Raw genomic sequence first — 57,671 nt, forward strand, 5'->3', positions numbered from 1 at the left:
CGTCCAACCACTCATCGCAGTTCGCCCCAGTCATGGATCCGACACTCAAAATCGCCACGAAGGCCCGGGTCCTCGCGGCATTGTCGCAATTGAGCAGCTGAGCCGCCGCTGATCCCGCGGCGATTCTTGCCTGGAAGCGGATCGGGCTCGACTCTTCAGACTCAGTCGGTGACCGACCGCCGCACACGTGCCGGCGACCCGACCACGACGGTTCCTGCACGCACGTCCTTGGTGACGACCGAGGCCGCTGCGACCACCGCATCATCACCGATGGTTACGCCGGGCAGGATGGTCACGTTCGAACCGATCCAGACGTTGCGTCCGATGATGATCGGCGCCGGGTGCATGTCGCCACGACGGTCCGGGGTGATGTCGTGGTTGAGAGTCGCCAGCACCGTATTGTGGCCGATGAGGCTGTCGTCTCCGATCCTGATCCCGCCTTGGTCCTGGAAGCTGCATCCGGAATTGATGAAGACCCGCTGACCCAGCGTCGTGTTCTTCCCGAAGTCGGTGTGGAACGGCGGGAACATCGTGACGGTCTTGTCCACTGGCTTGCCCGTCAGCGAGGCCAACAACTGCCTCACCGCGTCGGGGTCGTGATACGAACCGTTGAGCTCGGCAGTTATCCGCAGCGCCTCTTGGCTGCTGCGGTGCATGACCTCGTGCAGAGGCGAGCCGCTGACGATGGTTTCACCGTTGTTGAGTACTTTGACCAGATCCTTGAGTTCCATACTGGCCATCCTTTCGTGTGTCCTACTTTCGTGCATTCTCGGTCGAAAACACGTTCACGGTTTGAGCAGGACCTTGATTGCCTCACGCCTGTCCAAACTCGTCCTTCATCGTGGTCAGAGTCCTGTGGATGTTCAGCCGCTGGAAGTCGGCGAAGCTTTTGCCGCCGGTGAGCACTCGGTCAACGATTGCTGCTACCCAGTCGGGCCAGGTGGTGCGGTCATCGTTCCAGGTTTCGGTGACACGCGTGCGCCCATTGTTGATGTCTTCGAATTCGTAGACCCAGGTGGCGATGCCTCCGCTGATCTTCGGTGAGCTCGCACCGATCTTTCGAACCTGGAACGCGAATCGTTCACCCGGTTCAGATGCGGTGACGACACACTCGGTAACCCATTGTGCCCGGCTGCGATGATTGCTGCCCTCGAAGACTTCGCCCACCTGCAGAGGACGGGGCTCCGCAGGAGTGTGAGCGCCGATGTTCTCAGGACTCCACCGAGGCATCTGGGTCGGATCGGCCACCTGCTCCCACAGAGTGTCCGCATCGACATTGACGATCATGCTGTCGCTGACCTGCGCAGTGCGTTTCATCGAGTTCCCTTCGTCGGTTGAGTCCAGCCTAGTGGTGAAGTTGAAGCGTAGTCTGACTCCCATGCTTCCGAACGCGACGCCCCGCTTGATATTCCGTGAGATGTCACCGAATGATCTCGACGATTTGGCAAACCTCCTCGGCGATCCCCAGGTCATGGAGTACTACCCGCGTCCCAAGGACCGGCCTGAAGCCGCTGGTTGGATCAACTGGAATCTACGCAGCTACGCCGACCACGGCCAGGGCTCTGGGTCATCACGACTCATGATGGTGAATTCCTCGGCGACTGCGGCCTGACCTGGCAGACGGTCGATGACACGCCTGTCCTGGAGCTCGGATACCATGTGAAGACCTCAGCTCAGAAGCTCGGCTATGCTACCGAGGCGGCCGTTGCCTGCCGCGAATACGCCAGTTCGCATACACTGGCATCCCCTTTGGTCTCGATTATCCACAGGGACAATAGTGCTTCCCAGCGCGTGGCTGGGAAGGTCGGCATGAGACTCGATCAAACACTGCGCCACTCATCGCCGGTCCACGTCGTCTTTGCCATGGACCTGTGAAGGTTCGAGCTCGACAGCATCTGGGGTTGACCCGATTTCACGCTGATCGTACGTGCAGTCCGAGGTCAGATCGTCCCCCGGCAATGTCCGAATGGAGGAGGCGTTTCTCGTCATAATCTTCGAGCATCCGCCGGTAAGGGATCGCTGAGGCATCGTCGATTTCACTCAGGCGCTGCCTGACTTGGCTGCGGGCGTCGTCGATTGATTACCACGCTGTCCCAGGAGAGCCTTTTCATGAGCAACCGTCTGATCCTGCAGTGCTTGGACGACCGCGGCAACGGCCGGTCGGCGCATCGAATCGGGACGCAGCACCATCCAATAGGGCAGTCGTTCGGACAGAGTCTCGGGGAAGAGTCTGACCAGGTCATCATGCAGGTCAGCCATGAAGCAGGGCAGGAAGCCGATGCCCGCGCTGGCACGGGTGGCTTCGACATGGACGAACACATTGGTCGAAGACAGTCCGTCTTTCATCGTGGGGACCAGGCGACGTGGCGCGTCGAGATCATCGACCTGGAGCATGGAATCCACGAAGTACACGAGGCGATGTTCGGTCAGCTCATCCTCGGTGGCCGGAGTTCCATTCTCGATCAGATAGTCCCGTGAGGCATACATGCCCAGTTCATAGTCGCCGAGTTTGAATGCTTCAGCGCGGTGCACCTGGGGTTCGCCGACGACCACTTCGATGTCGAGGCCCGATCGCTGCTGCAGTGCCTGTCGCGTCACGGTCACGATCTCCACGCTGAGACCCGGATGCCGACGCCGGAGTTTCGCCACGGCCGGAGCCGCCACATAGGCACTGAACCCATCCGTAGCCGTCATTCGGACCACCCCGGTGATGGCGTCGGGACCGCGCCCTGAGCCGCCGAGGCTGCTCACCGCGTTCTCCACCTGCTCGGCCACCCGCACGGCCTCATGTCCGAGCTCGGTCAGTTCCCATCCACCGGAGGCACGTGAGAGCACGCGGCCGCCGAGGGATTTCTCGAGGGCGGCGATCCGGCGGGAAATGGTTGTGTGGTTGAGGCCCAAGGTCTGTGCCGCGGTCGTGAACTTCGCCGAGCGGGACACCGTGAGCAGCACCAGAAGATCATTCGGCTTCATGTCCATATCTGCAATATTAGGCAGAGGATGTGCTGAAGCGGATCTCAGAACCACAACTTCTGTGCACAAATGTGCATACCGACGTCAGTCATAATCGGTCGAATGGACCCGCGTACTGGAAGGCTCCACCCTGATGAGCGTAGTCCGAGAGCGTACGAATCTGGAAGTAGTCGCCCCAGGCCGGGTCAGGCGGAGTCACTGCGGTCGTCGAAGCCGGGACGAAACCGAAACGCGAGTAATAGGCAGGGTCGCCGAGCAGACCGACGACGGCCTCACCTCTGGCATCAGCAGCACCGAGCACCGCGTGCATCAGCGCCGAGCCGACGCCGTTTCCCTGCCGCCTTGGAAGGACGCTGACCGGCCCGATACCGAGAGCCGGAAACGAACCCACGTGCGCCCGTGTCGCCACGACATGCCCGATGATCTCATCGCCATCGAGGGCGACAAGAGAGAACTCGGGAATCCATGCAGGATCGTCCCGCAACCATGAGATCAGGGTCGCTTCTCCAGGGTCTTCGCTTGGCTCCACCGGTGGAGCGCTGTGGTCTGCACCGCGGAATGCGGCTGCTGTGATTGCGCGGATCTCTTCGGTGTCGCCTGAACGTTCTCGTCTGATCAGCATACGAGCTGAGCCTACCGTGCACCGATGGGGACGAGAATGCTCACCGTCTCGCTTCATATCGGGTCAGAAGAACACCGTTGGGAAATGACTGAGTGTCCAGCAGTTTCAGGTTCACCCAATTGTCCAAGGGCGTGAAGAAGGGCGTTCCCCCACCCACCAGGACCGGGTAGGTGAGCAGAATGTATTCGTCGAGCATTCCAGTCGACGGCACTGATCGTCGAGGAGAACACCACCTTCGGCATCTCCAGCCACCGGCGTGCATACTCACCCTCAGCTGGTGTGACCCCGGGCTGTTGCCCGGCTGTGGGCCAGTGAGAGCTCATCGCCTCCCATAGCCGCCGACCGTACAAAGCCAGCTCGGTGGACCCCACACGGTCAGACCACCATCGGAACACCTCGTCATTCGGCATGCTCCAGCCCAGATCGTCACCGGGCGCAGCTACGTAGCCATCCAGGCTCACGTTCATCGCAAAGCTCAATTTCCGCGTCACATCGGCCCCTCTCAAGTCGGCAGCCGCTGGTGCTGATGAGTCTACTGCGGCATGTTGACGAACCGGGACTTCGCGCCCTGGAAGGCCACGGAGATGTCAGCGGTCGGACCGGCACGGTGTTTGGCGACGATGATATCGGCCTCGCCGGCGCGTTCGTGCTCCTTGTCGTACATGTCGTCACGGTGGATGAGCAGCACCATGTCGGCGTCCTGCTCGATCGAACCGGACTCACGCAGATCCGAGATCATCGGCCGCTTGTCCGTTCTCTGCTCGCTGCCACGGTTGAGCTGCGAGAGTGCGATGACCGGGATCTCGAGTTCTTTGGCCAAGAGCTTGAGTGAACGGGAGAACTCGGAGACTTCCTGCTGACGTGATTCGACCTTTTTGCCGGAGCTCATCAGCTGCAGGTAGTCGACGCAGACCATCTTCAGGTCATGCTGCTGTTTCAGGCGACGGCACTTCGCTCGGATCTCCGTCAGTGCCATGTTCGGCGAATCGTCGACGAACAGTGGTGCATCGTTGATGCGCGATTCCGTTGCGGCCAGGGTGGTCCAGTCGTGGGGGCTCAGCTCACCGCGGCGAAGGTTCTGCAACGGAATCTCCGACTCGGCAGACAGAAGTCGCATGACGAGTTCGTTCTTGCCCATCTCCAAGGAGAAGAAGACAGCGGCCTGGCCGTGGTGGATCGCCGCCGAGCGCATGAAGTCCAACGCCAGTGTGGACTTGCCGACACCGGGACGAGCGGCGATGACGATCATCGTGCCCGGGTGGAAACCGTTGGTGAGCGCATCGAATTCGGTGAATCCGGTCGGCACGCCGGCGGTCTGGCCATCGGTGTCGCCATTGCGTTCGATCTCCTGAGCGACATCGCTGAGAATGTCGGAGAGGATCACGTAGTCCTCGGTGGTGTGACGCTCAGTGACTTGGTAGATCTCCGCCTGGGCCGAGTTCACGACCTCATCGGTATCGCCTTCCGCGTCATAGCCCATCTGCACGATGCGGGTTCCGGCTTCGACGAGTCGACGCAGGACAGCCTGCTCGCGCACGATCGCGGCATAGTAGCCGGCGTTCGCGGCAGTCGGAACGGAGGAGATGAGGGTGTGCAGGTACGCTGCGCCGCCGACACGGGACAGGTCGCCGGTCTTCGTGAGGTAGTTCGCCACCGTCACGGAGTCCGCGGGTTCACCACGCGAATAGAGGTCGAGGACGGCTTCGTAGATGGTCTCGTGAGCAGGCTTGTAGAAGTCATCCCCGGTCATGGATTCGACGCAGTCGGCGATCGCATCCTTGGACAGAAGCATCGCACCGAGGACGCTCTGCTCGGCCTCGACGTCCTGCGGCGGGGTCCTCATCCCGTCAAACCCCTGGTTGTTGCTCAATCGTCTTCCTCTTCCTCGAACCTCGTCGGCGGACACCCGCTTTCAACGCCCTCCAACTGTACCTGGATCGAGAAGCCACAGACCCACCTCGGCGGGGGTATCCGGGTGTGAGCACACGCTCACTCCGGCCGGCTCAGCAGGCCGACCTCAGTCCCGTGAACGGCCTGCCGTCGCCACGGTCACGAGGATCGGCTTCGCCAGCTGCAATCCCAATCTGATGATGAGAATACCGAGGACCACTGACGCGAGAATCGTGAGGAATGTGATCGGCTTGAGCACGAGCGCAGCACCGGCCAGAGGCAGAACGAGAACCAAACCGAGCCCCCCGGCCAACAGCGACACCCAGATCACCGGCCCCAGGACTGCTCTCACCATGGCTGTGTGCATCGTGTCGGGATCCATCCCGGCGGCATAGAGGTCCTGGAAGGTATCGGCTCGATCGTAGATGTCTGCAACCTGGTTGATCAGCGCGGATACGGCGATCAACAGGATCGAGATTCCCATCACCAGCATGACTCCGGTGAAGATGTCCTGCAGCAGGAACCGGTCGGCGTCGTGCATCCGGGCGCCCGGCTCGTCCCCCGCGTCGAGGCCGAGCTGCATGAGCGAGATGCCGGTTCCGCCCACGGCAGCGACGAACGCAGTCATGGCCAGCCCGGAGACTCTGCGCCAGAACCGTTTGGGTTCGTCGGAGACCAACCGCGCGGCGATGAGTCGTTCCGGAGTCTGCGCTCTATTCCCGCTCAGGTACGCAAACCACCTGATCAGAAGTCCGCCGAGGAGGTCGACGACGATCAGACCGAGGAAGAAGGTTGCGATGACCGCAGAGAGGACGATTCCGAGCCCGAGTTCTCCGCTCTTCGACAGCATCACGACAACCGGCAGGGTCAGGACCACGAGGGCCGCCAGAACCACCTGAACGACGGGGAACTTCCGCTCCAGGGCCTTGGTGCGCACACCCAGCGGTGAGATCGCGACCTTGCGCAGGCCCAGCAGCGCAGCCGCGATGCACACGAGGATGAGGAACACGACTACCGAGGCCACCAACCACGGGGGCATGAGCATGTTCTCGTACCCGATGGGATGTCCCATGAAGCGGATCAGGCTCACCGGCCAGGCCAGGCCCAGGTAGCCGAGGACGCCGAGGACGATTCCGCAGATCGCGGGCACCAGCGGTTCGGCCACCGCGAGAGTGACGATGGATGAGCGCCTGGCACCCAGCAGCGACATCGTGGACAGCCGCTCATCCTGTCGCCGGGCGGACAGAGTCGCCGAGGCGGAGGCCAGGGTGCTCGCGGGAATCACGAGGAGGATCGTCGCGAAGCTGGCCAGGAACTTGTACATGAAGTCCATGCCCGCCATGTCCGGGTCCGAGCTGGGTGGGGTCTGGAAGAACATCCAGGCTCCGGCGGCGACGGTGAGGAACAGGGAGGTACAGGCGAAGAACGCGCTCATCACCAACAGCGAACTCGACGAGGTCAGCGTCTTGCGCCCCAGGACGAGGGGTACGACGCGGGTTGATGTGGGCGGAACGGTGGGCATGTCGATCTCCTTCTCAGGCCGCAGCATTCACAGCGGTGACGGTGCGCACGAGCGGGCGGGTGAACTGCAGTCCCAGCCACACCATCGCCACGCCGCCGACGAGCACCGATGCGACAACCCCAATGGTCAGAGGATCGCCGAGGTCACTCGCCGAAGCCATGAGTCCTGCCAGGATTCCGCCCAGCGCCAGGGATACGAGGGTGACGAGGACGATGGGTGACATGACCGCGTTGACCGTGACCCGGTGCATCATCTTCTGTGTCATTCCCGCCGAATGCAGCTCCCGGTACGTCGATGCCCGGTCGAGGATGTCTGCTGCCTGGTTGATCGTCGCGGAGATGACGATGAAAACGAATGCGATGGCCAGGGTGAGGACGAGGCCGGTGAAGATGTCATCGGCCATGTACTGGTACGGGCCCATGATGGCCTTGTCCTCAGCGGTGAGATCTCCTTGATTCGCCCGCATCATCGCCGTGCCGGCACCACCGACGACCGCGATGAAGGTGATCATGGAGAGGCCGGCCACGCGCCGCCAGTACTGAGCGGGGGCATCGGCGATCATCGACGCTGCGATCATCGACGTGGGTGTGCGGGCGATCCGGTGGCTGAACCATCCGTGGATGCGCATGACGAGAACGCCGATGACATTGATGAGCAGAAGGGCGACGCCGATCGTGATGATGCTGGCAACAACGAAGACCATCGTCGGCTGGTTGCGGTCGAGGGAGAAGACGAGGGCTGCGATCATTCCGACCACGAGCACGATCACGGCTATGATGCGGGCCGCAGGGAACTTGCGAGCCAAGGACCTGGTGCGCACGCCCAGCGGTGAAACCGTGATCCTGCGCAAACCCAGCAGCGCGGAGAGCAGGCAGACCAAAAGCAGTCCGATGACAACTGCGGCGAGCAGCCACAGCGGCATCATCAGTGCGGAGTAGCCGAGGGCTTGGCCGTTGAAGACGAGGAGGCTGAGTGGGACTGCGAGCAGAAAGTAACCGGCGATTCCCGCAAAGATTCCTGCCGCGGCGGGAATGAAGGGTTCGGCGACGGCGAGGAGTCTGACCGTGCCAGGCTTCGCACCCAGCAAGGAGAGTGTGGACAGCCGTTCGTCCTGACGTCGGGCACTGAGCTTCGCCGAGGCGACCCCCAAGCTGATCGCGGGAACGATGAGGAAGACGGTGGCCAAGATCGCGAGCATGCGATACAGGTCGGCCACCTCGGCGTATCCGGAGACATCGGGACGGTCGTTGAATGCCCAGGCACCGCCGGCGACGGTGAGGAAAAGAGTCGAGCACGCGAAGAAGGCGAAGGCGACGAGCTTCGATGTTGTCGAGGTGAAGGATTTCTTGGTCAATACGACGGGAAGGATATTCATGGTTGGCATCACCAGTTGTTCTGGACGTACTGGGTGTTCTGTGCACGCTGGTCGTTCTGCGCGTACTCGTTCGCGGAGTCCGAGACGATGCGCCCGTCAGCGAGTCGGACGATGCGCGAGCACCGGGCAGCCACGGTCTCATCGTGAGTGACCACGACCAAGGTGGATCCTCGTCCGGTCGTGGAGGCGAGGAGTTCGGAGAGCACCTCGGTGGAGGTGGTGGAGTCGAGCGCGCCTGTGGGCTCATCGGCGAAGGTGACCACGGGCTGGGTGACCTGGGCGCGGGCGATGGCCACGCGCTGAGCCTGTCCGCCGGAGAGCTGCCCGATGCGCTTGTCCAGGTGCTCGGCCAGTCCCAGGCGCTGCAGCCACGCACGAGCGTGCTCGGTCGCATCGGGGCGCTTCAGACCTGAGAGCATTGCGGCGAGCGCGACATTGTCCAAGGCGGTGAGCTCGGGCAGGAGCAGACCCTGCTGGAACACGAACCCGAAGACCTCGCGACGCAGAGCGGTGCGACCCTTCTCCTTCAGCGACGTGATCTCCGCGGCGGCGCTGCGGTCGGTGGGCAGGAGACGGATATTCCCCTCGTCAGGTCGGATGATGCCAGCGAGGCAGTGCAGGAGGGTCGTCTTTCCGGAACCGGAGGGCCCCATGACGGCCACGGATTCGCCGAGGCCGATGGTGAGGTCGACTCCGGCGAGCGCATAGGTCTGGTTGTAGTGCTTGGTCACGTTCGACGATGTGATGATCGCGGGAAGCTGTGTGTTTGTCATGTCTCCATGTTTTCGCAATCGGACTTGCCCGACTATGAAGACCTCCCACCACTGGGGCGAGGAAAACCCGATAATCGGCACGGAGGTTGAGGAGCCCCGCATGCGACCCTGCAATGGACCAGCACGGCTCACGCCTCTATTGTGAATGCGTAGCGGATGCTTCGAAGGCTCCGCTGCCGAAGAACCACTCTGCGTGAACCACTCCGGGTGAACTCACGACGAGGACCAGTGAAGAGACGTCTACAACTGAGGAGTCATCATGAAAGCACAGTGGATCAGCATTCTCGTCGACGATCAGGCTCGCGCTCTGAAGTTCTACACGGATCGGCTCGGCTTCATTCCGAAGGTCGACGTGCCCGTCGGAGACGAGTTCCGCTGGCTCACAGTGGTCTCACCAGAGGATCCCGATGGCGTGGAAGTCGTCCTCGAACCCAAGGGACACCCCGCCGCGAACGACTTCACTTCCGCGCTGAAGGCAGACGGAATCCCCCTCAACCAGTTCGCCGTTGAGGATGTCCAGGCCGAATACGATCGCCTGAACAAACTCGGTGTGACTTTCGTTCAGGAACCGACGACGATGGGCCCGGTCACCACAGCAGTCCTCGACGACACCGTCGGCAACCTGATCCAGCTCATTCACCAGGAAGAGGCCGAGCCTGACCTGCCGTGAGCAGGCTGGCAGATGCCGTCGAGGACCAATCCGGTTCGCCGCTCGTAGGCCGCTCTGGAAGGGCGAACCCCGTACTTGAGTGCGAGTGAGTTGTCGACGGCCATCGCTTGAAAGTCATCCGACGTGACCCCTTCGGCCAGAGCGTTGGCCGCATGCCCATCCTGCACCAGCTCCTCGTGGAAGCTTCCCCCGAGGTGACAGAGTTCCATGAGTGGGCCCGAGGCAGGAAACGCCTGCAGGAGAACGTCGTTGACCGCCGGCAGTCGGTATTGAAGTTCGCGGATGGCACCGACGTAGAATCGAATCCGCTCACTGATACCGGCAACTGAGCGGGCGTCATCAATCACGGACTTCAGCTTAGTCGCGACGACCTCGTCGATGACGGAATCGATCAGTCCGATCCGCCCGCCAAACCTGTTGAAGATCGTCGCCTTGCTCACCTGGGCGGTACCGGCGACGTTCTCCAGCGGTGCCGAAAGTCCCTCGACGCGAAACACCTCGATTGCGGCAGCGCGGATCCGCGCGACATTCCGGCGGGCATCCGTACGCAACGTCGGCCCAGAGTTCCTATCAGCCACCCTCAGCTCTCCCCTGTTCTCTCCATAACTTGACTACATTGGTCACTTTACCGCAGGATGGATGTCGGCACTAAGTTGACCATATAAGTCAACTTGAAAGGGGTGCCTCCATCAGCACCGGTCTCGGACCGGCTTCAGCGAAAGGTCGCCATAATGATCATCGTGACCGGAGCAACGGGCGCTCTCAACGGATTCACTGTGGAGTATCTCCTCCAACGGATTGCGCCGAGCGACATCGGTGTCAGCGTCCGCAACCCCGACCGCGCACAGCACCTGGCAGACCAGGGCGTTCGCGTCAGACAAGGAAGTTACGACGATCCAGATGCGCTCCGTCACTCGTTCGCCGACGCGGAGCAGGTGCTTCTCGTCTCCTCGAGTGATGTCACCGCGGACGTCATCACACAACACAGAACAGCCATCGACGCGGCAGTCGAGGTTGGAGCCCAACGAATCCTGTACACGAGCGCTCTCGGGACCGGTTTCAACTCCCCCTACCCTCCGCTGTCAATTCACGCTGCCACCGAGCAGTACCTTGCCGAGTCGGGCGTCTCTTGGACGGCACTGCGCAATGGCTTCTACGGAGACCTAGGAGATCTGCTCGGACCATGGCAGGCAACGGGCACGATCGCCAAACCAGCCGACGGTCCCTTCTCGTGGATCGACCGACGCGATGCCGGCGAAGCGGCCGCGACAATATTGACCAGCGCATCGTCCTTCGACGGCCAAGTCAATCTCACGCTGCCCTCACCGGTGACTCTCGCTGACTTCGCCGCACGCGCCTCCGAACTATCGGGCCGCCCTGTCGAACGAATCGTTGTCAAGGACGAAGAATGGATTGCAGGTGAAGTGGCCAACGGGGTGCCCGAGGCTGCCGCACGATTCACTCTGACGATGTTCCAGGCAACGCGAAGCGGCCATTTCGCGCACCCCGATCCCACCCTGTCTCGTCTCCTCGGACGGGCGCCCCGTACCATCTCCGATCAACTCAAGGAACAGGTGGTGCGGACTGAGTGATTGTCCACGGACCGACGTCCAGCGATAAGGCACACGGCTTCACACCTAGTTCACGATTTCACATCGATGTCTCGTCCTTCAGCAACGCCTTGCGGATCTCGACCTTGAGGACCTTGCCTACCTTCGACCTGGGCAGATCGCTCCAGGCATCGATGCGCTTCGGGGTCTTGATGCTGCCGATCCGGGCTTTGACGTGCCCCCGCAGCTCCTCCGTCGTCACCGCACCACCTGGGCGAAGCTGAACCACGGCGGTGACCATCTCGCCCCAATGTTCATCGGGCAGACCGATGACAGCGCAGTCCTGGACCTCGGGGTGGGAGAGCAGGGCCTGCTCCACTTCGGTGGAGTAGACGTTGAACCCGCCGGTGATGATCATGTCCTTGGCACGATCGACGACGTAGAGGTAGTTCTCTTCATCGAGATAGCCGATGTCGCCGGTATGATGCCATCCGAATCGCGTCGCCTCCTCGGTCGCGTCGGGGTTCTTGTAGTAGCCCTCCATGACGAGGGATCCCCGAACGACGATCTCTCCGCGTTGCCCTCTGGGCAGGATCTCGCCGTCTGGAGACATCACTTCCACGGTGCACAGCGGGGAGGCTCGCCCGGCCGAACTCAACCGGTCCTTGGCCAGGGCCCCGTCGGGCAGGAAATGTTCTCGCGGTGACATCGTCGAAATCATCATGGGCGCTTCAGTCTGCCCGAACAGCTGAGCCATGACCGGACCGATCCTCGCAATCGCCTCTTCTAACCGCACCGGAGACATAGGGGCAGCCCCGTACCACAGGCATTCGAGGGAACTGAGATCTGTGGAATCCAGCCCCGCCTCGGCGAGGATCATGTAGACGATCGTCGGCGGCAGGAACGAATGCGTGACTCCATGCTCTTCGACATGGGCCAGGAACGCTCCAACGTCGGCACCGCGCATGATGACGATCTCCCCGCCAAGCGAGAGGATAGGAAAGCACAGAACTCCGGCCGCGTGTGTCAGCGGTGCCATCGCCAGGTACACGGGCTTCTTCGTGAATGGATAGGACATCAGGGTGAGCGCGGTCATCGTCTCAAGATTCTGATTCGACAACATCACTCCCTTGGGACGACCGGTAGTGCCCCCTGTGCCGACGACCATCGCCAGATCGCCCACGGGTGTGCCCGAAGTTTGCCGGTTGTCTCCAGCGGTGAGGAACTCTTCCCACCCGAGGGCTCCTTCGGGCTCGGCATCCAGGCACACCCAGGTATGGATCATCGGCAGATCCGCGCGGATGCTGTCGACCAATTGCGTGTAGGCGCTCGCGAAGATCACGACCGTGCAGTCCGAGAGCTCCAGTAGCTCACGATTCTCCTGGGCCTCGTTACGAGGATTGATCGGACACCACACGGCACCGATCCTAGAGATGCCGAAGACACAGGTGAAGGCCGTCGGATCATTACTCGAGATGATGGCGACCTTGTCTCCAGGTTTCACTCGCCTGGCAGCAAGCCCTGCCGCGATCTCTGCAGACAGCGACTGCACCTGTTCGTAGCTGCGCGACACTCCATCAGTGGTCAGGCACGGTGCCTGCGGGTCGATGGAGGCACCCTTGTCGAGGTAGTCGGAGAGTCTCATGATCTGCGTTCCTTCGCGTCGGTTTCAGTCTGTCAGCTCTGGACCGTGAGCACCGGTTCGGCGACCAGCCCGAACTCCCGCAGCACGCCGAGGAGTGCTTCGTGACCGAATGCCTGACATCCGGAAGCAAAGCCGACCCGCCGAGGTGCCTGCTGGGTCAGGTGGTAAGCGAAGTAGGCTTGGAGCAGACCGGTCTGCTGATAGTTGCTGTTGCCGTGGATGACACAGTGGGCACGCCCCAAAGGCCCACTGGCATGGACCGAGTCCAGTGACTTGTTCACCAGCGGGTTCTCTCTCGGTGGCATCTCACTCATCACCTGAGCCGCGGTCTCGGTGAGCACCTTGTCGCGTTCGGCATCGGACATGTCCTTGGTCTGTTCGAGCGCATTGGCCACGATGACCGGCACACCTCTCATCAGCGCCGTGTTGAACACGCCGCCCTGGGCCTTGACGTTGGCAACCCGCGGGTCGTTCTTGAACCAGACCGGGTGGCTCGTTCCGCCCCAGGGAAGGGACTGTGCGAGCTCATGCTGACCGGGAACGACGAGCGGAACCAGCCCCTCGTTGGGGTCGAACTCGCTGTAGGCATTGCGTTCGAGGTAGTACGCCTTGGAGGTCGCGGCATTGACGAGGATCGTCTGCGTCGAGGCGATCGTCGGGCTCCCGCCCCAGAATACGGCGATGTCCAGGGTGTCCAGACCGGGCTTCTCGAGACACAGGTTGGCCGCGATCTCTCCGATCGTGTACATCTGCGCCAGACCCGGTGAGAGCAGACGGTTCTTCTCTGCGAACTGCTGACCGAACTGCTCCTCGCAGGTGATCAGCCAGTCCTGCTCTCCCGAGGTGTCGGAGTAGTGGGCTCCCGCAGCCAAGGCGGCTTCGACGACCATGGGGCCGTACTTGCTGAACGGGCCGACAGTGTTGATGACAACCTCGGCGCCGGAGAACAATTCGGTGAGAGCTCCGACCTCGTTGTCGACGGCCTTGACCTCATAGTCAGCGGTCTCGATCCCGGGAACGTTGGTGTTCATCGATTCCTGCAGGCGTTTTTCGCTGCGTCCGGCGGCGATGAACGGCACACCGTATTGGCGCAGATACTCACAGACGATTCGTCCTGTGTAGCCGCTTGCCCCGTATACGACGACGGGCTTCTTCTGCTCGGACATCAGTGTCTCCTTCTCGCGGATAGTGTTCAGATGTGCGGATGATGGTCAGCGTGGTGCGGATTGTGGTCGGATGTGTCCCGGATGATCAGCTGCGTGCGGACATCACATGCCCATGCCGCCGTCGACCTGCAGGGCGGCTCCATTGACGAATCGTGACTCGTCGGAGGCCAGGAACATCAGCGCATCGGTGATGTCCTTCTCCTCTCCCAGACGACCGGACGGGGTCAACTCAACAACAGCGGCGACAGCGGCGTCTGGACTGTCGAAGAGCCCGAGTTCCGATACGTCATTGGCCAGTCCTGCACCCATCGCGTTGGGAACCAGGCCGGGGAAGATGCAGTTGACTCGGACTCCGTATCCCAGCTTTCCGCTCTCCATTGCCGCCACTCTGGTCAACCGGTCGATTGCCGACTTCGTCGCGGAATAGACAGAGATCCCGGGAAAGGCGATCGTGGCCGCCACGGAGGCGACGTTGATGATCGTTCCTCCGCCTTCCGCCGGCCCGCCTGGGCGCATCGCACGCAAACCGTGCTTGAGACCGAGAACCGTGCCGAGCACATTGACGTTGAGCATCTTCTTGGCGTCATCAGGGTTGATGTCCGTGATCAGGCTGGTGATCTCCAGTCCGGCATTGTTGACGACGATGTCCAACCCACCCAGTGCCGCGACCGTTGAGTCGATCGCCGCCTGCCATGAGGAATCGTCTGTCACATCGAGTCTGACGAAGTGATGGCCTTCGCCCAGTTCCGAGGCGACTTCGGCGCCTCGGTCCTGCAGATCGGCGATGGCGACTGTGGCTCCTGCCGCAGAGAGGGCGCGAGCGTATGACTCGCCGAGGCCCTGCGCTCCACCTGTGACCAAAGCTCTGCGCCCGGTGAGATCGTACGGTGACATTTTCGGCTCCTTTGCCTGCGATTTAAGCGACGAGACAAGCGTCACATTCAAGCTTGACAACTGTCAAGACCAACTGTCCAGACCATTGATCAAGAAATGGACTGCGGCTAGTATTGAGATGTGGCAAGCACCCAGACTCAGCAGAAGGCTGCCCGCAGCAGGAGGGGCACGGGCAGTTACGACGAGCGTCGAATAGCGCTCGCGGAATCCGCGTTGCGGACCCTCGGCGAGCTCGGCTATGCGCGGACGAGCTTGCGCGACATCGCAGCGAACTCCGAATTCAGCCACGGCGTAGTTCATTACTATTTCCGCGACAAGACCGAACTCATCGTCTTCTGCGTCAAGCATTACAAGACTCAGTGCATGCACCGCTACGACTCGGTAGTTCAGGAGTCCACCACGTCGGCGGGTTTGCTCACCGGATTCGCCGACAAGTTGGTGCAGACACTGACGGAAGAGCCGTCAATGCACCGTCTCTGGTACGACCTGCGCTCCCAGAGCATGTTCCAGGAGGTGCTTCGCGACGATGTGCATGACATCGATCGTGGTCTCGAGGACATGATCTGGCGTGTGGTCTCCCGCTATGCAGAGCTCAGTGACGGCCGCCCATTGGTCGAATCACGCGCTGCTTACTCGATGTTCGACGGCATCTTCGAGAGCACTCTGCGCGATTTCCTCGCCGATCGATCGGGTGCGGTCGACTGGATCAGAGCTCAGGTGACAAGCCTGCTTCCTGCACTGTGCGCACCCGTGGACTCAGCCTCGAACTGATCGACCAGCCCTCAAGCTGTCCATCCGGCGCTCAGATCGAACGTCCGGCTTTCAAGCCGGCAAAGGCCCTCACCCAGGCAGCAGCACAATGATCGTGTGGATGAGAAGTCCGACCAGGGCGCCGATCACGGTTCCGTTGATCCGGATGTACTGCAGGTCTTTGCCCACGTAGAGTTCGATCCTCTCGGCGGCTTCCTTCGCATCCCAGCGTTCGATGGTGTCTGAGATGACGCTGGCGATTTCGGGGCCGAAGCTCTCGGCCAGGTCTCCAGCTGTGGTGGCGATCCGGTCGTCGATCTTGGCGGCAAACTCCGAGTCAGCCTGCAACCGCTGGGCGAACTCTCCGATGAGTTCTGAGATCCGTCCCCGCACCTCACCGTTCGGATCGATGATGGCCTGACGCAGGAGCTGTTTGAGGCTGCTCCAGATCTCGAGCACCGAGTCGACGACCCCGGACTGGCTGAGCAGGTCGTTGATGATGACTTCGGCCTTCTCCGACAGCGGAGTATCCGAGTTCAGGTCGTCGGAGAGATCGACGAGCCAGGAATCGAGGGCCTGACGCGCCTTGTGGTATTCGTTGTCGCGGACGTCGGCGACCCAGCCGAGCACCTCGCGCTGGAGTCGGTTGGAGAGCTGCTCGTTGACGAATTCGGGGATCCAGGAAGGTGCCCGATTGTGAACGATCTCATCGATGACCTGCGGATTGTCACTCAACCAGGAGTACGCCTCGGCGACGATGAGGTCGACAAGTTTATGGTGCGCCCCGTCAAGGACGATCTGGCGCAGAAGCTGGGCCAACACCGGAGTCTTGCGGGTCGCGACCAGGCGCGGAATGATGACATTCCTGGTCAGGGTTACCACGGAATCGTCATCGATGCGGGCCAGCACATATTCGAGTCCACCGGCGGCACGATCGACGACGAGGTCACGGTTGGCGGACCTGCTCAGCCACTCACCGGCGCGGTGGGAGACTTGGGCGGATCGGATCTTCGTCGACACCGCCTCGGCGTGGAGGAAATTCGCGGCGACGAACGCGGACATGCTCGCGCCCAAGGTGTCCTTCTTGCGCGGAATGATCGCTGTGTGAGGAATGTGCAGACCCAGCGGGTGACGGAAGAGCGCGGTGACGGCGAACCAATCGGCGATCGCACCGATCATCGCGGCCTCAGAAGCGCGGGAGACGAATCCCCAGACTCCGGTGTTGTCGGTGAAGATGTGGGTGATAAGGAAGATGAGGGTGGCGAGGATGAGCAGTGACAGTGCCAGCGTCCGCATCTTGCGCAGACCCCGCGCCCGTTCCTGATCCTCCGGCGTCAGTTCGCTCGGACCGCCGAAGCGCGGCACAGATGGTGCTTTTTCGATCGACATCGTTTCCCCCTTGTCACCTGTCATCGACTTTAGCGAAGTCCCTGCCCAAGATGGTCATCGGCAGGCTGTGCTGAGCCTGAGAACCTGAGTCGCGGACTCCGCACCCTGACATCCTCGCCCCCCAACATGCTTGTATGGGGAGAAGAGCATTCGACGATTTTGGGGAGGATGACATGGCGGAGAACTTCTCTGTCGGCGATCACGTGGGTTGGAATTCGGAGGCCGGCGAGGTCTCGGGCACGATCACGAAGGTCCACACTTCTGATTTCGAGTACAAGGGCCACAACCGTCGGGCGTCGAAGGACGAGCCGCAGTACGAGATCAAGAGCGACAAGACCGATCACATCGCCGCTCACAAGGGCAGTTCGCTCCACCGGATCAGCAAGAAGTGACCGATTCGCAACCGGTTGATCCACGGTTCTTCACCATCGGGCATTCGACTCATTCCCTCGAGGAATTCATCGAACTCCTGACCGAGAATTCCGCCGAGGTGGTCGTCGACGTCCGCAAGCTGCCCGGATCGAACAAGTTTCCCCAGTTCAATGCGGATACCCTCGTCGATGACCTGGCCGAGGCGGGCATCAGACTCCGGCGCCTCGAGGGGCTGACAGGCAGACGCCCGGTGAATCATGACATCGACTTCGACGTCAACGGATGGTGGAAGAACCGCAGCTTCCACAACTATGCCGATCACACCCTGACCGAGGAGTTCCGTCACGACTTCGACCAGCTGCTCGGATGGGGCGCGAAGAGTCGTTGCGTCCTCATGTGCTCTGAGGCGGTGTGGTGGCGCTGTCATCGGCGCATCATCGCCGACAACCTACTCGCCCACGACTTCTCAGTCAGCCACATCATGGGCAAGAACCAGACGACTGCCGCTGAACTCAGCGCCGCAGCCGTTGTCGATAAGGACGAAAACGTCACGTACCCGGCAACCGACTCAGCCATCTCCACCAGTAAGCCCACGGATTCATAGCGATTCGTGGGGGCGCGCAGCAATTCTTGGGGGTACCAAGCGATTTGCAGGTAACAGAACCCCGATTTCGCACGCTCAGATCGAGGTTCTTCTCCCTCTGAATTGAGCTGCGCCCCGCTAGGCTCACTTCATGGCATATTACGAACAGCGCCAGCGGGCAGAGTCCTTCGGTCAGGTTGCTCAGAACTACGATGCCTTTCGCCCGCAATATCCTGAGGCCTTAGTGCGGGAGATCCTCGACTCATCGACTTCCAACGGGCCTCGCGTGCTCGATGTCGGCTCTGGCACCGGGATCTTGGCTGCTCAGCTGCGGGAAGCAGGCTGTGAGGTTCTCGCCGTTGAGCCCGACTCGGAGATGGCAGGTATCGCCAAGGGAAAGGGTCTCGTCGTCGAGAAATCGACGTTTGAGGATTGGGATCCCGCTGGACGCACTTTTGACATCATCGCCTTCGGACAATCGTTCCATTGGGTCGACCCGGCTATTGCCCTTCCCCAGATCGCACAGGCTCTCAATCCACGAGGGGCCCTAGCCCTGGCCTGGAATGATATCCAGGCAAGCGGAGAGACGGGTAGCGCCCTGGCTCTGATAATGAATAGATTCTCACCACCTCCCGCACCATCGTCTGAGCGGTCAAACGAGGAACATCCTGTGCTGAGTGAACTCAAGACCAATGGGTTCGATGCCGAGGAGCTGACATTCGAGGAATCATTGGCCTATTCCCGAGATTCGTGGCTGTCAATGGTCTTCACCCACTCAGCGCAGTTGACCATGGAGCCGGCAGAACGGGACCAGATGTTCGCCGAGATGGCTGCAGTCATCCCAGACAGCGGACTCAGCGCTCACAACGATGCGCAGCTCATTCTCGCCAGTCCTTCAAGCTGACGCCATCCCTCTCAACCCACGTCCTACATCGCTTGCACCCATAGACAGCAAGTCCCAGATGACGAGATATTTCTGTCTCATCGACATTTCGGACGTAGTCTGTTGGGGTCTGGTCACCGCTGTCCCGCACGGGAGGGATCCGACCAGGTTTCCGCTTCAGGCTGACCGGACGGTTCACCCCCGTACAGTCAGGAGCAGCCGTGCCAGCACAACCGGCCGAGGCCACCATTTCCGAGATCACCGATCTCATCACCTTCGACACCACGAGCCGGGACACGAATCTCCCCCTCATCGACCATGTCGTCGACCGCCTCAAGGCCGCAGGCATCGCATCTCAGCTTGTGCCCAATGCCGAAGGCACCAAGTCAAACCTGCTGGCCACACTGCCGGCCGCCGACGGATCGACCACAGGCGGTATCGTCCTGTCCGGGCACACCGATGTCGTGCCCGTCGACGGTCAGGACTGGTCGAGCGATCCTTTCACTCCGCAGGTCAGGGACGGCAAGCTCTACGCCCGTGGCAGCGCAGACATGAAGTCCTTCATCGGCGTCATCCTCGCCAAACTGCCTGAGCTGACGGCCGCAAAACTCAAGGAACCCATCCACCTCGCCCTCTCCTATGACGAAGAAATCGGCTGTGTGGGTGCGATCGACCTCGTGGACAAGATCACCGAGGCGGGCCTGGCCCCACGCGGCTGTGTCGTCGGTGAGCCCTCGAGCATGCGAGTGGTGCGCGGCCACAAGTCGATGAACGTCTTCCGTGTCGACTTTCATGGCGTCGCTGCACATTCTTCGCTGACTCCAGAAGGCGTGAACTCGATTGCCTACGCGGCCGAGTTCGTCAGTTTCGTCCATGCGGTCGCCGCCGAGTTCCGCACTGAGGGTCCATTCGATGAGAACTATGTCGTGCCCTTCACCACGGTCACGGTGAATACGATCAGCGGAGGTATCGCCGTCAATACGATCCCCGCCGAGGCGAGCGTGCAGTTCGAATTCCGGTCGCTGGGTTCCGTGGACCGCGAAGCCCTGGTCCAACGATTCCGCGACGAGGCGGCCCGCCTCGAACGCATGATGCGCGCAGATAACGAGAGCACCCGCGTCGACTTCACCGTTGAGGCTGCTGCTCCCGGCTGCGAGACTCCTGCTGACGCGGACATCGTTGCCCTGGCCGGTCAGTGGGGCGGAGTGGTCAGTGATGACAAGGTCACCTATGGCACCGAAGCGGGATTATTCTCCAACGCGGGCATTCCCACTGTTGTCTGCGGCCCTGGCGACATCGCTCAGGCCCACGCACCTGATGAGTTCATCGAGCTCGACCAGATCGTGGCCTGCGAATCGTTCATCGGCAACCTGATCACCGACCTCAGCACGAATTCCGACAGCGACGCCCACTGAGAGTAGGCGCCGTGCTCTCCCTCGGCACAATCGCACTGCTCGTCAGGTTGCGGAACAGTACATGGGTTGCATCGTTTGTACTGTTCCGCAGCCTGACTCTTGTTCGAGGCCTCATGCTGGGACAGCCTGCTTGGTAGCCTGGACTCATGCACCGCCCGTTGACGCCACGAGAGCATGAGACTGCCTTAGCAGTGATTCATCATGCAGTCACGAAACCCAGCGAAGACGACTACGCGGACTTCACGGACGTGCAGAAGCAGGGATGGGACCCACCCACTCCAATCACGCCTCAACAGCGCTCGGTGTGGGAATCGAACCTCGCCGAGGTTGTCGTGACTAATCCGTGCGACTGCGGGCACTGCCCGTCGATCGGCATGCGCCCAGTGCTCAGAGTCGACGATGAGAACAGAGATGACGCTGGCGGACTCGGCGACTACGTCGAACGGATCATCCTCGATGCCACCGTCGACGGTTACATGCTGCTGCTGTTCGTCGACGACGACAGCCCCAGCTATCTCGAACTGGCACCAGCCGATGACGAGATCTACACGGAGTTCCCGCCACCCGAAGCGATCAAGTATTGACTAGGGTCAACAGAATCCTCAGCGTCAATGGATTTCGATGGAGAAGAAGTTTGATCTGAGTCGCTCAGATCGAACTTCTTCTCCCTGCAAAATGGCCCCTAGAGGACGCACCACGCACCCCCAAACGTCGAGAGCATACAAAAACGTCGAGGGGACACTCTATAAAGTGTCCCCTCGACGTTAAGCTCTGCTTTCGACTACGAGCCGGGCTGACCGAGGGTCGGCCAGACTCGCTGCGGAAGCATCAGGCCTTGCCGACGACCTCGAACTTGGCGTTCGCGGTGATCTCGTCGTTGACGCGCACGGTAGCTGTGTAGCTGCCGGAGGTCTTGACGTGAGCAGGCAGTGCGACCTGACGGCGATCGAAATCGTGTCCGGTTGCGGTGTGCAGTGCTTCGGCCACGAGTGCCGGGGTCACGGCGCCGAAGAGGCGACCGTTCTTACCGGACTTGAGCTCGATGCGTGCACTGGAGGATTCCAGCTGTGCCTTGACCTTGACTGCATCATCGTGGTCGGCGATCTGCTTGGCCTGACGAGCCTTGCGGAGAGCAAGCACGTGCTTCTCCGCACCCGCGGTCCATGCAGATGCCCAGCCACGGGGCAGCAGCAGGTTACGTGCGTATCCGGCGCGAACCTCGACGATGTCGCCGGCGGCTCCCAGACCATCAACTTCCTGGTTCAGAATAACTTTGCGATTAGGCATGTTCTCTCCCTCCGATCAGCGAGCAGTGCTCGAGTAGGGCAGAAGAGCCATCTCGCGGGCGTTCTTAACGGCCTTTGCGATGATGCGCTGTTCCTGCACGGTCACGCCGGTGACGCGACGAGCACGGATCTTGCCGCGGTCGGAAATGAACTTACGGAGCGTAGCGGTGTCCTTGTAGTGGATCTTCGCCGCTTCGCCCTTTTTGAGCGGATTAGCCTTCTTCTTGATAGGCTTCCGGATCTCTGGCTTGGCCATGAGTATCTCCTGATTTACGAAATGTCTTGAACGTGTTTAGAACGGTGGCTCATCGGCGCCCGGGTTACCCCAGCCGCCGTTGCCGCCCTGTGGACTCGATGATGCCCACGGGTCGTTCGCCGGTGCGTTGTTCCCCTGGCCGTAACCACCCTGGCGCTGACCACCCTGCTGCGAGCCACCCTGTTGTGGGTTGCCCTGCTGCGGGTTGTTGCCCCAGCCCGAGGACTGCTGCTGAGAGAAGCCACCCTGCTGGGCGCCTCCGCCCTGCTGCTGTCCGCCGAAGTTACCGCCGCCGGAGAATCCGCCTCCGCTGCGTTCGTTCTTCGTCACCTGGGCGGTGGCGCGTCGCAGGCTGGGGCCGACTTCGTCGACATCCAGTTCCATGACGGTGCGCTTTTCGCCCTCTTTGGTTTCGAAGGACCGCGACTTGAGGCGGCCCTGAACGACGACCCGAGTACCACGTTGCAAGGATTCGGCTACGTTTTCGCCCATCTCACGCCACACCGAGCAGCGAAGGAACAGGGTTTCCCCGTCCTTGAACTCGTTGGACTGACGGTCGAACATACGCGGCGTCGAAGCCACGGTGAAGTTTGCGACCGCAGCACCGTTAGGTGTGAAGCGCAGTTCGGGATCACTTGTCAGGTTCCCGACGACCGTGATGACTGTTTCGCCTGCCATTGACTGCTCCTTGAAACGAGGTGCTTGACGCTATTACTTGGCGTCTGGGCGGAGGATCTTGGTGCGCAGGACGGACTCGTTGAGTCCGAGCTGGCGATCGAGTTCCTTGGTCGTTGTAGGCTCGGCGTGGAAATCAACCACGACGTAGTAGCCCTCGGACTTCTTCTGGATGTCGTAGGCGAAACGCCTGCGTCCCCAGATGTCCACGTTGTCGACGGTTCCGTTTTCAGCCGGGACAACCTTGATCAGTTTGTCCACGGTGTCAGCCAACGTCCGCTCTTCGAGCTCGTTGTCAAGAATGAGCATGAGTTCATAATGACGCATGTGCCACCCACCTCCTCTGGTCTTCACGGCCATGGTCGTTCCATGGCAGGAGGGTATATGCATATCCGTTCCAGCCCCCACGATGGTCGTGAAATGGGAACAGACCTACACAGTCTAGTGGACGCGCACCTGTGGTGTCATGTCGGATTCCCGTGCTCTTGCCCACTGACCGCAGCTTGGTCACCGTCAACGTCACCGATGGCTCGCCGAGGTGGCTCTATTCTGCGCAGTCGACCGCGGATCCGTCTACGGTACAGATTCTCACCAGCACAGATGACGACGGCGACGAGGGCCAGCAGCCGGAGAAGGGTCACCAGTGCGACGAAGGTAGGCTCGAGGCCCTTGCCCGATTCGTAAGCGTTGACATCGCCGAGGTGGATGGCAATGGCGAAGGCCGTTTCTGCCAGTGCCCAGATGATGAGCACCCACCAGCGACGGACTGTGAGCGCGAAGAACGGCAGGATCCAGAGGCTGTTCCAGGGCATCATCCCAGGGGCCAGCAGCAGGCAGCCGCCGATGAGGAGGCAGGCTGCGACGGCCGGGTCGAGTCCCGTTCTTCGCACCATGTACAGCGAGATGGCGATTGCGGCGATGACGCCCGCGCTGCCGATGATCCACACCGGTGCCCACACCTCGGCGGTTCCGAGACGTGCCATGACCAGGATCGAGGTGAATGATCCGCCGTCGACTGCGTCCCCCATCCAGTGGACGATCCGTTCGATGGCACTGCCATCGAGGACGAGGATGATCGCCGAGGTGATTGTGGCGGTGGCCAGCATCATCCGCGGGTCCTGTGGGCACAATCTTCCGGCCGGACGCGGGCCGGCCAGGCTGAGTGCGAGAAGAACCAGCAGGGCAAGCGGGTTGATGAATGCGGCCAGTCCGAGCAGAACCCCGGATAGCCACGGGCGAGAGGTCAACGGCGAGGAACCGACGAAGATGACCATTGCCCAGACGCTCAGTGCCAGCGCCACGGGATCCAAGGTCGACCCCAGGGTGAAGAGAATGACGGGTGAGGCGAAGGCGGCAACCAGCCAAGCCCGCTGTCGGGCCAGGACCAGAAGTGCAACGCCGAGGGCGGCGAAGGCGATGACGTTGATGAGGAGCACGATGGCCATGAACACGGTGACATCATCGGTCACAAGCTTCAGCAGCTGCACGAAGCGGGAATCGAGTGCCGCCAGTCCCGCCATCCCTCCGTGGGAGCGTCCCAGAGCTTCTTCAGGGTTGACCTGCCCGAGGAATGCTGCGGACAAGGGCCCGGCACACATCCTCGCCGAGGCGGACGGCTGTTCGTAGCCCGAGCTCATGCAGGGGCCCTGCAGGGCGAGCGCGAGGAAGGTCGTGAGACCGAGGATTCCGGCGAAAATGTACGCCTGACCGCGTCGGAACCGTGCGCCCGCTGACGCGAGATGAATGCCGACCGGACCGCCGAGCAGAGGCTCGGCGATCCGGGTACTGGACTGATTGGGCATGGCTAGAGGTTAGTCGTCTCCAGGCTCTGGCAGTTTGGTCGGCAAGCCGCCGGAGCCATCACCATTGGATGACCCGCCTTCCTCGCCACCGTCGTTCCCGCCACCGGTATCCGAACCGCTTCCTTTGTCGGACCCGTTTCCGTTCTTTGAACCACCGTTGCCGTCGTCCCCGTTCTTAGAGCCGCCGTCGCCGTCCTTCGAAGAACCGTTGTCCTCGCGGCCGTCATCGGACCCCTTGGAGTCCTTGCCGTCGTCCTTCGAATCCTTCGATCCGTCGGAGTCCTTATCCTTGTCCTTGTCCTTATCCTTGCCCTTGTCCTCGTCGTCCTTGGGCTTCTCGCTCGGCTTGTCGATCGGAGCCTTCTTATCGGATCCGTCTCCGCCATCGCTGCCGCTGGGTGACGTGGGCTTCGGCTTCGGAGCAGGGGCGACCGGCTCATTCGTGTTCTTGGGCTTCGGCTTGTCCGGCAGTTCTCCGCGCTCGGGGAACTGCTCGACCTTCTCGCCCTGGAGGGCTGCCTTCATGTACTCGGTCCATACCTGGATCGGGAAGGAGCCACCAGTGACCTGACCGCGTCCGCCGTAAGCACCGATGGACACCGACTTGCCATCGACCTCACGGTAGAGGACAACCGAGGTCGCCAGGTTCGGCGTGTAACCCGAGAACCATGCAGCCTGGTTATCACTGGTAGTACCGGTCTTACCGGCTGCAGGTCGACCGAGCTGCTGTGCATAACTGCCCGAGCCGCCGTTGATGACCTGGCTCAGTGCATAGGAGGTTTCCGCTGCGACCGCCTTATCGAAGACGCGCTTGCCCTTGGTCTCCGACTTGAAGACTTCCTCGTCGTCCTCGCCCTGAGTGACTTTCTTGATCGCGTGAGCGTCATGCTTGACCCCATTCGAGGCGAAAGTCGAATAGGCGTTGGCCATGTCGACGACCTTCACACTGGGTGTGCCCAGCACGTTCGACATGTTGGGTGTCAGACCGATAGTGCAGTTCCGGGTGTCGCCCGTCTTCATCTGCTTATCTGTGCAGTTTCCGCTCAGGCCTGCCCGCTGGGCAACATCGACCGTCTTATCGGGCCCCACCTGAATGTTGAGCGCTGCATAAGCCGTGTTGATCGACGACTGCGTCGCCTTGAGCAAGCTCACAGGGCCATAGCTGGAATTGCCGAAGTTGTGTGGCGTCCACGTGGTGCCATCGGCATTGAAGGTCGTCGGGCTGCCGGGATACATGTCGGTCAGCCGCACGCCGTTCTCCAATCCAGCCACAAGAGCAAAGGGCTTGAACGTCGAACCGGCCTGGGCGTGGCCCTGAGTCGAGACGTTGAACGCCTGATCCAAGTAGTTCTTACCGCCGTAGAATGCTTCGATTCCACCGCTGTCCGGGTTGATCGAGACCAAACCTGCCTGCAGGCCCTCGGGTTGATCGGGCGGCAGGTTCTTGATCGCCTTCTCGGCTTCCTTCATCCGGTCTTTGTCGAAGGTGGTGGTGATGTTGTATCCACCGCGGTCCAGCTGAGCCTCGTCGATGTCGAGCTTGCGCAGGGCCTCGCGACGCACGTATTCCCACATGTAGCCTTTCTGGCCCTTGAGGGATTCTTCCTTGCTTGCTTCCTTCACCTTGGGCATCTTGACCTTGGCGGCCTGTTCCTCGGTGATGAAGCCTTCGTCGGTCATCGACTTCACAACGTAGTCAAATCGGTCCTGGTAGGCCTCCGGATTGTCTGCAGGGTCAGCTGCCCCGGGGCGCTGAATCATCGCGGCCAGCAATGCTGATTCGCTGACATCGAGGTCCTTCGCCGACTTGTCGAAGTAGTTTTGGCTGGCGACCTCGATGCCGTAAGACCGGCGTCCCAGGTAGATCGTGTTCAGGTAATTGGCAAGGATGTCATCCTTGCTCTGCTGCTGGTCGATCTTGAGGGAGATGAACATCTCCTTGACCTTGCGGTCCAGAGAATGTTCATTGGTCAGGTAGAAGTTCTTCACGTATTGCTGTGTGATCGTCGAACCGCCGCCGGCGTATTTGTTCGTCGCGACACCGACAACGGCACGGGAGAGCCCCTTCATCGAGATTCCGCGGTTCTCATAGAACGACGTGTCTTCGGCAGCAATGGCAGCCTTGCGCATCGGCTCGGAGATCTCATCGCTCGACACCGACTTGCGATCCTGGACCTTGTACTGGCCGATGGGAGTCTTGCCATCGTTGTAGTAGATGGTCGAAGTCTGACCTGTGGCCTCGATGTTGGGCTCAGGGACGTCTGTGACGGCATAGCCGATGGAGAACAGCACGCACAAAGCGATGATGATGCTGAGCCCGCCCACGACGAGCAGCCGGATACTGGGCAGAAAACGCGTCCATCCGCTCACACCTGTGCGCGGATAGTTAAGAATATTCTTTGTTTTCTTGCCTCTGGTTTTGGCTTGTCTTTGTCCCTTAGCCACCCAAGGTCCTCCAGGTCAGTTTGCCTGCCGCATTGCGTGGCGACGAGGTTCGATAAGGTCACACGTGAAGTTCAGTGTGGCACGCATTCTTTGGAACAGAGTGAAAATACCCTGAATCCAGCGCCCACTCACCCCACTTGTTACCTACCAGCACATATAAGTAGCGTTGTATATCCGCTCTCACCAGGGATTTTACCGTTACACCGCGGCATCGACCACATCAAGTGGCGAATTGCTCACATTTAGCCACATTTTCAACTATCAGCGCCCCTGCCGGCCCCACCCTGAACACAGACCTGTGCATACACGAACACAGAACCGTGCACACTGGCCGGCAGGGAAACGGCCTCAGCTCTTGAGATCGAAGTCCGTATCTGCATACTCCTGGCCTTCGACGGCAGGTTCACCGCTGAATGGGTGGAGCTGGTCTTCGCGGGCGCGGAGTTCGACACGACGGATCTTGCCGGAGATGGTCTTCGGCAGTTCGGTGAACTCGAGTCGACGGATTCGCTTGTAGGGAGCGAGGTGTTCGCGGCAGTAGGCAAGGATCGACCGCGCTGTCTCAGCATCGGCTTCGAAACCGCCCGCCACGACGACGTAGGCCTTGGGCACCGCGAGACGAACAGGATCCGGCGAAGGGACCACAGCCGCCTCGGCGACGGCCTCGTGTTCGATGAGCACACTCTCGAGTTCGAACGGGGACAGGCGGTAGTCGCTGGCCTTGAATACGTCATCGGAACGCCCGACGTAGGTGATGTAGCCGTCTTCGTCGCGCTCGGCCACGTCACCGGTGTGATAGACACCGTCGGCGAAGGCCTCTGCGGTCTTCTCCTCATTGGACCAGTACCCGCTGGTCAGTCCGATCGGGCGAGGATCGAGGCGAAGGCAGATCTCACCCTCGTTGCCCTCTTCACCAGTCGCAGGATCGATGAGCACCACGTCATAGCCGGGCAGCACCTTGCCCATGGAACCGTATTTGAGCTCCTGATCGGGGGAATTGCCGACCAGCAGAGTCGTCTCCGTCTGACCGAATCCATCGCGGATGAGCACGCCCCACTCCTGCTTGACCCGGTCGATGACCTCCGGGTTGAGGGGTTCGCCTGCACCCAGGGCCTTGGTCGGCGGGGTTTTGAGATGGCTGAGGTCCGCCTGAATGAGCATGCGCCACACGGTGGGAGGAGCACAGAAGCTCGTGACACCCACCCGGTCCATGGTCTCCATCAGCGCATTCGCGTCGAAGCGTGTGTAGTTGTAGAGGAAGACGCAGGACTCGGCGATCCACGGGGTGAAGATGTTCGACCAGGCGTGCTTGGCCCAGCCGGGTGATGCCACATTGAGGTGGACGTCGCCGGGAGTCAGGCCCATCCAGTACATGGTCGACAGGTGGCCGACGGGGTAGGACACGTGGGAATGCGCGACCATCTTCGCCTTCGAGGTCGTGCCCGAGGTGAAGTAGAGGAGAAGCAGATCGTCGGCGCGGGAGGAGCCCTGCGGGTCGAAGCTGACTTCCTCGTCATCGGCATCGACGTAGCTGTAGTCCTGCTGACGTTTTGCCTCGCCACCGACGACGATGCGCACCACCTCGGCCTCTACATCGTCGAACTTCGCGGCATCCTCAGGTCCGGCGACGACGAACTCGGCCTTGCCGCGATCGACCCGATCATTGAGGTCGATGGGCCCCAGCTGAGTGGTCGCGGGCAGGAGGACCGCGCCCATCTTGATCCCGGCGAGCATGGTCTCCCACAGCTCGACCTGGTTGTTGAGCATGACCATGACGTGGTCGCCGCGTTTCACACCTGCCCGACGAAGGAAGTTCGCCACCTGATTCGAGCGACGAGAGAGCTCGGCGTAGCTCCATTTGCCCTCGGAACCATCCTGTTCGACGATCCACAGCGCGGGGCTGTCATTGCCCTCAGCGACCTTGTCGAACCAGTCGATGCCGAAGTTGAAGTGGTCGAAACGCGGCCATTCGAAGCCCTGACCAGCGGCTTCGTGGTCACTTCGCAGTTCGATCAGTTTGTCTCTGGCTGCCCGGAATTCGTCGGTCACGTTCATCATGGTCTCCTCACCTCGTAGCCCGCGCCACATCATGTGACGACGAGCACAAACATACGCGATTAACGAAGCTATCAGTAGAGGTGAGGAGCACAACAGGCGGGGTGGTGCCTAGGGCTGTTCGGCCGACCCGTAATCGGCCGACCCATTCTCAGCTGGCCCGTTCTCGGCCCACCACTGACGCAGAACCTCTTCGGCGCGCTCAGGACCCAGCGGACCGTGTTCCATCCGCTCCTCGAGCAGATGCTTGTAGGCCTTGCCCACCAGCGGTGAGGGCTTGATGTCGAGGATGGCCATGATCTGCCGACCGTCGAGGTCGGGACGAATCGCGGCGAGTTCTTCCTGTTCGCTCAGCTTCTCGATCCGATGTTCCAGATCGTCGTAGGCGAAAGAGAGTCGGTCGGCCTTCTTCTTGTTCCGGGTGGTCACATCTGCCCGGGTCAGGATATGCAGACGTGAGAGCAGTCGACCTGCGTCGGTGACATAGCGGCGCACCGCAGAATCGGTCCACCCGGCATCGCCGTAGCCGTAGAAACGCAGGTGCAGCTCCACCAGACGACCAACAGCCTTGGTCGTGTCCTTGTCGAAGCGCAGCGCCTTCATCCGCTTTGCAGTCAGCTTCGCACCGACAGCATCGTGGTGATAGAAGGTGACGGCCCCACCTGGCAGGAACCTGCGGGTCGCGGGTTTGCCGACATCATGCATCAGCGCCGCGAACCGGACGACGAAGTCCGGCACAACGAGGCGGTTGGGGTCATCGGGACTCATTCCAGCCTCGCGCTGCTTCGCCGCATACTGCTCTTCGAGCTCGACGGCCTGGCGCAGCACGGTCAGTGAGTGCTGGTAGACGTCCTTGTGGCGGTGATGTTCATCGGTCTCCAACCGCAGGCCCGCAACCTCGGGCAGAACATGATCGGCAACATCGGTGCGCACCAGCAGATCGATGCCCGCAGCCGGATCGATGCCCGTCATGAGCTTGAACAGCTCCACCTGGATGCGTTCGGCGGAGATGATCGCAATCCGATCGGCCATGTCACGCATCGCCGCTTCCACCTCGGCGACGGGATCAAGACCGAGCTGAGCGGTGAAACGCGCGGCGCGCATCATGCGCAGCGGATCATCGGAGAACGAATCAGCGGCCGTGCCCGGGGTCCGGATGACACCCTCGATCAGGTCGGTGAAACCCTGATGGGGGTCGACGAAGGTCTTCGCAGGCAGGCGAATCGCCATCGCGCCGATCGTGAAGTCACGACGGACGAGGTCGGCGTCGAGATCTGTGCCGAATTTCACAGTCGGCTTCCGTGAATCCGGGTCGTAGGCCTCGGCGCGGTAGGTGGTGATCTCGATCTGCACACCGGACTTGATGGCGCCGATGGTCCCGAATTCGCGGCCGATGTCCCAGTGTGTGTCCACCCAGTCGGAGATGAGGGCGAGGATGTCGTCGGGGTGCGCATCCGTGGTGAAGTCGAGGTCGGGCATCGGACGGCCCAACAGTGCGTCGCGGACGGATCCGCCGACGAGTGCGAGTTCGAATCCAGCCGCGGCGAAGCGTGTGCCCAGGGGCCCGAGAATGTGCTCGAGCTCATCGAGTTTGTCGTACAGACGGGCGTGCGCGGTCTTCGGGTCCACCGAGCTCCTTCGTGTTCTACCGTGCCGTTCCGATCGGAGACGACTCATCTACAGCCGAGTCCAGCCTACCGGGAGCGCGCCCGACGACACTTCCAAGAATCGCCTACTAAGGTAGGAGAATGACCACACCGATGCCCAAGCCGGGACCGAGAGCGTCCCGTCGCACCACGGTAGAGGAGATTTCCGCCGGGGGCATCGTCGTCGACTTCACACGCCCGGAACTGACCGTGGCCGTGATCGCCCGGATCAACCGGGCAGGACGAATCGAGTGGTGCCTTCCCAAGGGGCACCTCGAAGGAATCGAGACCCCCGCCGAGGCGGCTCGACGTGAGATCGAAGAGGAGACAGGCATCCTCGGACAGATCATCTGCCCCCTGGGCACCGTCGACTACTGGTTCACGGTGACCGGAATACGTGTCCATAAACTCGTCCACCACTTTCTGCTGCGTGCGCGTTCCGGGACGTTGACCGTGGATAATGATCCTGACCAGGAAGCGATCGACGCTGCGTGGATTCCCTTCAAAGATCTGCGCTCCCGGCTCTCATTCGCCAATGAGCGTCGCATCGTTGCCGCCGCCCGCCCGATGGTCGCCCGATTGGAGCAGTGAAACCCATCAGTCATATGCGTTTCCTCTTCGCCCTGCTGAGCACAGTCTTCCTGCTCGCAGGGTCAGTTTTCGCTGTCCCGCTGATGGGGGCTAGTCCCTCGGCCGCCGCCACGAGCTCCAAGGTCTCCATCACCCTCGACGAGGTCACGCCCTGGGTCGATGAGAAGGGCACGCTCAAGGTGCGCGGAACAATCACGAATCCCACAGATCATGCGATCTCCGACCCTGATCTGAATCTGGCGATGTCCACGCAGAAGCTCGATTCCGGACGCCAGATCGAGAACTGGAAGACTGACCAGTCCCAGAACCGCAGGATCGCCGGCCTCAAGGACAACGGTCCCGATGCCCGCAAGAAGGCTGAGAAAGCTGAGAAGGCGGCACAGGACTCAGCCAAGAAATCCGACCCGATGACTGCTGTGGACACCGCGTTCGACGATGAGATCGCGGCCGGGTCCTCCTCAGAGTTCACAGTCTCCGTGCCTGCGGAGCAACTCGGGCTGCAGAAGTCCTCTCCGGTCTCGGCTTGGGGCCCGCGCGGTCTGAGCGTGCAGCTCGATGATGCCACCGGGCGCGTGGCCTCCGAAGTCGGCTTCTCCACCTGGTACCCGAGTCCGAAGTTCGACAAGACCAAGGTCAGCATCCTTGCCCCGGTCACGCTTCCGGCTCACACCGCTGACGGCATCATCGACCCCAAGGACCTCGACAAGGCGATCGGCAAGGGCGGTTCCCTGACCGCGATCATGAATATCCTCGACACCCCCGGAGTGGGCATCGCACTCGACCCCCGGATCATCGCCTCCTTCGAATCGGCTGTAGCCGAACCACCGGCGGAAGATGACGGATCGGAACCCGAGGAGACCAAGACATCATCGCCAGAGAGCACTGAAACACCTGCCACAGGGCCCGATGCCCAAGATGCCGACCCCGATGCGAACTCCAATGACCAGGGTGGCCCCGATGGGCTCAGTGCCGACGAAGAAAAGGCGCAGGAAGAGCAGCGCAAACGCCTCGACACCTGGTACCGCGACTTCCTCGAAAAGGCGGAGAAACACACCGTCATCGCTTTGCCCTACGGCGACCCTGATCAGGCATCACTGCTGAACAGCGATCTGAAGAACCTGGGCACATTCGCGCAGAAACAGAGGAAGATCGTCAAAGATGTCCTGCCGAAGGCAAAGACCAACGTCGCGTGGCCCGTCGACGGCTCCGCGCAACGCGATCAGCTCGGTGATTTCGCCAAGGCGGGTGATGAGACCGTGATCCTCAGCAACAAACAGCAGCCGTCGCTGGCAGGCATTCACGACAACGCCCATTCCAAGACCCGCATCACCGCGGATGCGAAGTCATCGATCGACACCCTGATCACCGACTCGGCCTTGGAACACCAGAGCGCCCAGATCATCGGCTCTGAGCATCCGGCATCCGGCATCTCAGAACTGGTCGCGACGACTGCTGCGATCCAAGCAGAAGCCCCCTACCGGACACGGCACCTGTTGGTGCCTATGCCACGCACAGCAGCCTCGGCGAACTGGGAGAAGACGGTCGGGGCCCTCGCAGACGCACCGTGGGTCGATCCGACCGGTATCGATGATCTCCTCGACACCGACGTCGTGCCCCGCGGTCTGCTGCAGACGGGCACGAAGCCGAAGAGCATCGGAACCAAGGCCGTGCAGAGCCTCAGCCAAACCCGGGCGACGCAGAAGAAGTTCAACAGTGTGTTCTCTGACCCGCCGAGTGCGAATACACGGCTGGACCGTGAGCTGCTCAGCTGCACCTCGGTGGCGTGGACCCTGGAGGGCAGTGCAAAGAGCTGCGCCGACGATGCCCAGGCTTCGAGTGAGAAGGTGAGGAACAGCCTCTACCTCGAGAAGGGTTCCTCAGTGCTGTTGGTCACCGGCGAGAAGACGACCATCCCAGTCACGATCGTCAATGATTCCCCTGCCGAGGCGAAGATGCGCATCCGGATGAAACCGAAGACCCCCCAACTGCGAGCCGAACCGACCAAGACAGTCATCGTGCCCTCCCAGGAGACCATGCGCGTCGACGTTCCCGTCGAAGGCTTGGCCAACGCCGACGTACCGACGACGATCGAGATGGTCGCCACCGATGACGTCGCCCTGCCGAAGGACGAAACACTGCTCGTCAGGGTTCGGGCCGACTGGGAGAACATCGGCACGGCCGTCGTCGGATTGGCACTGGCCGCCGTATTCGTGATCGGCTTGATCAAGACGATCTCCCGTGGACGCAGGAAGCTCCCCGAACAGCAGCTGGCCGATGCGATGGCTCGTGCCAAGAGCGACGAACAGGAAAAGAGGTAGGGCTTGTCCAAGCTTTCATCATTGGCCAAATCCTCGGCCATCATGACCGCAGGCACCCTGACCTCGCGCATATTGGGCCTGGTCAAGGCCTTCCTGCTCGCGATGGCGATCGGTGTCACCGCAGTTCAGGCCGATGCCTTCGATGTCGCCAACAAGGTGCCCAACACCCTGTATATGCTGCTGGCCGGCGGTGTCGTCAATGCGGTCCTCGTCCCGCAGCTGGTGCGAGCCTCGAAGAGGAAAGATGGGGGCCAGGACTACACGAACCGACTTCTGACCCTGTCGTTCCTCATTCTGGCCGCGGTCGGTCTCATCGCAACCCTGGCCGCTCCGCTGCTCGTGTGGCTCTACTCTTCAGGGTGGGGTCCTGAACAGATGGCTTTGGCAACGGCCTTCGCCTTCTGGTGCCTGCCTCAGCTGTTCTTCTATGGCCTCTACACACTCCTGGGCCAGGTCCTCAACGCCAAATCATCTTTCGGTCCCTACATGTGGGCACCTGTGCTCAACAATGTCGTGGCCATTGCGGGTCTCCTCATCTTCATCCTGGTCTTCGGCACGGACAAGGCAACTCCGCACGGGTTGAGCACCTGGACTCCGGATATGATCGCGCTCCTGGCAGGTTCGGCCACAATGGGAGTCGTCGCTCAGGCGCTCATCCTGATCTGGCCATTGAAGCGCATCGGCTTCAAATACAGGCCGACCTTCGGCTTCCGCGGGGTCGGTCTGGCTACGGCTGGAAAAGTGGCATTCTGGACCTTCTCGGCCATGCTCATCGGGCAGATCGGCTTCCTCATCATCTCTCGTGTTGCCGCTGGAGCCTCCGTCCCGGGTGAGGGCAACGCCTCCAACGCCGCCTATTCCTACGGCTATCTCGTCTTCATGCTCCCGCACTCGCTCATCGCGGTATCGCTGGCCACAGCACTCTTTACCTCGTTGAGCAGGAACGCAGCCGAAAAGGACACCGAGGCAGTCGTCGGCGACTTCTCCATGGGTGTACGCATGGTCGGCTTCGTCAATGCCTTCGCGGTGGCTGCTCTCGTCGTCCTCGCCGCGCCCGTGGCGATGGTCATTTCAGGCGACAATCGTGAACAGGCCACTGCAGTGGGGCTCGTCATCACCACCATGGTGTTCGGTCTCATTCCCTTCAGCGCCAATTACCTGGCACAGAGGGTCTTCTACGCCTACGAAGACGCGAAGACACCGTTCCTCATCCAGCTTCCGCAGGTGATCTTCCAGTCTCTGGCGGTGCTCTCAGCCTCGATCTTCCCGAATTCAGTCACAGTGGCCATCATCGGTCTGGCGATGAGTTTGGGTTATCTATTCGCCATGATCCTGTCGTTCTCGCTCCTGAAGAAGCGACTCGGCGACATTGATCTCCGTGGGATACTGACCGCTCATATGAAGTTCTTGATAGCAGCCTTGATTGCCGGAATGGCTGGTTACGGGCTTCTCTTCTTCTTCCCTGACTTCGCCTTGTCGGGCCAGTGGCAGGCATTCGTCTCCACAGCCGCCGTCGGCACACTCATGCTCATTGTCTTCTTGGGAGCAAGTTATTTGCTGAGAGTCAGAGAGTTGCATTCGATTATTGGCGTCGTTGCTGGAAAACTAAGGAAATAGCCTGCGCATCGAAGCCCCTATGGAGGTGGTCACCCTGATCGATATCGAACCCGGCATGGTTGTTGCCGGTCGTTACGTCGTATCAACGGTCGACCGTCGGTGGCTCGAGGATAATCCGCAGGCGGGTGCCGTGTGCACTGCGCTCGATGCCATCCTCGATGAACCCGTCCTCATCCACGTCGCCGATGCCGATGGATCCACGGATGTGCTCGAGGCTGCGCGACGGGTCTCCATCCTCGGCGATCATCGCATCGCTCCCACCTTGGACGTCGGACATTCGAACGGTCTCGACTATGTCGTGTCCAAACGCATAGCAGTCACGTCACTGGGCGAAATCCTGCCCAAGTCGCCGCTTCCCATCGATGCCGCCCGTGCTCTCATCGGAGAGATCGGAACGGTCCTCGTCACCGCTGCCCGACGCGGCCTCTTCCACATGTTCCTGCGCCCGAACACGGTGGGGATCACGACCAAGGGCACTGTGCTGGTCTCCGGCATCGGAATCGACGCAGCTCTGGCGCTGGGCACAGGAGTGATCCAGCCTGCGGATTACACACCGACGAAGGCATCTCGTGAAGATGCGCTGAGTCTCATCCGGCTCTTCTATGCCGCCATCACCGGCTATTGGCCCTCCGAAGAACCGTTCAACGGGATACCTGCAGCGGGTCGTGAGAATTCCCGCATTGCCAGGGCCAAATCCCTCAATCCAGAGGTCTCCAACGAACTCGATGACTTCGTCAGCGGAATCCTCGCCGGTTCCGATCCGGGACCAGGTTCTGTGGCCGAGGTGCTGGGCTACCTGGATGAGTGGGATGCGGAGCTCCTGCGCTACGTCAACCGTGCTCCAGTGCTCGACAACGACAGTGTCTTCAACCAGTCGCCGCGCAGCTTCGACGAAGCAACGAGCTTGCCCACCCCACGCACAACGTCGATGGGGTCACCCACTGCAAACACCGCCAGCGACGACCAGGTCAAAGCGGCTCTGGTTCGCATCGGCATCACCCGCCCAGGAACTCGCGGATTAGCCGTCGGCGTCGTCGGCAAGACAACCGGACAATATGCGGACCGGATGCAGATGAGGGAGGCGTCGAGTTTCCCGATCGGCAAGGACCAACTCGACAACGCCGCCCATGATTGGGAGGAGTGGGAGCCGGAGCAGACCTACTCGGAGTATTCCGCGTATGCCGACCACGAGTATGACGAGAACCTGACAACTCCGATCATGAATCGTGACGCCCAGGACTCGGATCCGGACACCCAGGCCCTCGACATCGTCTCCGAAGACAGCGTTGAAGAGACCGAAGACGACAATGACACCCGCGTCATCATGGATGATGAGGATGACGGGTCGTGGTTCCTCGGCGGAATGTTCGAGACCAATGAGCAGCAGCGCGAGCATCAGCTGCGCGAATACGAACGCGAACGCCGCATTGCCAAGGCCAAGGAAGACGAAGCACGCCGACGTATCGCAGCGCTCGAAGCGGCCTCAACCTCCAGACGACAAGAGGCGAACGCCGCCACACCGCCCAAGCAGGTGCGCAGGCTTTCACCGGCCTCCGTCGATGACTCAGACACCGATTCGACTCGATCCACTGGACCCGTCCCTGCCGTCTCGCCCAAACAGAAGTCAGAGCACAGGGCTGGAGCTGCAGCGGGTGGTGCCGCTGTTGCGGGAGCGGTCGCAGCCGGTGCGGCTGGGGCTTCCAAATCTGCCGGATCTGCAGACAAGAACAAGACTTCTGGTAAGAAATCGTCTGCCGTTGCTGGAGCAACGGCCGGTAGTGCCGGTGGCGGAGGTGCAGCCACCGGCGGATCTGCGAACAATGGCAATGACGCCGATGACGATCCGGCGAATTCACGAAAGACCTTCGCCTGGCTGGTCCTTGCCCTGGTGGTCGTCGCCGCCATCGTGATCTCGATCGCGGTCTTCAACTTCACCTCGGGCGACGACGAGTCCTCAACGGTCGCCGAAACCTCGGCTCCTGCCAAGACCGGGGATGGCAAGGACAAGAAAACCAAGACGCCCAAGGCAGATCCGCCGAAGATCAAGACAGTCACGGCATTGGATCCCGAAGGCGACAATGAGGAGAACAACGACAAAGCCGAAGACGTCATCCCCAATACTGAGGGATCGTGGCGTACCGACCGCTACAATTCGGCATCGTTCGGCAACCTGAAATCCGGCGTTGGACTGCACTTCGAGCTCAAGAAGAAGACGACGGTGAAGAAGGTCAAGGTCAAGTCGTCGAACTCGGGCGGGTCCTTCGAAATTCTCGATGGTTCCGATCCCGAAGATGCCAAGAAGGTGGGCGAAGGTACATTCGACTCGAACGACGTCACGATCAAACTCGATGATGGTGTCAAGACGGACAACCTGATTCTCTGGGTGACTGAGCTTCCCCAAGACGACGGCGGATTCCGGGCGGTCATCAATACCGTCGACTTCAAGTGACCGACCACTCTATGCGGATGGTCCTCACTGATTCGACGCCGTCCTCAGTTTGACCGGCAGAGGCCGAACTGAGCCGCAGACATCGACTAGTCAGCTTGCCTGCAGGTCGGCGAGGTACGACGAACCTCGCTTGAACGCAGATGCGGAATAGTCGCAACCGCCGTACCGTTACACGTACGATAAGCATTCCGTGCCGCCATTGAGCGGGGCATTGAGAACACAGCGAGCAGAAGCAGGGAATTTTCACATGACTGATACACAATTGGTGATCATCGGGTCGGGTCCGGCCGGATACACCGCGGCCGTCTATGCGGCTCGTGCGAACCTTTCGCCCGTGGTCATTGCAGGTTCTGTGACAGCAGGTGGTGAACTCATGAACACCACCGACGTTGAGAATTACCCCGGGTTTCCCGCAGGCGTTCAGGGTCCAGAGCTCATGGAGAGCATGCGCGAGCAGGCCGAGAAATTCGGCGCCGAGGTGATCTACGACGATGTCGCGACCCTCAAACTGGAACCCGGTGCACATCAGATCGAAACTGCACTGGGAGCTAGGTACACGGCTCAGGCAGTCATCCTCGCCACCGGATCGGCATATCGCGAACTCAACCTTCCCAATGAGAAGAAGCTGTCTGGTCACGGTGTCAGCTGGTGCGCCACCTGCGACGGGTTCTTCTTCCGGGATCAGCACATTGCCGTTGTCGGTGGTGGCGACTCCGCCCTCGAAGAGGCTACGTTCCTCACTCGTTTCGCATCCAAGGTCACACTGATTCACCGCCGTCAGGACCTACGAGCTTCGCAGGCAATGCAGGACCGGGCAGCAGCCGATGAGAAGCTCGAATACCTCCTCGACAGCGAGGTCGCCGAGATCCATGGCGAAGATTCGCTGACCGGACTCACTGTACGCAACACCGTCACCGGCGAAACGTCCGAACTGCCGGTCACCGGCATGTTCGTAGCCATCGGCTCGGATCCCCGCACAAGTCTCTTCGGCGATCAGCTTTCGCTGCGCCCAGACGGATATCTCAACGTCGAAGGACGAACCTCGAAAACCGCGGTCGAGGGCGTCTTCGCTGCTGGCGATGTGATCGATTCCGTCTACCGACAGGCCATTACCGCTGCTGGATCCGGTTGCTCCGCCGCACTCGACGCTGAGCACTACCTTGCCGACCTAGAGACTCTGACAAAACAGGCCCAGGCCGTCGCAGCTGAGACACCACAGGTTACGGAGCCAGTCGCCTCCTGACACGAATCCTGTTGTAATACTCGGCAACTACCACTGCGCAGCCCAGTGCGATTGTTGTGACGCGAGCCGACGGGACCACTGTGGGAATGAAACCCCCGCAAAGGCTGTTTCCGATAGAGAACATCATTAACAGAAAGGTTGCTCATGTCGACAGAAGTCACTGATGCCACGTTCGAAGAGACCGTTTTGAAGTCAGACAAGCCAGTGCTCGTCGATTTCTGGGCTCCCTGGTGCGGCCCTTGCCGTATGGTCAGCCCGATCGTAGACCAGATCGCGGAAGAGAACTCCGAGAAGCTCAATGTGGTGAAGGTCAACACTGACGAAAACCTCGAAACTGCGAGCAAGTACGGAATCACCTCGATTCCTGCGCTCTATGTCTTCAAGGGTGGTGAGGTAGCGAAGACCATCATCGGTGCACGGCCGAAGCCGGCGCTTGAGGATGAGCTCTCCGACTTCATCTGATCATGTTCTAAGGCGCCTGTTGTACGATCAACAGGCGCCTTAGGTCTATCCAGATGGCTGACAGGAATACGTTCAGAACTTCGCACAGCAGATTGGCATGGCATTGACTCACAACCCACACCCGCAGTTTTCACGCGGGGACAGCTCTGAGGTGTTGCCCAACATCAAATCTCAGATGGCTCGCCTGGGACTCAATGTCGGTCAAGCAGAGTCCGTCGAGTTCGACCGCGCATTCGAACTCGGCGTGCGCCAGTTCCAACAGGTGCGTGGAATTCTCTGTGACGGCGTAATGGGCACGGAGACCTTTTCGGAGCTCGAACGGGCTCGATATCAACTAGGCGATCGAGTGCTCCGCTATGACCCCGTCAGAGTCCTTACAGGGGATGACGTACTCAAACTACAGAGAACCCTCGCGGGCCTCGGGTTCTACGCCGGTCGCATGGATGCAGAGTACTCTGCGGTAACGGATGCCGCCGTCAAGGAACTGCAGATGAGCCTCGGAACCAAAGTCGACGGCGTCGCCGGGCCACAGACGCTGCGAGGACTCGACGCCATCGATCGCAAACAGGACACCGGCAATCTCTTCGCGCTCGAGGAACGGGCGCGCGTCGCAGCATCCGGAACGTCACTGGCCGGTCGGACCTTCGTCATCGAAGCAGCCACTACAGTTGTAGATTTCGAGACTCTGCCCATGACGGCACTGCAAGCGGACACCGAGCGTCGCATCACTGCCGATATTGCAAGCCGCCTTGCCGGCCGGCTCGAGGCCGTCGGCGCTGGAGCAGTCGTTCTGCACGGAGATGCTGTCGAGGTCAACAAGGCCGATCAGCTCGGTGCTTCTGCCGTAATTACAGTCACTGCAGACATTAACAAGTCCAAGGACGCAAACGGAATTGCGACCTTCTACTTCGGACACGAAACACATTCCGATATCAATTCCCCTACCGGAGGACGTCTTGCAGAGCTCATCCAGAGCGAGCTCACTGCGCGAACGGGGATGAGGGACTGCAGGAGCCATGCACGCACCTGGTCATCCTTGAAGCGTCTCCGGACTCCGAAGGTTCACGTAGTCGCTGGCTATCTCACCAATAACGACGATCTCGACAATCTAGAAGACGCTAACGTTCGCGATGCAATTGCCGACGGAATCGCCGCAGGCTTGCAGAGGCTGTACGTTCGCGAGGACTCAGACCCAGAGACCGGGACTCTCAGCCTGGCGGAAATCAAAGCATACAGCTAAGAACACGCTCACAGCCGTTTCACGTGGAACGGAATCTTGAGGATCGTGTGCCACCAATCGGCAATGGTGCCTACACCGGATATGCCCGAAAGTAGTTGTGTCCACCGACCCTTCCAGCAAATCTGGCGGTAAGCTGCCGTGATTGCGACCCCACGGTCGGCGTCCAGCTCGAGTTTACACTCAGTGGAGATGTCGCGATGCTTGGCTGTTCCTTCTTGCAACTTCAAGCGAACGACTCGATACACAAATGGCCTACTCGGATCCGCCTGGAATTCCCGTCTGAAGAGAACTCGTCTGCAGACGACCGGACCGACTTGTTTCATCAGCCTCCGACTCACAGGACATCACACCCGAAATGAAACAGAGTCTCTGCGGCGCGTCCTCTAGGCCTGGTGCCCGACGTCGCGAATGCTTATCCTGATAGTCATCAAGGACAGCGTCGCTAAACTTAAAAGACACAGCGAATGATGAGATCTATCCACACAGACGGGCGATCATCAAAAATACTCAGTCTGAGGATTGCGTTCGTATCGCCCGATATCTAGGCAGCCCAACCGCGCTCCAACGCACATATCTTGCCGATATTCGTCGACATACAGCACATCGTTTCACCTGAAACACCAGAAGCCCAGATAACTGCCCAGCCCTCTGTGGGAACATGCATTGAGATGACCGCCTACAACGACGGCGTCAAACGAACCACCGTTAACCATGCCGGGACGGCTACCTCGATGGAACCTGTCATCAGAGCGACGTTGTACCTACCAACTTACATCTGGGTGAGTCCGACAAACTCGACATCCCTATTACAAACTCAATGTTTCACGTGGAACGAGAGTCCGTACGGGCGCTGGCCTGGCTGAAGTGGCGGGAGGGCGATTCACACTGCACATCGCTATCGAAAACAGAGGCGCCAAACAGACCGAACGATAGCCATTCGATTCGAAATATATGCCACGACTCATCAGTATAGATCCACCTTTCATCAGGAGGAGGAGTCGATCGTCTGGTCCGCGCCAGTCTGTTTCACGTGAAACTAATTCGCAATTGGCGACTTCGACACAACAGTATGCAGATGAGTAGAGGGAAAGATGCCGTATGTCATTAGATCGACATGCGGCATCCACGAATTTCGAATCGGACAATGAGTGGACAACGGACAACTGAGTTGTGTCGGGTGCTGAATTGCGATGTATCGCCAAATTGACACTAATCAGACCTGCCCGGTATGCATCAAATTGTCCAGAAGCACGAATAGCAACACCGCACACCCACTACGGAATGTCGCACTTTCCGACCGTTACGAATCGGTCAAAACCGGTATTCTGTGTATCTCCGCGCTCGCGCGCTTTAGAGCACCTGGCATAGGGTTGGGTTGCTCCTACCCCAAACGCTAGGAAGGACCGTTGAAGAATGACCGTTTCACGTGAAACAAGGGGATCCTCCCGAACTTGATCAAGATGGCTGAGATGATGTTTCACGTGAAACCGTGCCCCAAAGGGATCTCCTACCGTCGAACACGAAGCACAACAATCTGAACTCTCAACAGTCCATGACGGGGACGAAACGTCATTGTCCCTTCGTTTCACGTGAAACGCACCCCGGTGCGGACCTCGAGGACACCGCATCGCCAGAGAGTTGTAAGAAATGAAGCTAAACATATTGGACACTTAGACTCTAACCAAGGCGTCCTAAAGTACGCACTGTTCGCTGAAGCCCAACTGCATATTGATGCCACAGGGTCTCGTAGCTAGACCCATCAGGTTCAATTCCACCTTTCAAACCCGGCATATCAGCATTCACCGAAATGAGGCTTTCGCCAGTCAAGAAGACCTATAAACTGCTCGCTGAGCAACGCGGAGAAAGAAGACGTGTTGTTTCACGTGAAACGGAATAGGAATATCAACGCTCATCGGTCTCAAACCCTTGCCTCAGGAAGGTATTGACGCGCTTAATCACAGGCCAGGGAGACACATCTTCCTGCGGGGATTTTTCTGAACCGAAGTGCCCTTTCGGTGTCCTATCCACAACGGATACCGGCCGTACAGGTGGCTGCCGGTCGTTATCGGGCTGCCCATCTGGGACTCCAAAACACCGGGTCAAACATGTTTCACGTGAAACTATTCCCACCTTTAGGAGAGCCGGCCTCGAACAACTGCAGGAAGTCACTAACCTGAAGCGGAGGTGTCTTGAATGCTACCGGTCAAATGGTCGTCGACGAGGATGACCTCGCTCGACCGTCTACACAAGGTCGAGCGAGTTCTTCATCCGAGCCCACAAACATGACCGCCGTCGCCTCATAAGCAAGGCAATTCTAATCCCAAAATGCGCGGCCCTTCGCACAGCTGTTTCACGTGAAACGGCAGAACCTAAATGATCATCCGCCAAAAGTCGAGAGTGCCGAAGTCTGAAGAGTCAATTCCGCGTGTCCTTAGTCGAAATATCTGCTTAGTGAAACGACGGTACAACCATGAACCGAATAGAAGTCTATGGCTCATAGCCAACGGTCAAACATGATGGTTGCCCTATGGGAAGGAGAACTCTGCGAACAATTGACTAGAAGACGTACAAACGCCAAGCCGATTCGGATGAAACTGGGAACGTTTCACGTGAAACCTAACGTCGTCCGCCAAAAAAGACATATTTATAACCATCGATTGTAAATATGAACCACTTCTCAACACCGCGGTTCCAGCAGCCCACGGCTGCATTTTGGAGTGTCAGCTACCGTGAAGCACTATGGAAGATCAATGTTGAACCGTCGCAGATCGACGGGACCATCCGCCTACGAGTCCTCGCAAGACAGAAGTGGGGCGGGGAAGTGAACATTCGTCCACCTCACCCGCCCCAAGGAGAGCAGCAAAGAACCAGCTATTCAGCCGGTGATTCCACGCCCAGCAAAGTCAGGATGCGATCCAGATCGTCCTGGTTTGCGAACTCAACGCTGAGTTTGCCCTTCTTCTTTCCAACTGTGATGTTCACTTTGGTGTCCAGGCGGTCCCCAAGCCGCTCCGCGACCTCAATGAACTGAGGTGATACTTGTGTCGTTGCACGTGAAACATTCATGGAGTCGCCGCGGTTGAGAAGAACCACAGCCTCCTCGGACGCCCTTACAGACATTCCTTCGGCCACAATGCGTTGCGCCAGAACCTCCATGTGCTCCGGCTCCCGAAGACCCAGGATTGCGCGAGCATGCCCAGCCGAAATGACTCCGGCCGCCACGCGCCGCTGGACAAGAGGTGGCAGGCGAAGCAGACGAAGGGTGTTGGAGATCTGCGGGCGCGATCGCCCAATACGTTCAGACAGCTCCTCCTGCGTACATCCAAAGTCCTCGAGCAGCTGGCCGTAAGCTGCAGCCTCTTCAAGAGGATTCAGCTCTGCACGATGAAGGTTTTCGAGGAGAGCATCTCGCAACAGATCCGTGTCATCAACGTAGCGAATGATCGCCGGAATGGTCGAAAGACCCGCGTCCTTCGTCGCGCGCAGACGTCGTTCGCCCATAATGAGCTCGAAGCGCCCGGCGTCGCCGGGCTTCTGCCGAACAACCACCGGCTGCAGAACGCCGATCTCGCGAATGCTGTGGACAAGTTCACTGAGCTGATCTTCATCAAAGAAGGTACGCGGCTGACGCGGATTAGCATCAATGCGGTCCACTTCGATCTCGCCGAACTCTGTATCGGGGATCGAATCCACTCCGGCGATGCTACTGTCGTCGCCAGGCGCAGAATCTTCTGCGACTACATCAACATCCGGCTCTGAGGATGAGCTGACAGACTCAAACCCGGTCGACACTTCATCTGTAGTACCTAATGTTCCGGCCGTGGCGCTTTGTGCCTCGTCAAAGACTTCATGTCCCGACCTGTATACACCGGGATGCATCTCAGAGACATCGTCAGTCTGTACCGACTCAGCGTCTGGACCGCCCCCGACAATGTTCGTGTTAGCTTCCACGTCAGGCTCAGCGGTCTCGTTGACCGGCGCTGCGATGCTGTCGGTGGCGCTATTGTCGGAGACGGCTATGCTATCCCCGGCAGTGGCTGGCGATACGGAGCCAAAATCCGGAACCGTCTTACTTTTGGCTGGTTCCTTAGTCGGAGTCGTCTCTACCGGTGCGTCATTCGACGGTTCCGTCGCAGCTTTCTTCGCAGACGGCCTTTCAACCGCCGGTTTAGCGGCACTGGGTTCAACGGCCGTCGATTTTGTGTTCGAGGACTTCGCGGCACTGGCCTTCGCCGAATTCGATTTCGTCGTGCCGGCCGTGTTCGCGCCAGTGGTTTTGGCTCCCGCGGTCTTGGCACCCGTTGTCTTGGAGCTGGCCGACTTCGCACCTGTGGTTTTGGCACCGGTCGATTTGGCACCTGCAGCGGCCTTTTTCGCCGTGGATTCAGAACCACCTGAATTGACCGCTGCTGATCCCGTGGCCATCTTGGCCGAAGAGGCCTTAGCAGCCGGAGTTTCCTTCTTCGCGGGTTTATCCGTCGACGCGCCTGTGGAGGCCCCGGCCTTAGGCTTACGACGGCGAGAAGACTGCATAGAAGCGGCAGGATCCGTACGAGCAGCTCGAGGTGCCTTTGGCTCCTCTGCACTCTGCTTGGCCTCTTCAGGCTCGCCGCCGGAGAAGAACACGTCGAATGGACGGTCACTCGACGCCGCATCCGGAATCAAAGCGCCTAATCCACGGCCCAGTCCACGCTTCTTGCGTTCAGCCACGATCTACTCCTCGTTGTGCGATTTCTTCGGCGGCTTCCTGATAGGACAAAGCGCCACTGGAATGGGGGTCGTACGAAATCACCGTCTGGCCGTAACTCGGCGCCTCTGAAATGCGCACGGAGCGTGGGATCGAGGATGACAGAACCTGCTCAGGGAAATGAGTGCGAACATCGTCCGCCACCTGTTTGCTGAGGTTGGTTCTCCCGTCATACATCGTCAGAATAATGGTGGAGATCGCCAGCTTCGGATTGAGATGCTTTTGGATGAGCTGAATGTTCTTCAGCAACTGGCTCAATCCCTCAAGTGCGTAGTATTCACACTGAATCGGGATGAGAACCTCTCGGGCAGCAACGAATGCGTTGACTGTCAACAGACCCAGACTCGGTGGACAGTCCACAATTACGTAGTCAACCCGATTGCCCGCTGCAGCCTCTTCTTCGAGATAGAGGCCCAACGACCTCTGCAGACGCTGCTCACGAGCGACAAGGGACACCAGCTCGATCTCGGCCCCGGCCAAGTCGATCGTTGCCGGCACGCATTTGAGGCTCTCGAAGTCCGGGCACTGAGCAACAGCATCCCGCATCGGCACGTCATCGATGATCACATCGTAGATGCTGGTGACTTCGGAATAATGGTCAATACCCAGAGCGGTACTTGCATTGCCCTGTGGATCGATATCGATGAGCAGGACGTTGAGGTCTTGATTCGCCAAGGCAGCGGCGATATTCACAGCAGTGGTGGTCTTCCCGACGCCACCCTTCTGGTTGGCGATTGTGAAAATCCGGGTAGAGTCCGGTTGTGGAAAACTCGCCTGGGACAGTCGATCGGCGCGACGGTTATCGCGCGCGATTGCAGCACCTATGGGAGACGACTCGTCCATGATCGGCATTCGGCGCACTCCATCATCCATTGGTTTCACAAAGCTATACTCAGCCTAGACCAAATCTACTTCGTACTATTTCTTGACTATCTCGACGACACGGCTCGGGACTTCAAGGATTCCACCGTCAACGATGTGAATCTGCGGCTGAGACAGTCGGTACCGCTTCAGCAGTTTCTTCGTCTTCGCCAGCTCGGCTTCGACCGAAGCACCTTTGAGCGCGAGGATCCGTCCGTCGGGACCCATCACTTCATGAGTCCATTCGATGAGAGTCGTCATCGCTTTGACCGCCCGAGACGTCACAACGGTGAACATCTCTTCATCAACGAGTTCTTCGACGCGAGCTCGGACGATACGAACGTTGTCTAATCCCAGATCGTCGACGACCATCTTCAGCCATTCGACTCGGCGTTCCATTGGTTCGATGAGAACGACCTGTGCTTCGGGGCGCAGCAATGCGATGGGGATACCCGGCAGACCGGCGCCGCTGCCAACGTCGCCGACGACATCACTGTCACTGATGAACTCGGCGACCACTGCACAGTTGAGGATGTGTCTGGTCCACAGTCTGTCGATCTCACGCGGACCGATCAGACCCCATTCGATGCCGGTGGTCGCCAAGTGCTGGGCGTACCGCACTGCCGTTGGGTAGGAGGTACCAAAGAACTCTTCGGTGCCTGCCGGGGGAATTTCGAGAGCGGAAATGTCAGTCATGGGCAGGACGAACCAACACGTGCCGGCCGTCACCCTCACCTTCGGACTCCGAAACCAAACCGGCCTGAGCAACCTGATCGTGGATGATCTTGCGTTCAAAGCTATTCATCGGTTTGAACGCGTATTCGTTGCCCGATTCCTTGACGTCCTCGATAGCCTGCTTCGCCTTCTTGATCAGCTCGTCACGACGGCTATTTCGGAATCCGTCGATGTCGAGCATCAGCCAGGAGCGCTGACCTGTGCTCGTCTGGACTGCCAGACGACTGAGCTCCTGCAGAGCACCGAGCGTCTTACCCTCGCGGCCGACGAGCGTGCGCAGGTTAGATTCTTCGTCTTCCTCGCAGACAATCGACAGCTGTGCGCGTCCATCCCCGACATCGATATCGATGTCGCCATCGATATCAGCGAGGTCCATCAGTTCTTCGAGGTAATCAGCCGCGATCTCGCCCTCTTCTTCGAGGAGCTCGGCTCTTGTCGGCTTCGCAGCTTTTTCGACACCATTGTCGGTGGTGCCAGCGTCGACAGTCTCGTCGACGTTCTCATCAACAGTCGTGTCGACATTCTCTTCAGTCATTTTCTTCCTCAGCGCTTCTTGTTCTTCTTGCGGTTCTTGCTCACTGGTTGCTGCCGCTGACGGCTCTGATTCGTGGCCGGCTCAACTGCGGTCGCGGTTCCACCCTTGATCTCAGGCTGCGCAACGGGTTTGCCCTTGCGTGCTTTACGCTCCAGCATCTCCTTCTCCGCCTTCGAACCGGGAGCTGGCATATTACGGATGACCACGTGCTGCTGGCACATCGTCCAGGTGTTCGAAACGAGCCAGTAGAAGAGAACGCCGAGTGGGAAATAAAGACCACCGAAACCGAACACAACGGGCATCACATAGAGCAACATCTTCTGTGACTGCATCATCGGATTCGCCATAGCGGTCTCCGACATGTTCTTCGCCATCATCTGCTTCTGCGTGATGAACATCGTCGAGGCCATGATCACAATGAGCACGCCGGTAAGGAGTTTGACTCCGATGCCCGGAGTCTCCAAGAAGGTCGCAGACAGAGAGATTCCGAAGACAGAGGACGCCTCGGCCTGTTGGGCCAGGTTCTGGGTGAAGCCGCCGATGGCCCCGATGGATCCATCGGCCACATTCGGCATGTTGTGAATGACTCGGAAGAGTGAGAAGAAGATCGGCATCTGCACAAGAAGCGGCAGACACGAGGCCCAAGGGCTCGTCTTGTTGTCGCGGAACAGGTTCATCTGCTCTTCGGCCATGGCCTGACGCGAGTACTGGTCTTTCTTGCCCTTGTATTTGGCCTGCAGGCGCTGAATCTGAGGCTGCAGCAGCTGCATCTTCCGCTGCGACTTGATCTGATAGACGAACAGCGGGATCAGGATTGCGCGCATCACAAGAGTGAGCCCCGCAATCGACAGCACCCATGTCCAACCATTGGCGGCGGGAAGACCGATCGCAGTGAAGACCTCGTGGAAAATCGCGAGGACCCAAGCAACTACCCACTGCAACGGGTAGAGCAGCTTGTCCATCCAGTCCATTCAGTACTCCTCGTTACAACGATTCTTCACGATCGTTCATTTTGCCATTGTTAACAGGTCTGCGCGACACGGAACCTTTGGTCCTGCTCTCGCGTGCCGGAGGAATCAGCCTCCGAGCTGCTCGTGATGCACAGATGCACTGGTCATCTGCGGCACACGCAAAGTGTGTTCAGGTGCTCTCATCGTCATTCATCGAATTTGAGCGGGACTGGCGCGCTGAACCGGGAACATGGTCCACCCCACCATGGGAAAAGGGATTGCATCGTAGTATTCGCCACCCAGTTAACACCATTCCCTTGAGAACTCCGTGTATCTCGAAGGCCTCCAGGCCGTACATCGAGCAACTGGGATAGTACCGGCAGACCTGTCCATACAGTGGAGACACGACGACTCGATAGGCTCTGATGAACCATACGAACGGCATGCGCGGTCCGGTTCGGATCACCCACCAGACTGTGGGCCAGAAACCAGCCGGTCTGTGGGGCACCTCCGAGGGGCGCTTCAGATCACGTTCGGCGTCCACGGCTCTCTAGCTTCTTCTGCGCTTTGTCGATCAGCATCGTGACCTCGGACTCCAGCACAGCGAATTCAGCTTCTGCCGCGTGGGGCAATGCTCTGACCACGAACAATGCACTGGAGTCCAGGCTGTCGAGTCGAACCCGCACGATCTCTCGCAGACGACGTTTCACGCGGTTCCGGCTGACGGCGTTTCCGACGGCCTTGGATACGATGAAACCCACGCGCGCAGCGTGGGAATCATCATTATCTATCAGGCTGTGTGCCATCAAATGGTCCGAGCGCACGCGGACGCCAGCTTTGAAGACCCTTCTGAAGTCGTCTCCGCTGCGGATCCGGTGAGCCGCGGTGATCACACTTATGCCGAAACTTCGGCACGTCCCTTGCGACGACGTGCAGCCAGGATTGAACGGCCGGCACGGGTGCGCATGCGCAGTCGGAAGCCGTGCTTCTTGGCGCGCTTGCGGTTATTGGGCTGGAAAGTACGCTTACTCACTTCAAGTCTCCGATTTCTAGGTTGCGGTCGAACGACGTTGCGTTCTCACAAAAAACGGCGGTGCGAGTCTCGACCGCCGAGCACTCCTGTGCATAAGAGCCAAAAGATATTCAAGATAATCGGATGAAGCCCGGTACACAGGACACTCCATCTTAGCCAAGGTCAAAGTTGCTGGTCAAACTCGATAGCAATGTTTCACGTCACTGTTGTGCACTGTTCGCCGCAATTCATCCTCTTCTCATCTGCCGCTGTCCACAAGTAACAGGCGTGTAGTTTTCCACATGGTTATCCACCAATGTGGAGGATTACTGGGATGACTCGTCAGTTCTCCACAAACTGTGGAAAACTATGTGGAAGTCATACACAGGTGTGGACCACGCCCAGAAGAAACTACGAAAACGGAGGAAGATTGACGGTGTCGAATTCCAAAAATGAGCTCATCAGCCAATGGCGGACGGTGGTCTCGACCCTGGATCAGGACCCCAGTCTGACTGCCCATCAGAAGGGCTTCCTCTCACTAGCACTGCCCAAAGCTCTCGTCGACAACGCACTGGTCCTTCTCGCTGTCCGCGATGAGCACACGCGCAGAACCATTGAAACCCGGCTTCTCGGTCCTCTGACCAGGGAGTTCTCCCATGTTCTCGGTTTCGAGGTGACTTTCGGGTTCGTTGTCGATCCGGAACTCGACGTTCCGATCCGGTTCGAAGATCTCATCGGGGAGCCCACCCCGGGCTCACCCATCGAGATCGATCCGGAGACATCCACCTCGGCGATGGGGTCTGCCGGTTCTCCCACTTTTGCACCGGCCGAGGCCCCAGATCCCGAGCCTCAGATCCCTACTCCCCATTACCGCGCACCGCATCCGCAGCCGCAGTCACCCAGGTACGAGGACTCGGGTCCTGCACCAAGCAATGGGGCACCTGTGGAAAGAACGACGCGAGAGATGAAGATCGCCGAGGCGACCGCCGCCCAGTCCACTCCACCGGTAGAGGTCCCCGGGGTCGCCCAGCTCAACCCCAAGTACACCTTCGATACCTTCGTCATCGGCGCCTCCAACCGCTTCGCCCATGCTGCGGCCTTCGCAGTGGCCGAGGCACCGGCCAAGGCATACAACCCACTGTTCATCTACGGCGACTCGGGACTGGGTAAGACCCACCTCCTGCATGCGATCGGCTACTACGCGACACAGCTGTTCCCCGAGATCCGAGTGAAATACGTCTCCAGCGAGGAGTTCGTCAACGACTTCATCAATACGATCGGTTCTTCGAAGACGTCGAACTCTCTGCGTCCTGCGTTCCAGCGTCGTTACCGTGAGGTCGACATCCTGATGATCGATGACATCCAGTTCCTGCAGGGCAAGGATGCGACGGTCGAAGAGTTCTTCCACACATTCAATGCTCTGCACAATGAGGTCAAACAGGTCGTGATCACCTCTGACCAGCCGCCGAAGATGCTCAAGGGCTTCGAAGAGCGGCTGCGCTCACGCTTCGAATGGGGTCTCCTGACGGATGTGCAGCCCCCAGATATGGAGACGCGCTTCGCCATTCTGCGCCGGAAGGCCGCCGGCGAGCATCTTGATGTCCCCAACGACGTGCTCGAATACATCGCATCGCGGATCTCCTCGAATATCCGCGAACTCGAGGGAGCACTCATTCGGGTGACTGCCTTCGCCAACCTCAATGACCAGCAGGTCGACGTCAGTCTGGCTGCGACCGTGCTCAAGGATTTCATCACTCAGGACGACACCCCGGCCATCACCGCTGCCGACATCATGGGTCAGACCGCTGCCTATTTCAGCCTCACTCTCGATGATCTGTGCGGCACCTCCCGATCACGGACTCTGACGACGGCTCGTCAGATCGCCATGTATCTGTGTCGTGAACTCACGGAGCTGTCCCTGCCGAAGATCGGTCAGGCTTTCGGCGGCCGAGATCACACCACGGTGATGCACGCGAACAAGAAGATTCGAACTCAGATGGCCGAACGACGGGCTGTCTACACTCAGGTCACCGAGTTAACAAACCGCATTAAACAGCAACACCGCCTATAGAACGCGGTATACACATCTGTGGATAACCATGGGGACAAACCACGTAACCTGGGGATAGAATGGTGGATAACTCCACGAGGTGAGTGGACGACTGTGAACTACACGGATGTGCTTACCCAAGCGCCCACCGAAGCACGTGTGAGCGTACACAGGGGATCCACACCCTCGGAGGTCGCTCGGGCCTTGATTACTAGGGCGTAACCGTTGGTTATCCACACACTCCACAGGTGCTAATACTTCTACTCATTGAATTGAAGTTGTAAGAGGGTGACCGCCACCGACTGCATCGGCTAGGTTGGCAGGCTCTTGGGGGAGAGTTCGACACAGACTCTGAGCACTGTGAATTATTCGAACATACGGTTACAGTCGATTCTCGAATGCGAGATCCAGCTGGTTCTGCTTCGAGTACGGCCCGACCACGATCATGATGTTGGCCGTCCAATGCCGGGAAGCTGAGATTTCCGATAGGCTGTGTAAAGTTTTCCGAGCAACGTCAAGCCAGTGTCTTGAGTACGTCGGGTGGCCACCCCGAAGGAGTAAAGTGAACGCCGAAACATCTCCCCTAAAGTTCAAAGTCAACCGCGATGTCCTTGCCGATGCGGTGACTTGGGCTACCAAGACCCTCCCCAGTCGTCCGTCGGCACCTGTCCTCACCGGCATTCTGATCACCGCCGAGGCGGGTGGGACGGTTCGTCTTTCAGTCTTCGACTACGAAGTCTCATCCCGAGTCGAGATCGCAGCTGACGTGGTCACAGCCGGCACCGTTCTCGTCTCCGGTCGACTCCTGGCAGATATATCCAAAGCACTTCCCAACCAGGAAGTCACACTCGAGCAGATCGATTCGAAGGTCGACGTCACCTGCAGCTCCTCGCGGTTCTCACTGATGACGATGCCCGTCGGCGAATACCCGTCGTTGCCTCAGATACCCGATGCTTCGGGAACCGTCTCTGCCGGTGAATTCCAGAACGCGGTCTCACAGGTCACGATCGCGACGTCGAAGGATGACACGCTGCCGATCCTGACCAGCGTTCGTGTTGAGATCGAAGGCGAAAAGGTCACACTCCTGGCCACCGACCGCTATCGGCTCGCTGTTCGTGAGTTCACCTGGAACCCCGGTCGTCCAGACGTCTCGGCTGTTGCACTTCTGCGCGGACGTACACTCTCCGATGTCTCGAAATCCCTCGGCGGCGATGTCACCATCGGTCTGAGCAACGATGCGGGCAAGGATCTCATCTCCTTCACCTCGGCGGGCAGAGTCACAACTTCGCTCCTGGTCGAAGGCGAATACCCCAAAGTCCGTTCGCTGTTCCCCGATTCGGTGCCGATCCACGCGATCGTCGAAACGGGTGTTCTGCGGGAGGCCGTCCGTCGTGTGTCTCTCGTCGCCGAGCGAAACACTCCGCTGCGCTTCGAAGTCAGCGACGGAATGCTCACGCTCCATGCCGGGACCGGCGACGATGCTCAAGCTTCGGAAGCCGTCGAAGCCGTGCTGCAGGGCGATCCGATCACCGTCGGCTTCAACCCGCACTACATCGCCGAGGGTCTAGCCGCCATCGAAAGCCCGTACGTGAACTTCTCGTTCACGCAGCCGATGAAGCCCGTCATCATCTCGGGACAGAGGGAACTGGAAGCTCCGGCCGACGAGTCGTATCGATACTTGCTCATGCCAACGCGTATCTGAATGTGGATATCCCGACTTTCGCTGCGTAACTACCGGTCCTACCCCGAGCTCGATCTCGAATTCGAGCCCGGGGTCACCACATTTGTGGCCGACAATGGAACCGGCAAGACCAATATCGTCGAAGCCATCGGGTATTTGGCCCATCTGCGCTCTCATCGGGTCGCCTTCGATGCGCCGCTGGTCAACGAGTCCGCGCACACGGCAACCGTGTCAGCGCTCGTCAACCGCGATCAGCGGCATGCCACGGTTGAAGTCTCGATCCAGTCCAAGGGTGCCAACCGGGCACGGGTCAACCGTTCTCCGGTGAAGATGAAGGAGATACTCGGTCTCGTCTCCTGCGTTGTCTTCGCACCAGAAGACCTCAGCCTTGTCCGAGGTGAACCAGCGGAACGACGCTCGTGGATCGACACGCTGGTCGTGTCCCGTAATCCTCGCTACTCCTCGGTGATCACGGACTTCGAACGGGCGCTCAAGCAACGCAACGCACTGCTCAAACGTCTGCGCGAAGAGCGCGACCCTGGCCTTGAGGCCACATTGGATATCTGGAATATGGCCTATGCAGACTCCGCCGCGGAGCTGGTCTACGGCAGGCGGCGTATTCTCGCCGACATCGTCGAGCCGCTGCAGGAGAACTTCGCCTATATCGCCGCCGATGCTCGTCTGGAGCGTCAGGGCATCAAGGCTCGCTACGAATCACGCATCGACTATTCGCAGGCAGAATCTGCGGCCGAGTGTCGGGAACTGCTGCTGGCCGCCCTCGAACGCCGGCGTACCACTGAGATCGAACGGGGTGTGACCCTGCACGGTCCGGGTCGTGATGATCTGGCGCTGACGATCGGTGATCATCCGGCGAAGGGCTATGCCTCCCACGGCGAGACCTGGTCATTGGCGCTGGCAATGCAGCTAGCCGGATGGGATCTGCTGAGCTCGGACGCTGGGTCGAGTGCCGAACAACCCGTTCTCGTCCTCGACGATGTCTTCGCCGAACTCGACACCGGACGTCGGAACCGACTGGCCTCACGGATCACCGCGGCTGAACAGGTATTCATCACCGCAGCCGTCGATGGAGATCTGCCCGCAGACCTAGAAGGCCGAAGGATCAGCCAGGAACGGCTGCTCCCATGAGCGGGATCCAGAAGGACACCTCAACTCCGGTCGCGGCACTCGAAGCTCTCGACCGGGTGCGTCGGATGGAAGCGACCGAGGCCAAGTTCGTTCGCAGTCGACGCCGGTCACGACTGCGAGGAGAGGCCATCTACTCTTCGGCAGGCAAAGACAAACGTGACCCGGCAGCCATCTCATCGGCCCTCGGAAAGCTGATCTCCGCCCGAGGTTGGTCCTCTTCGATCGACATCGGCAAGGTCCTGGGCCGGTGGCCGGATCTGGTGGGTGAACAGGTGGCGATGCACTGCAAGCCGGTCGACTTCTCTCCTCCGCTGCTGATCATTGCAGCGGACTCGACGACCTGGGCGACCCAGCTGCGAGTCCTCAAACCGACGATCCTCCGAGCATTGGAGGCAGGCCTCGGATCCCAGACGATCACGGAGATCGAGATCCGCGGGCCACGCGGCCGCAGTTTCAAAAAGGGGCGGCGCAGTGTGTCCGGGCGGGGACCACGCGACACCTTCGGCTGAGGTTCAGCAGAGCCGGAACCGCGACGAGTGCGCAAAACGATAGAGGGCCTTAAACGGCGATAGCCGGTCCCGTTCGTGTCCGGGGGTACATCCGAGGCATGCGAAATCCGGAAATGCACCTTAATGGGCCGCTTACGGGCATTTCTGGTCGCGGCGCGGTAGAATAGGTAGCTGTTAGCGCCCACCCTTACAAGGAGTCATATGACGACCGAGGATCTATCCCATTACGATGCCGGGGATATTACGGTACTCGAGGGTCTCGAAGCAGTTCGCAAACGACCTGGCATGTATATCGGTTCGACCTCGGAACGCGGTCTTCACCACCTCGTTCAGGAAATCGTCGACAACTCCGTCGATGAGGCGATGGCCGGATACTGCTCTCATATCGAGGTCACGATCCTCGCCAACGGTGGCGTGCGCGTCGTCGATGACGGTCGCGGAATGCCGGTGGCTATGCACCCCACGGAGGGCAAGCCCACCGTCGAGGTGATCCTGACTATCCTGCACGCCGGCGGTAAGTTCGGCGGAGGCGGCTATGCCGTAGCCGGCGGTCTGCACGGTGTGGGCTCAACAGTGGTCAATGCGCTGTCCGAGCGTCTCGAGGTCGAGGTCCGACGCGATGGCTACGTCTGGAACATGAGCTTCGAGAAGGGTGTGCCCACGGGCGAACTCACTCGTGGCGAAGAGACTTCCGAGACTGGCACGATGGTGACCTTCTGGCCGGATTCGTCGATCTTCGAGACCACCGACTTCTCGTATGAGTACCTGCGTGCGCGCTTCCAGCAGATGGCGTTCCTCAACAAGGGCATGAAGATCAGCCTGACTGACGAACGGCATGCCCAGGTCGATGACGACAACGTCCAGATTGATGAAGACGAAGAGGCAGAGGCCAAACCACGTGAGGCCACCTACCACTATGAACACGGGCTGCTCGACTATGTGCAGTATCTGAATTCGACGAAGAAGGCTGATCTCATCCATCCGGATGTCATCGTCTTCGAGTCCGAAGAAGCCGAGGAGACGCTCTCCCTCGAGATCGCCATGCAGTGGACGAGCTCCTACAGCGAGTCGGTCCACACCTACGCCAATGTGATCAACACCCATGAGGGTGGCACCCACGAGGAAGGCTTCCGCACGGCACTGACCTCGCTGATCAACAACTATGCTCGCGAACAGAAACTCCTGCGGGAGAAGGATGCGAACCTTACTGGTGATGACATCCGTGAGGGATTGACCGCAGTCATCTCGGTCAAGCTCGGCGATCCGCAGTTCGAGGGCCAGACGAAGACGAAACTGGGCAACTCAGAAGTCAAGGGCTTCGTTCAGCGCGTTGTCCGCGATGAACTCGGGCACTGGATGGAATCCAACCCGGCTCAGGCCAAGGATGTTGTTCGCAAGGGACTTCAGGCCTCTCAGGCGAGGCTGGCTGCACGCAAGGCGCGCGAAGCCACTCGGCGCAAGGGACTGCTCGAATCATCGGGGATGCCCGGCAAGCTCAAGGACTGCCAGTCCAAGGATCCGACGATCTCCGAAGTGTTCATCGTCGAGGGTGACTCTGCAGGCGGTTCTGCAACACAGGGTCGCAATCCCAATACTCAGGCGATTCTTCCCCTGCGCGGCAAGATCCTCAACGTGGAGAAAGCTCGACTCGATCGGGCTCTGGGCAACAATGAGGTCCAGGCCATGATCACTGCTTTCGGCACCGGAATCGGCGAAGAGTTCGATCTTGACAAGCTGCGTTACCACAAGATTGTGCTCATGGCCGATGCTGACGTCGATGGTCAGCACATCACGACGCTGCTGTTGACCCTGATCTTCCGCTATATGAAGCCGCTCATCGAGCACGGCTACGTCTACCTTGCGACTCCTCCGCTGTACCGGCTCAAGTGGTCGAATGCCGCTCACCAGTTCGCCTACACCGACAAGGAACGCGATGGGCTGCTCGAAAACGGTCGAGCAGCAGGCAAACGCCTGCCCAAGGACATGGCGATTCAGCGCTACAAGGGTCTGGGTGAGATGAACTATTCGGAGCTGTGGGAGACCACGATGGATCCTGATCACCGGCTGCTCAAGCAGGTGTCGCTCGACGATGCGATCGTTGCCGACGAGATCTTCACGGTGCTCATGGGCGATGACGTGGATTCGCGCCGACGCTTCATCCAAGAGAATGCGAAAGACGTTCGCTTCCTCGATATCTGATCCGCGCCGTCGGCTCCCGTCAGTGGACGAGAGCCGTCGGCGACACAGACTTTCACGTACTCAATCACCGGCCTGCTGAGCGGGTTAAGACACAAGGGAAGAGCCCACATTGGCTGACGAAAACGATATCGGAACCGAAATCAACCGTGTCGAACAGGTTGATCTCAATCTCGAGATGCAGAGGTCGTACCTCGATTATGCGATGAGTGTGATCGTCGGACGTGCTCTGCCCGACGTCCGTGACGGTCTCAAGCCCGTTCACCGGCGTGTGCTGTATGCGATGTTCGACGGCGGTTACCGTCCGGATCGCAACTTCTCGAAGTGCTCACGCGTCGTCGGTGATGTCATGGGCCAGTACCACCCCCACGGCGATACGGCGATCTACGACGCCATGGTTCGCCTGGTGCAGCCATGGACGATGCGCTACCCGCTCGTCGCTGGTCAGGGCAACTTCGGTTCGCCCGGTGACGATGGCGCGGCTGCGCCCCGTTATACCGAGTGCAAGATGGCTCCCTTGGCCCTGGAGATGGTCCGGGACATCGAAGAGGGCACCGTCGACTTCCAAGACAACTACGACGGTCGCAACCAGGAACCGACGGTCCTGCCCTCGCGGTTCCCGAACCTGCTGGTCAACGGCTCCTCCGGCATTGCTGTGGGCATGGCGACCAACATTCCTCCGCACAACCTCC

At 59.8% G+C, this 57,671-nt stretch carries 53 protein-coding genes and 1 pseudogene (2 of these 54 cut by a window edge); 23 read left to right on the forward strand and 31 right to left on the reverse strand.

Annotated features, from left to right (window positions below):
* The 3 genes from BSP239C_RS21110 to BSP239C_RS09545 all read right to left on the reverse strand — a co-directional run.
* A protein-coding gene (locus BSP239C_RS21110) for a hypothetical protein (RefSeq protein WP_257930152.1) crosses the window boundary here: on the reverse strand, positions 1-58 show its beginning. The gene continues 74 nt to the left of window position 1, outside the view; 58 of the gene's 132 nt are visible here — the first part of the coding sequence; its start codon is at positions 56-58; the stop codon falls past the left edge of the window.
* A 103-nt stretch (positions 59-161) separates the two neighbouring features.
* Positions 162-731 carry a DapH/DapD/GlmU-related protein gene (locus tag BSP239C_RS09540; RefSeq protein ID WP_101572233.1) on the reverse strand — a complete coding sequence of 190 codons (570 nt, stop codon included), beginning with the start codon at positions 729-731 and terminating at the stop codon, positions 162-164.
* Between the two features lie 82 nt (positions 732-813).
* Positions 814-1,317, reverse strand: a complete 504-nt coding sequence (locus BSP239C_RS09545; RefSeq protein WP_101572235.1) for an SRPBCC family protein — start codon at positions 1,315-1,317, stop codon at positions 814-816.
* Between the two features lie 100 nt (positions 1,318-1,417).
* On the opposite strand from BSP239C_RS09545, the gene BSP239C_RS21115 reads away from it, so the two are divergent.
* Positions 1,418-1,612, forward strand: a complete 195-nt coding sequence (locus BSP239C_RS21115) for a GNAT family N-acetyltransferase (RefSeq protein ID WP_257930153.1) — start codon at positions 1,418-1,420, stop codon at positions 1,610-1,612.
* Entirely contained in the window at positions 1,570-1,875 is a 306-nt protein-coding gene (locus BSP239C_RS09550) for a GNAT family N-acetyltransferase (RefSeq protein WP_257930159.1), read from the forward strand. Before BSP239C_RS21115 ends, BSP239C_RS09550 begins: the two co-directional genes overlap by 43 nt.
* Positions 1,876-2,040: 165 nt before the next feature.
* On the opposite strand, the gene BSP239C_RS09555 is transcribed toward BSP239C_RS09550, so the two are convergent.
* From BSP239C_RS09555 to BSP239C_RS09585, 7 genes and pseudogenes are all read right to left on the reverse strand, one after another.
* On the reverse strand, positions 2,041-2,979 hold the full coding sequence (locus tag BSP239C_RS09555) for a LysR family transcriptional regulator (protein WP_101572237.1): 939 nt from the start codon (positions 2,977-2,979) through the stop codon (positions 2,041-2,043).
* Positions 2,980-3,061: 82 nt separating this feature from the next.
* Positions 3,062-3,595: a GNAT family N-acetyltransferase gene (locus tag BSP239C_RS09560; RefSeq protein ID WP_101572239.1), complete on the reverse strand. Its 534-nt coding sequence runs from the start codon at positions 3,593-3,595 to the stop codon at positions 3,062-3,064.
* Between the two features lie 40 nt (positions 3,596-3,635).
* A pseudogene (locus tag BSP239C_RS09565) lies at positions 3,636-4,062 on the reverse strand (dihydrofolate reductase family protein).
* Between the two features lie 65 nt (positions 4,063-4,127).
* Positions 4,128-5,438, reverse strand: a complete 1,311-nt coding sequence (gene dnaB / locus BSP239C_RS09570) for a replicative DNA helicase (RefSeq protein ID WP_050773361.1) — start codon at positions 5,436-5,438, stop codon at positions 4,128-4,130.
* A 174-nt stretch (positions 5,439-5,612) separates the two neighbouring features.
* On the reverse strand, positions 5,613-7,007 hold the full coding sequence (locus BSP239C_RS09575; protein ID WP_101572241.1) for an FtsX-like permease family protein: 1,395 nt from the start codon (positions 7,005-7,007) through the stop codon (positions 5,613-5,615).
* Positions 7,008-7,020: 13 nt separating this feature from the next.
* Positions 7,021-8,391 carry an FtsX-like permease family protein gene (locus BSP239C_RS09580; protein ID WP_101572243.1) on the reverse strand — a complete coding sequence of 457 codons (1,371 nt, stop codon included), beginning with the start codon at positions 8,389-8,391 and terminating at the stop codon, positions 7,021-7,023.
* Positions 8,391-9,155, reverse strand: a complete 765-nt coding sequence (locus BSP239C_RS09585) for an ABC transporter ATP-binding protein (protein WP_101572245.1) — start codon at positions 9,153-9,155, stop codon at positions 8,391-8,393. The genes BSP239C_RS09580 and BSP239C_RS09585 overlap by 1 nt, the downstream gene beginning before the upstream one ends.
* A gap of 259 nt (positions 9,156-9,414) precedes the next feature.
* Between BSP239C_RS09585 and BSP239C_RS09590 the strand changes: the two genes are divergently transcribed.
* Entirely contained in the window at positions 9,415-9,825 is a 411-nt protein-coding gene (locus tag BSP239C_RS09590; protein ID WP_101572247.1) for a VOC family protein, read from the forward strand.
* Here BSP239C_RS09590 and BSP239C_RS09595 read toward each other — a convergent pair.
* Complete coding sequence (locus BSP239C_RS09595) at positions 9,792-10,403, reverse strand: TetR/AcrR family transcriptional regulator (RefSeq protein ID WP_101572249.1); 612 nt, start codon at positions 10,401-10,403, stop codon at positions 9,792-9,794. The two genes, BSP239C_RS09590 and BSP239C_RS09595, sit on opposite strands and share 34 nt — an antisense overlap.
* A 153-nt stretch (positions 10,404-10,556) precedes the next feature.
* Here BSP239C_RS09595 and BSP239C_RS09600 point away from each other — a divergent pair, with 153 nt between their 5' ends.
* Positions 10,557-11,417, forward strand: coding sequence for an SDR family oxidoreductase (locus BSP239C_RS09600; RefSeq protein WP_101572251.1), 861 nt, complete (start codon positions 10,557-10,559; stop codon positions 11,415-11,417).
* 58 nt (positions 11,418-11,475) lie between these two features.
* Here the strand turns inward: BSP239C_RS09600 and BSP239C_RS09605 are convergent, their stop codons facing one another.
* From BSP239C_RS09605 to BSP239C_RS09615, 3 genes are all read right to left on the reverse strand, one after another.
* Complete coding sequence (locus BSP239C_RS09605) at positions 11,476-13,020, reverse strand: AMP-binding protein (RefSeq protein WP_101572252.1); 1,545 nt, start codon at positions 13,018-13,020, stop codon at positions 11,476-11,478.
* A 32-nt stretch (positions 13,021-13,052) separates the two neighbouring features.
* Positions 13,053-14,186 carry a DUF5938 domain-containing protein gene (locus tag BSP239C_RS09610; protein ID WP_101572255.1) on the reverse strand — a complete coding sequence of 378 codons (1,134 nt, stop codon included), beginning with the start codon at positions 14,184-14,186 and terminating at the stop codon, positions 13,053-13,055.
* Positions 14,187-14,288: 102 nt separating this feature from the next.
* Positions 14,289-15,080 carry an SDR family NAD(P)-dependent oxidoreductase gene (locus tag BSP239C_RS09615; protein ID WP_101572257.1) on the reverse strand — a complete coding sequence of 264 codons (792 nt, stop codon included), beginning with the start codon at positions 15,078-15,080 and terminating at the stop codon, positions 14,289-14,291.
* A gap of 120 nt (positions 15,081-15,200) precedes the next feature.
* Between BSP239C_RS09615 and BSP239C_RS09620 the strand changes: the two genes are divergently transcribed.
* Positions 15,201-15,851, forward strand: a complete 651-nt coding sequence (locus BSP239C_RS09620; RefSeq protein WP_101572259.1) for a TetR/AcrR family transcriptional regulator — start codon at positions 15,201-15,203, stop codon at positions 15,849-15,851.
* 69 nt (positions 15,852-15,920) lie between these two features.
* Here the strand turns inward: BSP239C_RS09620 and BSP239C_RS09625 are convergent, their stop codons facing one another.
* Complete coding sequence (locus tag BSP239C_RS09625) at positions 15,921-17,219, reverse strand: DUF445 domain-containing protein (RefSeq protein WP_101572356.1); 1,299 nt, start codon at positions 17,217-17,219, stop codon at positions 15,921-15,923.
* A gap of 173 nt (positions 17,220-17,392) precedes the next feature.
* Here BSP239C_RS09625 and BSP239C_RS09630 point away from each other — a divergent pair, with 173 nt between their 5' ends.
* The 5 genes from BSP239C_RS09630 (at position 17,393) to BSP239C_RS09650 (ending at position 21,056) form a co-directional block, all read left to right on the forward strand.
* Entirely contained in the window at positions 17,393-17,611 is a 219-nt protein-coding gene (locus tag BSP239C_RS09630) for a DUF2945 domain-containing protein (protein WP_101572261.1), read from the forward strand.
* Positions 17,608-18,195 (forward strand): DUF488 family protein, encoded by a 588-nt coding sequence (locus BSP239C_RS09635; RefSeq protein ID WP_101572263.1) that lies wholly within the window; start codon positions 17,608-17,610, stop codon positions 18,193-18,195. The genes BSP239C_RS09630 and BSP239C_RS09635 overlap by 4 nt, the downstream gene beginning before the upstream one ends.
* Before the next feature lie 130 nt (positions 18,196-18,325).
* Positions 18,326-19,078 carry a bifunctional 2-polyprenyl-6-hydroxyphenol methylase/3-demethylubiquinol 3-O-methyltransferase UbiG gene (locus tag BSP239C_RS09640; RefSeq protein ID WP_101572265.1) on the forward strand — a complete coding sequence of 251 codons (753 nt, stop codon included), beginning with the start codon at positions 18,326-18,328 and terminating at the stop codon, positions 19,076-19,078.
* Positions 19,079-19,278: 200 nt separating this feature from the next.
* Positions 19,279-20,472, forward strand: coding sequence for an acetylornithine deacetylase (gene argE, locus BSP239C_RS09645; RefSeq protein WP_101572267.1), 1,194 nt, complete (start codon positions 19,279-19,281; stop codon positions 20,470-20,472).
* Positions 20,473-20,663: 191 nt separating this feature from the next.
* On the forward strand, positions 20,664-21,056 hold the full coding sequence (locus tag BSP239C_RS09650) for a hypothetical protein (RefSeq protein ID WP_101572269.1): 393 nt from the start codon (positions 20,664-20,666) through the stop codon (positions 21,054-21,056).
* A gap of 244 nt (positions 21,057-21,300) precedes the next feature.
* On the opposite strand, the gene rplI is transcribed toward BSP239C_RS09650, so the two are convergent.
* The 8 genes from rplI to BSP239C_RS09690 all read right to left on the reverse strand — a co-directional run bounded on the left by rplI (position 21,301) and on the right by BSP239C_RS09690 (position 30,620).
* A complete protein-coding gene (gene rplI / locus BSP239C_RS09655) occupies positions 21,301-21,759 on the reverse strand; it encodes a 50S ribosomal protein L9 (RefSeq protein ID WP_101572271.1) in 459 nt (152 codons plus the stop codon).
* A 15-nt stretch (positions 21,760-21,774) separates the two neighbouring features.
* A complete protein-coding gene (gene rpsR, locus BSP239C_RS09660; protein WP_101572272.1) occupies positions 21,775-22,014 on the reverse strand; it encodes a 30S ribosomal protein S18 in 240 nt (79 codons plus the stop codon).
* Positions 22,015-22,050: 36 nt separating this feature from the next.
* Entirely contained in the window at positions 22,051-22,692 is a 642-nt protein-coding gene (locus BSP239C_RS09665; RefSeq protein ID WP_101572274.1) for a single-stranded DNA-binding protein, read from the reverse strand.
* Positions 22,693-22,725: 33 nt separating this feature from the next.
* A complete protein-coding gene (gene rpsF, locus BSP239C_RS09670; RefSeq protein ID WP_101572358.1) occupies positions 22,726-23,016 on the reverse strand; it encodes a 30S ribosomal protein S6 in 291 nt (96 codons plus the stop codon).
* A gap of 137 nt (positions 23,017-23,153) precedes the next feature.
* Complete coding sequence (locus BSP239C_RS09675) at positions 23,154-24,491, reverse strand: hypothetical protein (RefSeq protein ID WP_180958973.1); 1,338 nt, start codon at positions 24,489-24,491, stop codon at positions 23,154-23,156.
* Positions 24,492-24,500: 9 nt separating this feature from the next.
* Positions 24,501-26,861 carry a transglycosylase domain-containing protein gene (locus BSP239C_RS09680; protein WP_257930154.1) on the reverse strand — a complete coding sequence of 787 codons (2,361 nt, stop codon included), beginning with the start codon at positions 26,859-26,861 and terminating at the stop codon, positions 24,501-24,503.
* A gap of 423 nt (positions 26,862-27,284) precedes the next feature.
* On the reverse strand, positions 27,285-28,991 hold the full coding sequence (locus BSP239C_RS09685) for an AMP-binding protein (RefSeq protein WP_101572278.1): 1,707 nt from the start codon (positions 28,989-28,991) through the stop codon (positions 27,285-27,287).
* A gap of 111 nt (positions 28,992-29,102) precedes the next feature.
* On the reverse strand, positions 29,103-30,620 hold the full coding sequence (locus tag BSP239C_RS09690) for a CCA tRNA nucleotidyltransferase (protein ID WP_101572280.1): 1,518 nt from the start codon (positions 30,618-30,620) through the stop codon (positions 29,103-29,105).
* 119 nt (positions 30,621-30,739) lie between these two features.
* Here BSP239C_RS09690 and BSP239C_RS09695 point away from each other — a divergent pair, with 119 nt between their 5' ends.
* From BSP239C_RS09695 to BSP239C_RS09725, 7 genes are all read left to right on the forward strand, one after another.
* Positions 30,740-31,228 (forward strand): NUDIX domain-containing protein, encoded by a 489-nt coding sequence (locus BSP239C_RS09695; protein ID WP_101572282.1) that lies wholly within the window; start codon positions 30,740-30,742, stop codon positions 31,226-31,228.
* Positions 31,225-33,546, forward strand: a complete 2,322-nt coding sequence (locus BSP239C_RS09700) for a DUF6049 family protein (protein WP_101572284.1) — start codon at positions 31,225-31,227, stop codon at positions 33,544-33,546. Before BSP239C_RS09695 ends, BSP239C_RS09700 begins: the two co-directional genes overlap by 4 nt.
* 3 nt (positions 33,547-33,549) lie before the next feature.
* The gene (gene murJ / locus BSP239C_RS09705; protein ID WP_101572286.1) at positions 33,550-35,163 is read left to right on the forward strand and encodes a murein biosynthesis integral membrane protein MurJ; all 1,614 of its coding nucleotides are present in this window, start codon (positions 33,550-33,552) and stop codon (positions 35,161-35,163) included.
* Positions 35,164-35,182: 19 nt separating this feature from the next.
* Positions 35,183-37,612, forward strand: a complete 2,430-nt coding sequence (locus tag BSP239C_RS09710) for a virulence factor MviN (RefSeq protein ID WP_257930155.1) — start codon at positions 35,183-35,185, stop codon at positions 37,610-37,612.
* 247 nt (positions 37,613-37,859) lie between these two features.
* A complete protein-coding gene (gene trxB / locus BSP239C_RS09715) occupies positions 37,860-38,855 on the forward strand; it encodes a thioredoxin-disulfide reductase (protein WP_101572288.1) in 996 nt (331 codons plus the stop codon).
* A 144-nt stretch (positions 38,856-38,999) separates the two neighbouring features.
* Positions 39,000-39,317: a thioredoxin gene (gene trxA / locus BSP239C_RS09720; RefSeq protein ID WP_101572290.1), complete on the forward strand. Its 318-nt coding sequence runs from the start codon at positions 39,000-39,002 to the stop codon at positions 39,315-39,317.
* Between the two features lie 97 nt (positions 39,318-39,414).
* Positions 39,415-40,557: an N-acetylmuramoyl-L-alanine amidase gene (locus tag BSP239C_RS09725; RefSeq protein WP_257930156.1), complete on the forward strand. Its 1,143-nt coding sequence runs from the start codon at positions 39,415-39,417 to the stop codon at positions 40,555-40,557.
* A 2,871-nt stretch (positions 40,558-43,428) separates the two neighbouring features.
* Here BSP239C_RS09725 and BSP239C_RS21280 read toward each other — a convergent pair.
* The 8 genes from BSP239C_RS21280 to rpmH form a co-directional block, all read right to left on the reverse strand.
* The gene (locus tag BSP239C_RS21280; protein WP_308298063.1) at positions 43,429-45,090 is read right to left on the reverse strand and encodes a ParB/RepB/Spo0J family partition protein; all 1,662 of its coding nucleotides are present in this window, start codon (positions 45,088-45,090) and stop codon (positions 43,429-43,431) included.
* A gap of 169 nt (positions 45,091-45,259) precedes the next feature.
* Positions 45,260-46,156 (reverse strand): ParA family protein, encoded by an 897-nt coding sequence (locus BSP239C_RS09740; RefSeq protein WP_101572296.1) that lies wholly within the window; start codon positions 46,154-46,156, stop codon positions 45,260-45,262.
* Between the two features lie 66 nt (positions 46,157-46,222).
* Positions 46,223-46,861 (reverse strand): 16S rRNA (guanine(527)-N(7))-methyltransferase RsmG, encoded by a 639-nt coding sequence (gene rsmG, locus BSP239C_RS09745; RefSeq protein ID WP_101572364.1) that lies wholly within the window; start codon positions 46,859-46,861, stop codon positions 46,223-46,225.
* On the reverse strand, positions 46,854-47,435 hold the full coding sequence (locus BSP239C_RS09750) for a R3H domain-containing nucleic acid-binding protein (RefSeq protein WP_101572298.1): 582 nt from the start codon (positions 47,433-47,435) through the stop codon (positions 46,854-46,856). Before BSP239C_RS09750 ends, rsmG begins: the two co-directional genes overlap by 8 nt.
* Positions 47,436-47,443: 8 nt before the next feature.
* Positions 47,444-48,406, reverse strand: coding sequence for a membrane protein insertase YidC (gene yidC, locus BSP239C_RS09755; RefSeq protein WP_101572300.1), 963 nt, complete (start codon positions 48,404-48,406; stop codon positions 47,444-47,446).
* Between the two features lie 169 nt (positions 48,407-48,575).
* Positions 48,576-48,830, reverse strand: coding sequence for a membrane protein insertion efficiency factor YidD (yidD, locus tag BSP239C_RS09760; RefSeq protein WP_101572302.1), 255 nt, complete (start codon positions 48,828-48,830; stop codon positions 48,576-48,578).
* 82 nt (positions 48,831-48,912) lie between these two features.
* Complete coding sequence (gene rnpA, locus BSP239C_RS09765) at positions 48,913-49,278, reverse strand: ribonuclease P protein component (protein WP_101572304.1); 366 nt, start codon at positions 49,276-49,278, stop codon at positions 48,913-48,915.
* Between the two features lie 2 nt (positions 49,279-49,280).
* The gene (gene rpmH / locus BSP239C_RS09770) at positions 49,281-49,418 is read right to left on the reverse strand and encodes a 50S ribosomal protein L34 (protein ID WP_009882743.1); all 138 of its coding nucleotides are present in this window, start codon (positions 49,416-49,418) and stop codon (positions 49,281-49,283) included.
* A gap of 415 nt (positions 49,419-49,833) precedes the next feature.
* Here rpmH and dnaA point away from each other — a divergent pair, with 415 nt between their 5' ends.
* The 6 genes from dnaA to gyrA form a co-directional block, all read left to right on the forward strand.
* A complete protein-coding gene (gene dnaA, locus BSP239C_RS09775) occupies positions 49,834-51,468 on the forward strand; it encodes a chromosomal replication initiator protein DnaA (RefSeq protein ID WP_101572306.1) in 1,635 nt (544 codons plus the stop codon).
* A 541-nt stretch (positions 51,469-52,009) separates the two neighbouring features.
* Complete coding sequence (gene dnaN, locus BSP239C_RS09780) at positions 52,010-53,149, forward strand: DNA polymerase III subunit beta (protein WP_101572308.1); 1,140 nt, start codon at positions 52,010-52,012, stop codon at positions 53,147-53,149.
* Positions 53,150-54,274 (forward strand): DNA replication/repair protein RecF, encoded by a 1,125-nt coding sequence (gene recF, locus BSP239C_RS09785; protein ID WP_101572310.1) that lies wholly within the window; start codon positions 53,150-53,152, stop codon positions 54,272-54,274.
* Positions 54,271-54,783, forward strand: coding sequence for a DUF721 domain-containing protein (locus BSP239C_RS09790; RefSeq protein WP_101572312.1), 513 nt, complete (start codon positions 54,271-54,273; stop codon positions 54,781-54,783). The genes recF and BSP239C_RS09790 overlap by 4 nt, the downstream gene beginning before the upstream one ends.
* A gap of 201 nt (positions 54,784-54,984) precedes the next feature.
* On the forward strand, positions 54,985-56,982 hold the full coding sequence (gene gyrB / locus BSP239C_RS09795) for a DNA topoisomerase (ATP-hydrolyzing) subunit B (RefSeq protein WP_101572314.1): 1,998 nt from the start codon (positions 54,985-54,987) through the stop codon (positions 56,980-56,982).
* Between the two features lie 109 nt (positions 56,983-57,091).
* Positions 57,092-57,671 carry the beginning of a DNA gyrase subunit A gene (gene gyrA / locus BSP239C_RS09800; RefSeq protein ID WP_101572316.1) on the forward strand. The gene runs 1,979 nt beyond the window's last position, so 580 of the gene's 2,559 nt are visible here — the first part of the coding sequence; the start codon lies at positions 57,092-57,094; its stop codon lies off the right edge, out of view.

This window comes from Brevibacterium sp. 239c, from assembly GCF_900169365.1.
In the GTDB taxonomy this organism is placed as follows: Bacteria; Actinomycetota; Actinomycetes; order Actinomycetales; family Brevibacteriaceae; genus Brevibacterium.

Bases quoted from the DNA above. Each gene is read 5' to 3' on its own strand.
- BSP239C_RS09555 (WP_101572237.1), bottom strand. From the start codon at position 2,979: ATGGACATGAAGCCGAATGATCTTCTGGTGCTGCTCACGGTGTCCCGC.
- BSP239C_RS09750 (WP_101572298.1), bottom strand. From the start codon at position 47,435: ATGACTGAAGAGAATGTCGACACGACTGTTGATGAGAACGTCGACGAG.
- rsmG (WP_101572364.1), bottom strand. From the start codon at position 46,861: ATGACTGACATTTCCGCTCTCGAAATTCCCCCGGCAGGCACCGAAGAG.
- BSP239C_RS09740 (WP_101572296.1), bottom strand. From the start codon at position 46,156: ATGCCGATCATGGACGAGTCGTCTCCCATAGGTGCTGCAATCGCGCGC.
- BSP239C_RS09540 (WP_101572233.1), bottom strand. From the start codon at position 731: ATGGAACTCAAGGATCTGGTCAAAGTACTCAACAACGGTGAAACCATC.
- BSP239C_RS21115 (WP_257930153.1), top strand. From the start codon at position 1,418: ATGTCACCGAATGATCTCGACGATTTGGCAAACCTCCTCGGCGATCCC.
- dnaB (WP_050773361.1), bottom strand. From the start codon at position 5,438: ATGAGGACCCCGCCGCAGGACGTCGAGGCCGAGCAGAGCGTCCTCGGT.
- BSP239C_RS09790 (WP_101572312.1), top strand. From the start codon at position 54,271: ATGAGCGGGATCCAGAAGGACACCTCAACTCCGGTCGCGGCACTCGAA.
- BSP239C_RS09685 (WP_101572278.1), bottom strand. From the start codon at position 28,991: ATGAACGTGACCGACGAATTCCGGGCAGCCAGAGACAAACTGATCGAA.
- BSP239C_RS09580 (WP_101572243.1), bottom strand. From the start codon at position 8,391: ATGCCAACCATGAATATCCTTCCCGTCGTATTGACCAAGAAATCCTTC.
- BSP239C_RS09590 (WP_101572247.1), top strand. From the start codon at position 9,415: ATGAAAGCACAGTGGATCAGCATTCTCGTCGACGATCAGGCTCGCGCT.
- rpsF (WP_101572358.1), bottom strand. From the start codon at position 23,016: ATGCGTCATTATGAACTCATGCTCATTCTTGACAACGAGCTCGAAGAG.
- BSP239C_RS21280 (WP_308298063.1), bottom strand. From the start codon at position 45,090: ATGCAGTCTTCTCGCCGTCGTAAGCCTAAGGCCGGGGCCTCCACAGGC.
- trxB (WP_101572288.1), top strand. From the start codon at position 37,860: ATGACTGATACACAATTGGTGATCATCGGGTCGGGTCCGGCCGGATAC.
- BSP239C_RS09695 (WP_101572282.1), top strand. From the start codon at position 30,740: ATGACCACACCGATGCCCAAGCCGGGACCGAGAGCGTCCCGTCGCACC.
- BSP239C_RS09625 (WP_101572356.1), bottom strand. From the start codon at position 17,219: ATGTCGATCGAAAAAGCACCATCTGTGCCGCGCTTCGGCGGTCCGAGC.
- BSP239C_RS09725 (WP_257930156.1), top strand. From the start codon at position 39,415: ATGGCATTGACTCACAACCCACACCCGCAGTTTTCACGCGGGGACAGC.
- BSP239C_RS09600 (WP_101572251.1), top strand. From the start codon at position 10,557: ATGATCATCGTGACCGGAGCAACGGGCGCTCTCAACGGATTCACTGTG.
- BSP239C_RS09640 (WP_101572265.1), top strand. From the start codon at position 18,326: ATGGCATATTACGAACAGCGCCAGCGGGCAGAGTCCTTCGGTCAGGTT.
- BSP239C_RS09575 (WP_101572241.1), bottom strand. From the start codon at position 7,007: ATGCCCACCGTTCCGCCCACATCAACCCGCGTCGTACCCCTCGTCCTG.
- rpsR (WP_101572272.1), bottom strand. From the start codon at position 22,014: ATGGCCAAGCCAGAGATCCGGAAGCCTATCAAGAAGAAGGCTAATCCG.
- yidC (WP_101572300.1), bottom strand. From the start codon at position 48,406: ATGGACTGGATGGACAAGCTGCTCTACCCGTTGCAGTGGGTAGTTGCT.
- BSP239C_RS09710 (WP_257930155.1), top strand. From the start codon at position 35,183: ATGGAGGTGGTCACCCTGATCGATATCGAACCCGGCATGGTTGTTGCC.
- yidD (WP_101572302.1), bottom strand. From the start codon at position 48,830: ATGCCGTTCGTATGGTTCATCAGAGCCTATCGAGTCGTCGTGTCTCCA.
- rplI (WP_101572271.1), bottom strand. From the start codon at position 21,759: ATGCCTAATCGCAAAGTTATTCTGAACCAGGAAGTTGATGGTCTGGGA.
- BSP239C_RS09675 (WP_180958973.1), bottom strand. From the start codon at position 24,491: ATGCCCAATCAGTCCAGTACCCGGATCGCCGAGCCTCTGCTCGGCGGT.
- BSP239C_RS09545 (WP_101572235.1), bottom strand. From the start codon at position 1,317: ATGAAACGCACTGCGCAGGTCAGCGACAGCATGATCGTCAATGTCGAT.
- BSP239C_RS09665 (WP_101572274.1), bottom strand. From the start codon at position 22,692: ATGGCAGGCGAAACAGTCATCACGGTCGTCGGGAACCTGACAAGTGAT.
- BSP239C_RS09610 (WP_101572255.1), bottom strand. From the start codon at position 14,186: ATGTCCGAGCAGAAGAAGCCCGTCGTCGTATACGGGGCAAGCGGCTAC.
- recF (WP_101572310.1), top strand. From the start codon at position 53,150: ATGTGGATATCCCGACTTTCGCTGCGTAACTACCGGTCCTACCCCGAG.
- BSP239C_RS09560 (WP_101572239.1), bottom strand. From the start codon at position 3,595: ATGCTGATCAGACGAGAACGTTCAGGCGACACCGAAGAGATCCGCGCA.
- BSP239C_RS09605 (WP_101572252.1), bottom strand. From the start codon at position 13,020: ATGAGACTCTCCGACTACCTCGACAAGGGTGCCTCCATCGACCCGCAG.
- BSP239C_RS09630 (WP_101572261.1), top strand. From the start codon at position 17,393: ATGGCGGAGAACTTCTCTGTCGGCGATCACGTGGGTTGGAATTCGGAG.
- BSP239C_RS09615 (WP_101572257.1), bottom strand. From the start codon at position 15,080: ATGTCACCGTACGATCTCACCGGGCGCAGAGCTTTGGTCACAGGTGGA.
- gyrB (WP_101572314.1), top strand. From the start codon at position 54,985: ATGACGACCGAGGATCTATCCCATTACGATGCCGGGGATATTACGGTA.
- trxA (WP_101572290.1), top strand. From the start codon at position 39,000: ATGTCGACAGAAGTCACTGATGCCACGTTCGAAGAGACCGTTTTGAAG.
- BSP239C_RS09585 (WP_101572245.1), bottom strand. From the start codon at position 9,155: ATGACAAACACACAGCTTCCCGCGATCATCACATCGTCGAACGTGACC.